General features: G+C 45.0%; 42 protein-coding genes (2 of these 42 only partly in view). 13 read left to right on the top strand and 29 right to left on the bottom strand.

All coding sequences use genetic code 11. The features are described from left to right. Positions 1–754 carry the 3' portion of an amidohydrolase family protein gene (locus tag KE626_RS02620; RefSeq protein WP_211971322.1) on the top strand. It extends 392 nt beyond the left edge of the window, so 754 of the gene's 1146 nt are visible here — the last part of the coding sequence; the start codon falls outside the window, past its left edge; it ends in the stop codon at positions 752–754. 9 nt (positions 755–763) lie between these two features. Next, positions 764–1867, top strand: coding sequence for a mechanosensitive ion channel family protein (locus KE626_RS02615; protein ID WP_211971321.1), 1104 nt, complete (start codon positions 764–766; stop codon positions 1865–1867). 209 nt (positions 1868–2076) lie between these two features. On the opposite strand, the gene KE626_RS02610 is transcribed toward KE626_RS02615, so the two are convergent. The 3 genes from KE626_RS02610 to KE626_RS02600 form a co-directional block, all read right to left on the bottom strand. After that, positions 2077–2586 (bottom strand): thioredoxin domain-containing protein, encoded by a 510-nt coding sequence (locus tag KE626_RS02610; RefSeq protein ID WP_211971320.1) that lies wholly within the window; start codon positions 2584–2586, stop codon positions 2077–2079. 10 nt (positions 2587–2596) lie between these two features. Beyond that, entirely contained in the window at positions 2597–3118 is a 522-nt protein-coding gene (locus KE626_RS34600) for a MerR family transcriptional regulator (protein WP_249207214.1), read from the bottom strand. Between the two features lie 153 nt (positions 3119–3271). Next, positions 3272–4243 carry a peptidoglycan DD-metalloendopeptidase family protein gene (locus KE626_RS02600; RefSeq protein WP_211971319.1) on the bottom strand — a complete coding sequence of 324 codons (972 nt, stop codon included), beginning with the start codon at positions 4241–4243 and terminating at the stop codon, positions 3272–3274. A 354-nt stretch (positions 4244–4597) separates the two neighbouring features. Between KE626_RS02600 and alaS the strand changes: the two genes are divergently transcribed. Together alaS and KE626_RS02590 are read left to right on the top strand one after the other, a co-directional pair. Next, entirely contained in the window at positions 4598–7216 is a 2619-nt protein-coding gene (gene alaS / locus KE626_RS02595; RefSeq protein ID WP_211971318.1) for an alanine--tRNA ligase, read from the top strand. A 265-nt stretch (positions 7217–7481) separates the two neighbouring features. After that, positions 7482–8513: a PDZ domain-containing protein gene (locus tag KE626_RS02590; protein WP_211971317.1), complete on the top strand. Its 1032-nt coding sequence runs from the start codon at positions 7482–7484 to the stop codon at positions 8511–8513. Positions 8514–8620: 107 nt separating this feature from the next. Here the strand turns inward: KE626_RS02590 and KE626_RS02585 are convergent, their stop codons facing one another. Next, complete coding sequence (locus tag KE626_RS02585) at positions 8621–10003, bottom strand: aldehyde dehydrogenase (protein WP_211971316.1); 1383 nt, start codon at positions 10001–10003, stop codon at positions 8621–8623. 110 nt (positions 10004–10113) lie between these two features. Between KE626_RS02585 and gatB the strand changes: the two genes are divergently transcribed. Both gatB and KE626_RS02575 read left to right on the top strand, forming a co-directional pair. Then, a complete protein-coding gene (gene gatB, locus KE626_RS02580; protein ID WP_211971315.1) occupies positions 10114–11562 on the top strand; it encodes an Asp-tRNA(Asn)/Glu-tRNA(Gln) amidotransferase subunit GatB in 1449 nt (482 codons plus the stop codon). 68 nt (positions 11563–11630) lie between these two features. Then, positions 11631–12782 (top strand): TlpA disulfide reductase family protein, encoded by a 1152-nt coding sequence (locus tag KE626_RS02575; RefSeq protein ID WP_211971314.1) that lies wholly within the window; start codon positions 11631–11633, stop codon positions 12780–12782. A gap of 131 nt (positions 12783–12913) precedes the next feature. Here KE626_RS02575 and KE626_RS02570 read toward each other — a convergent pair whose 3' ends face one another. The 9 genes from KE626_RS02570 to KE626_RS02530 form a co-directional block, all read right to left on the bottom strand. Next, entirely contained in the window at positions 12914–14395 is a 1482-nt protein-coding gene (locus tag KE626_RS02570) for a RagB/SusD family nutrient uptake outer membrane protein (RefSeq protein ID WP_211971313.1), read from the bottom strand. A gap of 11 nt (positions 14396–14406) precedes the next feature. Beyond that, the gene (locus KE626_RS02565; RefSeq protein ID WP_211971312.1) at positions 14407–17568 is read right to left on the bottom strand and encodes a SusC/RagA family TonB-linked outer membrane protein; all 3162 of its coding nucleotides are present in this window, start codon (positions 17566–17568) and stop codon (positions 14407–14409) included. A 628-nt stretch (positions 17569–18196) separates the two neighbouring features. Beyond that, positions 18197–18718, bottom strand: coding sequence for a hypothetical protein (locus tag KE626_RS02560; protein ID WP_211971311.1), 522 nt, complete (start codon positions 18716–18718; stop codon positions 18197–18199). A gap of 31 nt (positions 18719–18749) precedes the next feature. Next, positions 18750–20498 carry a SusD/RagB family nutrient-binding outer membrane lipoprotein gene (locus KE626_RS02555; RefSeq protein WP_211971310.1) on the bottom strand — a complete coding sequence of 583 codons (1749 nt, stop codon included), beginning with the start codon at positions 20496–20498 and terminating at the stop codon, positions 18750–18752. A gap of 2 nt (positions 20499–20500) precedes the next feature. Then, positions 20501–23662: a SusC/RagA family TonB-linked outer membrane protein gene (locus tag KE626_RS02550; protein WP_211971309.1), complete on the bottom strand. Its 3162-nt coding sequence runs from the start codon at positions 23660–23662 to the stop codon at positions 20501–20503. Between the two features lie 340 nt (positions 23663–24002). After that, on the bottom strand, positions 24003–25406 hold the full coding sequence (locus KE626_RS02545) for a RagB/SusD family nutrient uptake outer membrane protein (RefSeq protein WP_211971308.1): 1404 nt from the start codon (positions 25404–25406) through the stop codon (positions 24003–24005). Between the two features lie 19 nt (positions 25407–25425). Next, positions 25426–28452: a SusC/RagA family TonB-linked outer membrane protein gene (locus tag KE626_RS02540; protein WP_211971307.1), complete on the bottom strand. Its 3027-nt coding sequence runs from the start codon at positions 28450–28452 to the stop codon at positions 25426–25428. Between the two features lie 477 nt (positions 28453–28929). Continuing rightward, positions 28930–29619 carry an IS1595 family transposase gene (locus KE626_RS02535; protein ID WP_211971306.1) on the bottom strand — a complete coding sequence of 230 codons (690 nt, stop codon included), beginning with the start codon at positions 29617–29619 and terminating at the stop codon, positions 28930–28932. Positions 29620–29875: 256 nt separating this feature from the next. After that, positions 29876–32242 (bottom strand): efflux RND transporter permease subunit, encoded by a 2367-nt coding sequence (locus KE626_RS02530; RefSeq protein ID WP_249207213.1) that lies wholly within the window; start codon positions 32240–32242, stop codon positions 29876–29878. A gap of 223 nt (positions 32243–32465) precedes the next feature. On the opposite strand from KE626_RS02530, the gene recO reads away from it, so the two are divergent. Further along, positions 32466–33203 (top strand): DNA repair protein RecO, encoded by a 738-nt coding sequence (recO, locus tag KE626_RS02525; protein WP_211971304.1) that lies wholly within the window; start codon positions 32466–32468, stop codon positions 33201–33203. Here recO and KE626_RS02520 read toward each other — a convergent pair. The 4 genes from KE626_RS02520 to rsfS all read right to left on the bottom strand — a co-directional run bounded on the left by KE626_RS02520 (position 33168) and on the right by rsfS (position 37290). Beyond that, on the bottom strand, positions 33168–33986 hold the full coding sequence (locus tag KE626_RS02520; protein WP_211971303.1) for a UDP-2,3-diacylglucosamine diphosphatase: 819 nt from the start codon (positions 33984–33986) through the stop codon (positions 33168–33170). The genes recO and KE626_RS02520 overlap by 36 nt on opposite strands. Before the next feature lie 147 nt (positions 33987–34133). Then, entirely contained in the window at positions 34134–34769 is a 636-nt protein-coding gene (locus KE626_RS02515; RefSeq protein ID WP_211971302.1) for a LutC/YkgG family protein, read from the bottom strand. 8 nt (positions 34770–34777) lie between these two features. Then, the gene (ftsH, locus tag KE626_RS02510; protein ID WP_211971301.1) at positions 34778–36808 is read right to left on the bottom strand and encodes an ATP-dependent zinc metalloprotease FtsH; all 2031 of its coding nucleotides are present in this window, start codon (positions 36806–36808) and stop codon (positions 34778–34780) included. A 77-nt stretch (positions 36809–36885) separates the two neighbouring features. Next, positions 36886–37290, bottom strand: coding sequence for a ribosome silencing factor (gene rsfS, locus KE626_RS02505; protein ID WP_211971300.1), 405 nt, complete (start codon positions 37288–37290; stop codon positions 36886–36888). A 115-nt stretch (positions 37291–37405) separates the two neighbouring features. Here rsfS and KE626_RS02500 point away from each other — a divergent pair, with 115 nt between their 5' ends. Further along, positions 37406–38194 (top strand): biotin--[acetyl-CoA-carboxylase] ligase, encoded by a 789-nt coding sequence (locus KE626_RS02500; RefSeq protein WP_249207212.1) that lies wholly within the window; start codon positions 37406–37408, stop codon positions 38192–38194. 94 nt (positions 38195–38288) lie between these two features. On the opposite strand, the gene KE626_RS02495 is transcribed toward KE626_RS02500, so the two are convergent. After that, positions 38289–39860, bottom strand: a complete 1572-nt coding sequence (locus KE626_RS02495; protein ID WP_211971299.1) for a glycosyltransferase family 39 protein — start codon at positions 39858–39860, stop codon at positions 38289–38291. Between the two features lie 346 nt (positions 39861–40206). On the opposite strand from KE626_RS02495, the gene KE626_RS02490 reads away from it, so the two are divergent. Together KE626_RS02490 and KE626_RS02485 are read left to right on the top strand one after the other, a co-directional pair. After that, the gene (locus KE626_RS02490) at positions 40207–41145 is read left to right on the top strand and encodes a helix-turn-helix transcriptional regulator (protein ID WP_211971298.1); all 939 of its coding nucleotides are present in this window, start codon (positions 40207–40209) and stop codon (positions 41143–41145) included. 88 nt (positions 41146–41233) lie between these two features. Continuing rightward, entirely contained in the window at positions 41234–42226 is a 993-nt protein-coding gene (locus tag KE626_RS02485; protein ID WP_211971297.1) for an aldo/keto reductase, read from the top strand. Between the two features lie 114 nt (positions 42227–42340). Here the strand turns inward: KE626_RS02485 and KE626_RS02480 are convergent, their stop codons facing one another. The 4 genes from KE626_RS02480 to KE626_RS02465 all read right to left on the bottom strand — a co-directional run bounded on the left by KE626_RS02480 (position 42341) and on the right by KE626_RS02465 (position 45057). Then, a complete protein-coding gene (locus KE626_RS02480; protein ID WP_211971296.1) occupies positions 42341–42679 on the bottom strand; it encodes a translation initiation factor in 339 nt (112 codons plus the stop codon). Between the two features lie 20 nt (positions 42680–42699). Then, complete coding sequence (locus KE626_RS02475) at positions 42700–43581, bottom strand: diacylglycerol/lipid kinase family protein (RefSeq protein ID WP_211971295.1); 882 nt, start codon at positions 43579–43581, stop codon at positions 42700–42702. A gap of 10 nt (positions 43582–43591) precedes the next feature. Next, positions 43592–44443 (bottom strand): carboxylating nicotinate-nucleotide diphosphorylase, encoded by an 852-nt coding sequence (nadC, locus tag KE626_RS02470; protein WP_211971294.1) that lies wholly within the window; start codon positions 44441–44443, stop codon positions 43592–43594. Between the two features lie 197 nt (positions 44444–44640). Continuing rightward, positions 44641–45057, bottom strand: a complete 417-nt coding sequence (locus KE626_RS02465) for a DUF4783 domain-containing protein (RefSeq protein WP_211971293.1) — start codon at positions 45055–45057, stop codon at positions 44641–44643. A 293-nt stretch (positions 45058–45350) separates the two neighbouring features. Between KE626_RS02465 and gpmI the strand changes: the two genes are divergently transcribed. The 3 genes from gpmI (at position 45351) to uvrC (ending at position 49635) form a co-directional block, all read left to right on the top strand. Further along, positions 45351–46874, top strand: a complete 1524-nt coding sequence (gene gpmI / locus KE626_RS02460) for a 2,3-bisphosphoglycerate-independent phosphoglycerate mutase (RefSeq protein ID WP_211971292.1) — start codon at positions 45351–45353, stop codon at positions 46872–46874. A gap of 362 nt (positions 46875–47236) precedes the next feature. Then, positions 47237–47821, top strand: a complete 585-nt coding sequence (locus KE626_RS02455; protein WP_211971291.1) for a hypothetical protein — start codon at positions 47237–47239, stop codon at positions 47819–47821. Positions 47822–47823: 2 nt separating this feature from the next. Then, on the top strand, positions 47824–49635 hold the full coding sequence (gene uvrC, locus KE626_RS02450) for an excinuclease ABC subunit UvrC (RefSeq protein WP_211971290.1): 1812 nt from the start codon (positions 47824–47826) through the stop codon (positions 49633–49635). A 27-nt stretch (positions 49636–49662) separates the two neighbouring features. Here the strand turns inward: uvrC and KE626_RS02445 are convergent, their stop codons facing one another. The 7 genes from KE626_RS02445 to KE626_RS02415 all read right to left on the bottom strand — a co-directional run. Next, a complete protein-coding gene (locus KE626_RS02445) occupies positions 49663–50259 on the bottom strand; it encodes a DinB family protein (RefSeq protein WP_211971289.1) in 597 nt (198 codons plus the stop codon). Between the two features lie 65 nt (positions 50260–50324). Then, positions 50325–50894 carry a Crp/Fnr family transcriptional regulator gene (locus tag KE626_RS02440; protein ID WP_211971288.1) on the bottom strand — a complete coding sequence of 190 codons (570 nt, stop codon included), beginning with the start codon at positions 50892–50894 and terminating at the stop codon, positions 50325–50327. Between the two features lie 130 nt (positions 50895–51024). Further along, on the bottom strand, positions 51025–52050 hold the full coding sequence (gene porN / locus KE626_RS02435; protein ID WP_211971287.1) for a type IX secretion system ring subunit PorN/GldN: 1026 nt from the start codon (positions 52048–52050) through the stop codon (positions 51025–51027). 20 nt (positions 52051–52070) lie between these two features. Further along, positions 52071–53612 carry a type IX secretion system motor protein PorM/GldM gene (porM, locus tag KE626_RS02430; RefSeq protein ID WP_211971286.1) on the bottom strand — a complete coding sequence of 514 codons (1542 nt, stop codon included), beginning with the start codon at positions 53610–53612 and terminating at the stop codon, positions 52071–52073. 55 nt (positions 53613–53667) lie between these two features. Continuing rightward, complete coding sequence (gene porL, locus KE626_RS02425) at positions 53668–54405, bottom strand: type IX secretion system motor protein PorL/GldL (protein ID WP_249207211.1); 738 nt, start codon at positions 54403–54405, stop codon at positions 53668–53670. Between the two features lie 150 nt (positions 54406–54555). Further along, positions 54556–55839, bottom strand: coding sequence for a T9SS ring complex lipoprotein PorK/GldK (gene porK / locus KE626_RS02420; protein ID WP_249207210.1), 1284 nt, complete (start codon positions 55837–55839; stop codon positions 54556–54558). 271 nt (positions 55840–56110) lie between these two features. Further along, positions 56111–57671: the 3' portion of a thioredoxin domain-containing protein gene (locus tag KE626_RS02415; protein WP_211971284.1), read on the bottom strand. Its footprint extends 485 nt past the window's final position; 1561 of the gene's 2046 nt are visible here — the last part of the coding sequence; its start codon lies off the right edge, out of view — the gene reads right to left on this strand; the stop codon is at positions 56111–56113.

Here is a 57671-nt window from a genome sequence, read left to right as displayed (position 1 = left end):
CCGGATGTATTACCATTCCTTTGTAGAATGTATGGGAGTGGCCGATGCCGGCGCCAATAGCCGCTACCAGTACAGCATGGACGTGCTGGCGGCTTTCCGGGAAATCGACGATACCCGGCACCGGTGCTCTATTGTGCCGCATGCACCCTATTCGGTTAGTCAAACCCTGTTCGGCCTCCTCGGCAGTACGCCGGCCAATACCCCGGTATGCATCCACAACCAGGAAACGCCGGCAGAAAATGAGTTATTCCAAACAAAAACAGGCGATTTCCTCCGTTTTTACGAGCATTTCGGGATGGATGTCAGCGCCTTCCAACCCACCGGTACCAACAGCCTGGAAGCTTACCTGCCCTACTTCTCCCCAAATAAAATATTACTTGTACACAACACCTTTACTACGGAACAGGATATACGATTTGCACAGCAACAACCATTGGAAACCTGGTGGTGCCTTTGTCCGCAGGCCAACCTGTACATTGAAAACCGCCTGCCGGATATACCGCTGTTCCGGGAACTGAAATGTAATATCACCCTGGGTACTGATAGCCTGGCATCTAACCACCGTTTGTCTGTTTGGGAAGAAATAAAAACCATCCGACATCATTTTCCGGAAATTCCGTTGGAAGAAATACTGCAATGGGCTACTTTTAACGGCGCGAAGGCCCTGGGCATACAGGATACCTACGGCAGTTTCAACACCGGCAATCGGCCAGGTGTTATATTGATTAACCAGGAAAGCAGTAGAATAATTTAGCTGTAAACTATGAACGAGTTCTTAAACAAAGTATTTTTAGACAACCCCGTGCAGGATTACCTGATATTGATCGGCGTATTATTGTTTGTGCTGATTGTGAAACGCTATGTGTCCAAGGGGCTGGCGGCAATCCTGTTCCGGCTGGTGCGGCACTGGTCGCCGCAAATCGACGAAAAAGACTTTGTAAGCCTGCTGCTGCGGCCACTGGAATACTTCCTGTTGCTGACCACTTTCATGCTCACCATTGACCGGTTCACGTTTCCGCGTATACTCAATGTATATGTTTATGGAAAAGCGACCCTGCAAAATGTAACGGATACCCTGCTCGAACTGTTGCTGAGCATGAGTATTATCTGGATTGTATTACGCCTGATCGACTTCATTGCGCTGGTACTGGAAAAGAAGGCGGATCTGACGGAAGATAAAACCGATAACCAGTTCATTATTTTTTTCCGGGATTTCTTTAAGGCCATCGTGTTTATCATGGGTGCAATAGCCTTTATCCGCATCCTGTTCGGTCCCGGATTGGTGGAAAAAATTATTGCGGGCCTTGGTATCGGTGCGGCAGCCCTTGCACTCGCTGCCAAAGAAAGCATTGAGAACCTGATTGGTTCTTTTATCATCTTTTTTGACAAACCGTTTCGTGTAGGCGACAGCGTTAAGGTAGACTCTTACCAGGGCGCTGTAGAAAAGATAGGACTACGTAGTACCCGCATCCGCACCCTGGAAAAAACCTTTGTCACAGTGCCCAATAAAAAAATGGTAGATAGTATCCTGGACAACCTGTCCCTGCGCACCCAACAGCGCGTGGCCATGAAACTGGAGCTGGGCACAGATACGCAGGCAGAAGCGCTGCTCCTGTTTTTGCAGGATGTAAGACAATCGCTGAAAAGCAACAGCAGCGTACTGGAAAACTTTACAGTGAACCTGAATGATTTTACGAAAGACACTTACGTTATCCAAATCATCTTTAACACCTACATTATTGAAGGGAATCAGTATGCGGCTTTGAGGGAATCGGTGAGCTTAACGGTGATCAAGCTGTTGGAGGCCAGGGGAATTAAATTACCTTCTACTACTACAAGTGTAACGATAACGGATGAACGGAATTGAGATCAGGCGGATTTTTTTTCTTGCCCAGGATTAGATAGATTTTGAGGATTTAGGGATTTTTTCGTTTGATGATTTTAAAAAGATTAGCGAAGACAGAAGCGGATGCCGCTTTTATCTTCGCTAATCTTTTTAAATCCTGTAAAAATATAATCCTCAAATCCTCAAATCCTCAAAATCTATCTAATCCTGGGCAAGAAAAAATCAGGCTTTTATTCCTTCTCTTTTGTATCTTTTTCTTTCTTGCTGCTGCTCAGTAAAATGCGGGAGAGATCAGCTTCGATAGATTCTTTGGGAGTGCCAACGATGCGGCCTTCTTCCTTGCCATCCTTGAATACGATGATCGTTGGTAATTTTTTTACTTTATAGTCTACCGGCGCATCTGACTGCAGTTTCTGATCGGCAGCAAACATAACAATCTGTTCGTCGGGGCTGCCACCGGTGATCATTACTTTATAGAGTGCCGGTACTACTTCGCGGCTGGTTTCATCCCAGGTGCCCATTACCACAACCATGTTGAAGTTGGCGCGGTTAGTTTTAATATAATTGAGCATATTATCGTTAGGCTGGTAGCTGTTCACACCTTTGTAGAACCACGTAGTGGAAGTATCATTCATCAGTGTTTTCATATCTATCTTGCCCTTCAATACCTTTCCATCCTGTGCCCAGGCCAGAGATGAGCATAACAGGCCGCCACTCAATAGTAATGTTTTCAATCGCATAATGATTTTTTTATAATTGATCTTTTAGTTCCGTTAAGAAACCCCGTACCTTTAGCAAAGCCTGTACCATTTCAAAATTGCGGGCTGCCAGCTTGTGGTCTTCCTTTAGCTTCTGCTTGGCGCCTTCAATGGTATATTTTCTTTCGCGCAGCAGATGATAAATTAATTTGAGGTGCTGAATATCCTCCTGTCGGAAGAGGCGATCGCCTTTCCTGTTCTTTTTGGGCTGCAGTATATCGAACTCATTTTCCCAATAGCGGATAAGCGAAGTATTCACCTTAAACATGGCTGCAACTTCACTGATCGAATAATACTGCTTATCTAGTACCAATTTATCCAATTCCATAATCAGATCCGGGTCCTCCGATAACTCTTTCAATGATTTACGTCCCCTCTTTTTCCCAGGTAAGGTGGGAGCTACGGCAGCTTTCTTTTTGCTGCTTGCCTTTACTTTTACTTTAGCTGGCACGGTTACCGCGGCTTCGGCAGGATGCGGTATTCCAGGTGTCGAAAAAAGGTCTAGCTGGTGCATCGTAGTAAAAAACGAGGTGACAAATATCTTTTACAAAGATGAAGTTAAGCTTTTAGCCTTTAGCTTTCCGCTTTTGCCACTCATAATTTTTTCACACACCAGTAGTAGTCAGGGCCTGTAACTTCCTAAAAGTTAATGACTAAGGGTATAAAATTAGTCGAACGACTGGTTTCCTGACCTGGCCATTTTCAGCATGCGATCAAATTGTTCGGGAGTAAGGTCGTTAAAGAAGAAGTATACCGGGTCAACTTTCTCGCCGTTTTTCATCACTTCATAGTGGCAGTGGGGGCCGGTGGATTTACCGGTGCTGCCTACCCATCCCAGCACATCGCCGCGTTTCACGGCCTGACCGGCTTTCACTTTCATCCGCAGCATGTGCCCATACAATGTTTTATAGCCGTATCCATGCCGAATTACCACGTGGTTACCATATCCCACATCACTCAAACTGGCTTCTTCCACGGTACCATCGCCGGTGGCGTAGATAGGCGTGCCGCTCGGTGCTGCAAAATCGAGCCCTGCGTGGTATTTCATGGTTTTATAGATAGGATCAATACGATATCCGAAACCGGAGGCTATATGTTTAAGATCTTTATTGGACACCGGTTGAATAGCGGGGATAGAAGCCAGCATCTGCTGCTTATTCTTTACCATCTTATCAATTTCATCATAAGAGGCTTCCTGTGCTTTCACCCGGTTATTCAATTCTTTCAGCAAAACGGAGGTAGAAGCAATGATTTCACTGCTGGCAAAGGATTGCAACTGGGCGGCTTCCTCATCACGCTTTATTTTCCCCAAACGGGTACTGTCCGGGATAGGGGAGGCTTCAAAGATGACACGGTAAATTTCATTGTCGCGGTCTTCCAGTTCAGCGAGCTTTCCCTTCATTTCCTTCATCCGGCCCTGCAGCGCATCATATTTTTCCTTCATTCCTTCCAGGTCACGACGCAGCGACTTCTCCTTGGGAGAGTCGACCAGGCGGTAAGCTATGGAAAGAAAAATTGCCCCGGTAACGATAGCCGCAGACACGAACCCCAGTATTCTCAGGATTTTAACCCGTAGCGATACTACGAGCTTCTCGTATTTTAATGTTTGGGTATTATAAAAATATTTAACCTTCTTCATGCACCAGGGTATACTTTATGCGCCATAGTGCAGTGAACGCTATGACAGCCGATTTATTTCACAAGGAACAAACTTATGGATGGGTATTGTTGGCATTTCTTTTCCCATTGAACTATTTTTGCCGGGTTATACAACCTGTTTTGCATAATCATACCAGTTTCGATATTTTTGCACTCCCTTTAACACGGCGGGAAAATAAGGCGCACAAACCTACTGTAATTAGATTAAAACATCAACCTTTTGAATGTCAATTTTCTAACTACTTTATAAGGGCTTGAAATACAAGTATAAGCCCAAAGCAGGTAAAAACGCCAGTATAAGATAAAAAATACATATTAATTCGTATCAATATTTATGACAGCATCTGAAATAAGACAGCAATTCCTGGACTTTTTTGCGTCAAAAGGGCACCAGATTGTCCCATCTGCCCCTATCGTTATCAAAAACGATCCAACCCTGATGTTCACCAATGCGGGTATGAACCAGTTTAAGGATTACTTCCTTGGCAACCGGGTTCCCCCTAATAAAAGGGTGGTAGACACGCAAAAGTGCCTGCGGGTAAGCGGCAAGCACAACGACCTGGAAGAAGTAGGTATTGATACTTACCACCATACCATGTTTGAAATGCTCGGTAACTGGAGCTTTGGCGACTATTTTAAGAAAGAAGCCATCACCTGGAGCTGGGAATTACTGACAGAGGTTTATAAAATTCCTAAAGACAAACTCTATGTAACTGTTTTTCAGGGAGATGCCAGCGAAAATTTACCAAAAGACGAAGAAGCGTACAATTTCTGGAAACAGCATATTGCGGAAGACCGTATCCTGTTAGGTAATAAAAAGGATAACTTCTGGGAAATGGGAGATACAGGTCCCTGTGGTCCCTGCTCTGAAATTCATGTGGACTGCAGAACCGAAGCCGAAAGAAAAGAGGTAGACGGTAAAACATTGGTGAATGCAGACCATCCCCAGGTAATAGAGATATGGAACAACGTATTCATGCAGTTCAACCGCCTGAAAGATAAATCACTGGAACCGCTGCCTGCCCAACATGTGGATACAGGCATGGGACTGGAGCGCCTGGTAAGAGTGCTGCAGGGTAAAACCTCCAACTACGATACCGATCTGTTTATGGGTACCATCCATACCACAGAAAGCCTGACTGGTAAGAAATATACAGGTACCGACGATAAAAAAGATGTGGCCTTCCGCGTAATTGCAGATCATATCCGCGCCATTTCCTTTACCATCGCCGACGGCCAATTACCATCCAATACAGGCGCCGGTTACGTTATCCGTCGTATCCTGCGCAGGGCGGTACGCTATTACTTCTCCTTCCTGGATGTTAAAAAACCACTGCTGCATGACCTGGTACCGGTACTGGCTGCACAGTTTTCGCATGTATTCCCTGAACTGCAACAGCAGGCAGACTTTGTGAAAAAAGTAGTATTTGAAGAAGAAAACAACTTCCTGCGTACCCTGGAAAGCGGTATCCGCAGGATAGAAGATTATATAAAGAATGCCACTGCTAAAACCGTAGATGGTCAAACCGCTTTTGAGTTGTACGATACCTACGGGTTTCCATACGACCTTACCAGCCTCATTGCCTCAGAAAATGGCTTTACCGTTGATAAAGAAGGCTTTGATGCTGCCATGAAACAGCAGAAAGATCGCTCCCGCGCCGCTACAGAAATGGATACCGGCGACTGGGTGGTATTGGACGAAACGCCCAATTCAGTATTTGTTGGCTATGAGCAACTGGAAAGCACTACCAAACTGCTGAAATACCGCACAGTAAAAGCCAAAGGGAAAGAGCAGTTCCAGCTGGTGCTGGGCCAAACGCCTTTCTATGCTGAAAGCGGCGGACAGGTTGGCGATACCGGCACCCTGCATTTCGGTGATGAAGTAATCCATATTACAGATACCAAAAAGGAAAATAACCTTACCATCCACTTTGCCGACAAACTGCCGGCGCAGCCTGCGGCCCAGGTAAAGGCAACAGTGGCTAAGGATAAGCGTCAAAATACGGAACGTCATCACTCTGCCACCCATTTACTGCATGCTGCACTGCGGCAGGTACTGGGCACGCACGTAGCGCAGAAAGGATCGCTGGTTAACGCAGAAGCCCTGCGTTTCGACTTCTCCCACTTTGCGAAAGTAACCGATGAGGAAATGGCACAGGTAGAGGCGATTGTAAATGAAAAGATCCGCGAAAATATTCCTGTAGTAATCCGGGAACTGCCAAAGGAAGAAGCCCTGAAACTGGGCGCCATGGCATTGTTCGGTGAAAAATACGGCGATGTGGTACGCGTGGTGATCATCGACCCTGCCTACAGCGTTGAATTGTGCGGTGGTACCCATATCAGTTCCACCGGCGAACTGGGACAGTTTAAGTTTGTATCGGAAGGTGCGGTAGCCGCCGGCGTACGCCGCGTGGAAGCTGTGACCGGCGCTAAAGCAGATGCTTTTGTAAACGAACAGCTGCAGCAGCTCAAAGAAATCAAAGCTGCCCTGAAAAACCCGAAAGAAGCTGTAAAAGCCGTGGAAACACTGCTGCAGGACAAAGTCTCTCTCGAAAAACAGCTGGAAGCCCTCGAACTTGAGAAAGTACGTACCCTTGCCACCGGCCTGCGCAATCAGGCTGAGCAAATCAATGGAACCAACTTCCTTGGACAGGTAGTAAATGTAAACAGCGCCGAAGGACTCAAGCAATTGTCTTTCCAGCTGAAAAACGAACTGCCGGACCATATACTGTTGTTCGTAGCTAACATTGGCGGTAAAGCCAGCGTGGCACTGACAATAGACGAAAAGATAGTGGCAGCCAAAGGGTGGGAGGCGCCGAAGTTCATTAAAGAATTTATCGCCCCGTTGATCAAAGGCGGCGGTGGTGGCCAGAAAACCTTTGCTACAGCAGGCGGACAGGAAACAGACAAGCTGGACCAGGTAGTTGCTGCAGTGAAAAAAGCCATTTCTTAGGGAGCGGAAAGCATAAAGGAAAAAGCTATTGCAGGGAATTTTGTCTTTACCAGGATTAACCTGATTTTGATGATTACACGATCTTATTTTCTTGATAAAAAAAGAAAAATCATTAAATCATCAAAATCAGGTTAATCCTGGTAAAGACAAAATTCCCTGCAATAGCTTTTTGCATTCCGCTCCTATTTTTAACTTTTTCTTTCCTCCTTCCCCCTTTAATTTTGCTGCATTGGTTTAAATTTAATCAACAAAACTATTGAGCAATATGAACAGGTTACTGCAAATCCTTACACTGGCAGGCATTTCCTGCTTTATCACGGGCGCGGTATCTGCGCAATCAGCCCAACCACTTAAAAATCAACTGGGAGAGTTTGATGAAATTGTCATCAAGCATAAAAGCAACAAAGACACTAAGGTAACGGTGGAAATCAAAAACGGGGACCTCCTTGTGAACGGAAAAAAAATAGATCAGTACAGTGATCCGGACCTGTCTGTTTTCCGCAGAAAAATTACCCCCAGGGACGGCAACTCCTTTAGCTTCGACAGCGACAATCTCCCAGGCAATTTAGATATGTTTAATGACGATGATAACGACGGCGGCGAAGACCTGTCTATTACACCCAACAAAGCGATACTGGGTGTGATTACAGAGAAAAAGGACGCCACCGGTGTTACCGTCAGCTCCGTTGCCAAAGGCACACCCGCTGATAAAGCCGGCATAAAAGAAGGAGATATTATCACGGCTATTGACAATCAAAAGATCAACGAACCTGCTGAACTTTTTGAGGCAATTGGCAAACACCAGCCGGCAGATAAAATAACGGTGTCGTATACACGTAAGTCAAAAGCCAGCAATGTGGTGGTTACACTGGATGAAAGAAAAGACATGGGTGCAGAAAACTGGAAGCTGTATCCACCCACCCAACCCAGGAGAATGCCCCATCCTTTCACTTTTCCTTCGCCGAACCCACGTGGTGGCGACCAGGGCTTTGGCGGCTGGTTTAACAGGCTGGACGATGGTGTGAAACTGGGTCTGCAGGTGCAGGACACCAACAACGATGAAGGTGCCGAGGTCATTGGCATTGCAGCAGATTCTCCGGCGGAAAAGGCAGGATTTAAAAAAGAAGATATTGTTACTGAACTGGCCGGCAACCCGGTGAAATCTGCCGCAGATCTTTCCAAAGCTTATCGTGAAAACCGAAGCAAAGGAAGTATAACGGCTACGGTTAAACGAAATAATAAAACACAGACACTCGACATACAAGTGCCGAAGAAATTAAATAAAGCGGATTTATAATCTTACTGATTTTTTATCCGGGGCTGATCCTGTTGGGAGCGCCGCCAATATCCTCCGGCGGCAGTACCACAAAAAGGATCAGCCCTTTTTGTACCTCAGCGAACTCTTTACTTCATCACCATTTTCATCATCTTCAGCTTATTCTTAAATGGCGGGTATTTCATCGGTACATCCAGCCAGGTGGCCGTTTTCAGCATACCTTTCTGATGGGTGAAGGTATCAAAACTATATTTGCCATGATATCTTCCCATACCGCTGTAACCTGCACCACCAAAGGGTAATTCAGGATTAGTAAGGTGTACCAGCGCATTATTTACACAACCACCGCCAAACCGTACCTGTTCTATCAGCATTTTTTCGGTTTTCTTGCTCTTTGTAAATACATACAATGCCAGTGGGTATGGGAGCTGTTTAATAGCCTGTATTGCCTGCGGCAGATCGGTGTAGGTGAGAATAGGCAATACAGGACCAAATATTTCCTCCTGCATGACCGGATCCGTCCATTCCACATCATCCAGCAGGGTAGGTGCGATGTATAAATTATCCCGGTCTGTTTCACCGCCCTGTATAATATGTCCTTCCGTGAGGTAACCTGCTACTGTATCAAATCGTTTGCTGTTGATGATCCGGGCATAGTCACCGCTGGTGGCCGGATTCTCTCCAAAAAACTCTGTGATGGCCGCTTTCAGCGCCGCCACCAGCTCTTCCTTTACCTGCTGATGCACCAGTAAATAATCCGGCGCCACGCAGGTTTGACCGGCATTCCAGAATTTACCCCATACAATTCGTTTAGCCGCTACTGTTACATTCACCTTTTCGTCTACTACGCAGGGCGATTTACCTCCCAGCTCGAGTGTAACGGGGGTGAGATGCGGTACGGCCATTTCCATAATTTTTTTGCCCACCGGTATGCTACCGGTAAAAAATACGTGATCGAAGCGGAAGCTCATGAGCATGGGAATTACTTCGGTGCCATCGCCTTCCACCACGGTGATATAGGCCGGGTCAAAAGTGTCTTTGATAAGGGCCGCTGTTACTGCGGCAGTATGCGGCGCCATCTCCGACGGCTTTATAATGGCGCAGTTCCCGCCTGCAATAGCCCCCAGCAGGGGGCTGAGAAGCAGCATAAACGGATAATTCCAGGGACCAATAATAAGGGTAAGTCCCAGTGGCTGCTTGTACACCCGGCTGCTGCTGGGATAGGTTACAAAGGGAGAGGTCACTACTTCGGGCTCCATCCATTGTTTCAGTCCATCCAGTATATAACTTATTTCTTCATATAAAAATCCTACTTCGCTGCCATAAGCCTCCAGGGGGTGCTTATGCAGATCTGCATGCAGTGCCGCAATGATCCGTTCCTCATATTGCTGTATGCCCTTTTTTAACCGTTTCAGCTGCGTTTTCCGGAAAGCATACGGGAGAGTAGCGCCCGAATCAAAATAAACCTGTTGTGCCTGATAAAGCTGACTTGCCTGGGCCTTGCTGATCATAGGGAAGAAAATTTTAAAATGATGCGTATCTCAATTTAGGGATTTATTGGCACCAAATAGCCTGAAATCACGGTATTATTTGAATATATTTGTGGGAATCAGTACGGAAAATGAGAGATATATACAGCAAATATGAGACAGTGATAGGGCTGGAAGTGCACGCCCAGCTGCTTACCGAAAGTAAATTATTTTGTAGCGATAGCGCTGCCTTTGGTGGTGCTCCTAATACGCATATCAGCCCCATTACGATGGCCCATCCGGGTACATTACCCCGGATGAACCGCAAAGCGGCCGAATATGCCATTAAACTGGGACTGGCATGTCATTGTGAAATTGAAAAGGATAACTATTTCGCCCGGAAAAACTATTTCTACCCGGATCTTCCAAAAGGTTACCAGGTTTCACAACATACCGCCCCCATTTGCAAAGGCGGTTATATTACGATTGCGACCGATGCGGGTACCAGGAATGTGCAGTTGAACCGTATTCACCTGGAAGAAGATGCCGGCAAACTGCTGCATGACCAGGACCCGTCCAACAGCTATGTGGATTACAACCGGGCTGGTGTACCCCTGGTGGAAATAGTAACAGAACCGGATATGCACAACAGCGAGGAAGCTTATGCCTACCTCACTGAAATGCGCCGCCTGGTACGTTACCTGGGCGTGTGTGATGGTAATATGGAAGAAGGCAGTATGCGTTGTGATGCCAATATCTCCGTTCGTCTGAAAGGTACTACTACCCTGGGAACCAAGGTAGAAGTGAAAAACATGAACTCTATCCGCAACGTAAAGCGTGCCATAGATAATGAAGTAAAACGGCAAATAGACCTGATCGAGGCAGGCGGCACCCTGGTGCAGGAAACCCGCAGCTTTGATGCCTCTAACGGCAGTTCTTTTTCCCTGCGTTCCAAAGAGGAAGCTAACGATTACCGCTACTTTCCGGAGCCTGACCTGGCGCCATTTAAGCTCACAGATGAGTTTATTGCCGGCATCAGCGCCACTTTACCGGCATTACCAGAGGAGCTGATCGCCAAGTACACCAGCGAATTTGGTTTGCCTGAATATGATGCCCGGGTGATCTGTGACGATAAATCTACGGCGGATTATTACGAAAGCCTGATTGCAGTAACCTCGCAATATAAAGCTGCTGCCAACTGGATGCTGGGTCCCGTTAAGTCATGGCTGAATGAAAATTCAGCAGAAATCAGCCAGTTCCCGGTAACACCGGCAGCACTGGCCTCCCTGATTGCTTTAACAGACGCAGGTAAAGTCAGCTTCTCCATTGCCTCTTCCCGGATACTTCCGGAAATGATACAGTCACCCGCCGATCCGATGGAAATAGCGACCAGGCTGAATTTATTACAGGATAATAATGCCGACAATATTTCGCCCATTATTGATGAAGTACTGGCAAAATACCCGGATAAAGTAGCCGCCTATAGAGGTGGCAAAAAAGGCCTGATGGCCCTGTTTGTAGGAGAAGTAATGAAACTCTCCAAAGGCAAGGCTGATCCGCGCCTTACCAACGAATTACTGGCCGAAAAGCTCAAGGGCTGAAAAAGCATTAATCATAATTAACCTATATTGGGTAGCATTGGTCAGATGAATGTTCAAAAAATAGCAGCATGAAAAAATACTTATTATGGATTTCCGCCGGTGTTTTCCTGGCAGGATGCGCCGGACAAACAGAGAAAGGAGAGTTTAAGATAGAAGGTCATTTTAGTAATCTTCCTTTAGGACCGGTAGTACTGGAGGAACTGACACTGGAAAATGTAAAAGTGGTGGATTCTACCAATATCAAAGATGCCAGTGGAAAATTTTCACTGAAAGGTATGGTGCCGGAACAGGGCCTGTACCGCATACGCTTTGATAACGGCAAATTTGTATTGCTGGCACTCGATGCCGGCGATATGAAAATAGATGGTGACATGGATAAACTGGAGAATATCAAAATCACCGGTTCTGAGCCCACCTCCGAACTGCAGCAGTTCCTGGGCGACATCAGCAAGCAATCCATTTCTCTTACAGAAGAAATGCGCAAACTGGACAGTCTTCATGGCTCCATCCCCGACAGCGCATTCCAGCCGCAACTGGCAGCACTTCAGAAAAAAGAAAAGGATTTTGAAAACAGCTTCTTCCTGATGGCCGATAAAACAAAAAATCCTGCCAACGCAGTATTTGCTATCAGCCAGGTAAGAAATGGTGAAGAGATTGTAGCACATAAACAGGTGATCACTAATCTTACTACCCGTTTCCCCAAAAATACGCTGGTAAAAAGCATGACAGATAAGATAGCTGAACTGGAAAAATCACAACAGGCAGGCGCAGACGCTGCCGGTGGTGAAGAACCTTCTGCCATCAAAGTAGGCCAGGTAGCACCCGACTTTACATTACCGGATCCATCCGGCAAAATGATCAGCCTGAATTCTTTCCGTGGTAAATATGTACTGGTTGATTTCTGGGCCAGCTGGTGTGGTCCCTGCCGCCAGGAAAACCCAAATGTTGTGAAGGCCTACCAACAATATAAAGGCAAAAATTTCACGATACTGGGCGTATCCCTGGATAAAACAAAAGATAAATGGCAGCAGGCTATTAAAGAAGATGGTCTTGCCTGGAATCATGTAAGCGATCTTAAATTCTGGGATTCGGCGGTAGTGCCATTGTACGGTATCAACGCTATTCCTACCAACTTCTTACTGGATCCACAGGGTAAAGTGATTGCCTCCAACCTGAGAGGACCTGCGCTGGAAGCCAAATTGAGAGAAGTGCTCAAATAAGTTATTCATCTTCATAAAGCAGAAGGCAAAAAGCAAAAAGCTATTGAGGCGATTCACCAAAGCGGATATTATTTCCTTTGATGAATCTCCTCAATAGCTTTTTGCTTTATGCTTTTTGCCTTCCGCTTCTTCTACAGCGGATTCTGTTCCAGCTTTGGATTCGCATTTACTTCATCCTGAGGGAACAACCATTGCCAGTTCACTCCACCTGCAGGTACTTTTAATACCAATGCCAGGGCGGCATCGTGATTGGAACCACTTCTGTCAACAGACAGGTTCTGACGTTTCAGGTCAAAGAAACGGAAACCTTCGCCCCACAATTCCAGGCGACGTTGAATGGCAATTTCATCTTTCAAAGCCTGGCCGGTGTTGGAAGATTTTACATAGTTAACATCCCTGTTATGCGCCAGTGTATACAATGCGTCTGCAGCATTACCTTCCTGTCCCAGCTGTGCTTTAGCTTCTGCATCGATCAGGTACATTTCAGCCAAACGCATATAAGGTACATCTCCCACACTGCTGCTGCTTCCCTTTGCCACAAACTTCTGGTTCATGTAAGGATACTTTTTGAAATCAGCAGTAGGCAAAGTAAATTTCTTACCGGTAGAGTCCCACAGCTGTCCGCGTATATCCGTTGCCGTTAAGTTTGCATACAGTGTTTTACTGATCGCTTTTGGATTGCTACGGATATTTGTAGAGCTGAAGTTAACAGACATATAAGCAAAAAAACCGTTGAATGCAGTGGTCTGATCATCCGTGGGACGGCTGGCCCAGATCCATTCTGCATTTTCAGCATTGTTAAAACCTCTTACATAATCAGTATTGCTCATCAGGCTGTAACCACCTTTGTTAATTACCACTTCTGCATTTGCAGCAGCGCCGGCCCAATCCTGCATGGTTAAAGCAACGCGCGCTTTGATACCATATACTACGATTGAGTCAAAGTGAGATTTAGCCGCACGGCTATAACCACTCAGATTTGCTAACGCATCGTTCAGATCTTTATTTACCTGGGTGTATACAGCTTCTACAGTAGCTCTTGGCTGCGGTTCAACGGTGAACATAGTTAACAGCGGTACGCCTGGCTGATTATTAGGTTTGGCAGCAGCATTATACCGGATGCCGAATAACTGCACCAGCATATAATGTGCCCATGCTCTGTAAGTAAGGGCCTCGCCTTTGATAGCCTTCTTATCGGCATCGCTGCCATTTACGCCATCCACCTGGCTAATGATCTTGTTGGCATTAGCAATGATCCTGTAATAGAAATAATAAACAAACTTTAGATGGGTGGCACTGGTATTGCGGTGCATCGTCCACTGGTAAGATGCATTAAACCATCCGTTACCGGCGCTGGTCATTACCAGGTCTTCTCCGAGCATATCTCCATCGATCATAACGGTTGACTGACCAGTTTGATCCTGGTTATCATATGCACTGTACATCGCCCTGTGAATACCATTGAGAGCAGCCCATGCACCTTTGGTATCAGTAAACACCTGACCTTCTTCCACGGCTTCTGTAGGAGATGTGTTAAGATAATCTTTCTTGCAGGATGTAAGCGTTGCGCCAGATACTGCAAATGCAATGAATATATATAGTATCCTTTTCATTCTTTCAAATTTTAGAGAGTAATGTTCAAACCGGCACTAATAATACGGGCAGGCATGTATACATTCGAAGTAACGCCGGTAAATGCCTGCGCAACGTTCATACCTTTACGCGCACTGAAGAGCGCCAGGTTTTCACCACTGAGGAAAACATTAGCAGCGCGTACATGTGCTTTTTTAGCATATGCTTCCGGAACCGTGTAACCCAGTTTTGCTGAGCGGAAGTTCAGGAATGAAGCACTGGTTAACCAACGGTCAGACGTAGCTGCGTTGAAGTTGGTTGTCTGGCTCTGGTCCATGCGTGGCACATCTGTGATATCGCCAGGTTTCTGCCAGCGTTTCAGTATATCGGTAGATAATGCATTACCATAGCTGCCGGCATTCATCAATGATGCATAAGTAGCATCGTACACTTTACCACCTACCTGGAAGGATATCAGGAAGGAGAGCTGGAATTGTTTGTAGTTAAAGGTGTTGTTGATGCTACCATACATATCGGGAATGGCACTACCTGCATAGTGATACTTGGCATTATTGATATTAGTAGTTACAATATCACCGTTTTTCATGGTGCGAACACCTGCACCGGTTGGATTATTAGCAACATACAATGCAGCACCATCAGCTGGATCTACACCGTACCAGTCGCGTAACCAGTAGTCATATATAGAATGGCCTATTGACAATTTCTTGGTTGACAAAATAATTTCAGGTTGCGGCAATTTGGTCAACTCATTCTTTAAGGTACTCAGGTTCAGATCTACTGTCCAACCAAAATTTTTCTTACGGAAAACTTCGCCTGTTAACTGTAACTCCACGCCCCTGTTCACCATAGAACCAACGTTAGTGGTTTTGGAAGAGATACCACTGGAGAGCGGCAAAGGAAGATCGAATAACAGGTTATCTGATCTGCGGTTAAAATATTCCACACTACCGGTTAACCTGTTATCCAGTAAGGCAAAATCAACGCCTGCGTCGAAGCTTTTATTTGACTCCCATTGAATATTCTGGTTACCTATTTTAGAGAAGAATAAACCCGGCTCCAATGCATTATTATAGCCCAGTTTATAGAGCGACTGCCATGCATAATAGATGGGCGTTGCAACCCCATTAGCGTCTACCTCTATTACAGCATCATTACCTGCGGTACCATAGGAAGATCTCAGTTTTAGCATGTTGATCCAGCTGATATTGTGGATGAAGTTTTCTTTATCCATGCGCCATCCTGCACCAACAGAGTAGAAGTTACCCCAGCGATTGTCTTTGTAGAACCTGGAAGTTCCATCGCGACGGAATGCTGCTGAAACAAAGTATTTCTCATCGTAATCATAGTTAACACGGGAGAAATAACCTTCTGTTCTGTATTGTCTTTTATAAGAATACAGGTTGTTGGTAGTTGTAAAATTATATAGTTCGGAATTACCGAGAATTACCTGGGACTGGCGTTCTCCATAGATGTTGTTACCAGTTTGGTCATAATTTTCGTGACCCAATAACACACCAATAGTGTGAGGACCGAAGGTCTTATTATAATTCAGCAACTGGTTAAGTGTATAGCTGGTAGTTTGTGTACTGGTACGGCTTCCAAGGCCTCCTGGTGCGCCATCGCCAACAACTGTATTCCAGTAAACATTGGCTCTGTAGTTGGTAACGTCTACACTCAGATTGGTAGTGAATTTAAAATTCCTGAGGAAAGATATTTCTCCAAATGTTCTGCCACTAAGGATATTACGGCTGAAAGAGTTGTCATTCAGGAGGTTTTCACCAACGGTATTACGCCCCGGAGAGGCTGCGGAACCGCGTGAGCCCCCAACGTCAAAAATTCTGTCACCGTTTTTATCCAATACATAAGCGCCGGTAGCATCATGTTGATATACCGGGTAAATTGGGCCGATGTTACGTGCAAAGAAGATCGGGTTTACATAGCTGGTGCTGCTGGTAACATCGGTCTGGTTTGACTTTACAAATGTACCAGACAGGTTAACACCGGTTCTGAACCAGTCGGTAGCCTGCGTATTTACATTAATACGACCGCTGATACGCTGAAAATCAGAATTGATCACATAACCTTTATCGCTCAGGTAGTTCAGCGAAGCGAAGTAGTCTGTTTTTTCCGTGCCACCGCTGTAGTTAATACCATATTCGCCGCGGGCACCTGTACGGGTAACTGCTTTTTCCCAGTCCAGATCATCCGGATAGAGGAGTTCTGCATTAGGATTCAGTTTTCCGTCAACGCCTACGATAGCATTGTCTGCTACGTTAAATGGATTATATCCCAACATGTCCTTGATGCCTTTTGCGCCGGCAACCAACCCGGAAGCACGTCTGTTGGCAACATCCAATGCGGTACCGCCGGTCACGAGAGCATTACGTTGTGCTTCCCAGAGCAATGGATAATACTCTTTTGCATTCACCCTGTTATATTCAGGAATACCGCGGGTGTTAAAGCCCTGTATAGCATTTACCTGCAACTGGTTACGTCCGTTTTTACCTTTCTTGGTAGTAACAATGATTACACCATTGGCGGCACGGGAACCATACAGAGAAGAAGAGGATGCATCCTTCAGCACAGAAATGCTTTCGATATCAGCTACGTTCAAGCTGCTCAGGTTACCGGAATAAGGTACACCATCCACTACATACAAAGGATCACTGGAAGCATTTACAGACCCGAATCCACGGATACGAATGGCCGGACCATCACCTGGCTGACCACTTCCCGCATTTGTTTGAATACCGGGAGCAGCTCCATCCAATGCAGTAGCAATGTTGGAAATAGCCCTGGTAGCAAATTTCTTACTATCAATCTGTGTGGTAGCACTGGTATTGGAACCTTTCTTGGTAGTACCATAAGCAATTACCACCACTTCACTCAAGCCCTTTTCATCGGCGCCCAGTTTAATATCGATATTGTTTTTACCTGCGCTGGCTACTTCTTTTGTAGAGAAGCCAACAAAGGTAAATTCCAGTACCGGGTTACCGGTAACGTTCAAAGAGAACTTTCCCTCGGCGTTAGTGGTAGTACCGGTATTGGTGTTCTTAATTTTTACAGTTACACCAAACAATGGTGCACCATCCTTGGCATCAGTCACCTTACCGGTGATAGGTCGCGTTTGTGCGTGCGCCTGGATAACGCTGATGGCCGCAACAAGCAAGAGCAGCAATGCTTTCTTCATAAGCGATTTAGATTTGAAATAAAATATAACACAGCAAAAAAACTCGATTACAGGCATAGCAATGCCGTTAGGCATCCTACCTTTATTTTAACCAACATATATATACGAAATAACGGATCCGGCGCGCCAATGGCGCACTGGTGGGTACTACAGTAACGTAAGCGTTATCTCATAAGCGATTTAAAAACCAAATAACAAGTTAGTCAGCATATTGCGGCACATGGGTGCGGTCAAATACCTGTTAATTTCTATCGTTGTCTCCTGTAATCAGAACGTACTGGAAATGAATTCGCTCTATCATCCCGGAAAAATTACTCCTTCCTGGAATGCCATTCCTGGTTTACAAGTGTTTAATCCCTAAATTTTCTCTGGAAAAAGTTGTTGCGAACTTATTCCTCATAAGCAAATACTAGTCTCTCTATAAGCTCAACTTCGGTTTATCGTGTTGTAATACAGAATAATTCAATGTGGTTCTCGATTTCGGTCCATCAAATTTTCATGATGAGCGCAAATATAACTAAATGGATTTGTTTTAACATAACATTTTTGTGGGAGGGCAAAAAAATATAAAAACAAAAAAAGCTGTCTCATTTATTTGAGACAGCTTTTTTTATTTTTTGCCAAAACGTTATGGTTTCAATTTCACCGGATACGTTACGTTCAAACTGGATCCGGCATAACTGTTCACTTCCGCAGTATACGAATTTCCAAACGGATTGAAAATAGGAACCACCAAACCACTATTCATATAAACATCTGCTCCTATTTTAAAAACATCTCCCGTTTTCAGATTACCGACTGTTATTCCAAAAAGTGCGGCTAACTGCTCTGCTGTAACTGTAATGGAAGTAGGATACGTAGTCACATCGGCTTTCAGCGTTTTTACTTTTGTTTTGTCTCCATTAAAGATGACTACTACATCCATTTTCTTAGGACGTTCATCATTTGCAAAATAAAGACCTACGCTGAATTTTCCTTGAAATGTGGCAACGTTAAAGATAGAATCATTAGACCCTGCATCTATTTTTACCAAGGGAATAGCTCCCTTTTTCATATCAGATGGAAGTTTTGGATTCTGATCTTTTTTGCATCCAGTTATTGCAGCTCCACTGATCAGTATCAATATTATAAACGTCGTTATTCTATTCATGGTAATTTTTTTTTCTGCATAATAATCATAATCAGTTCTTATCCCAGAACACCGGATATGAAGCTGGTTTTTTTTGTGCCGGGGCATTCTTATTTACATTCAAATCAAGGCTGCTCCACGGTAAGGACAATGGATATCCAACACTTAATTGTACAGGAATAGAAGCCTGATTACCCGCAATTGTGGGATCACCTTTTAATGGGGGTTGTAATCTACCTCCAGGCGCCTGCGTTTGATTATTAGGATCAAAGAGAATGGGGTAGCCTGTTCTTCTGTAATCTGTATACTGATCAACACTGTTACCGAAACTTGAAATCCATTTTTGCGTCATGATAATCTCAAGTTTTTTAGCCGGAGATCCATTGTCATATTCTGACAATACTTTTGCCGTGTAGTTTGCAACGTCGGCGCTGCCTTTCAGGATAGGTACCTGCTGCTTGGATGCAAGTGTTACAACAAAGTCAACCTGCTGAAATGACTCCGCTATCGCAGCCTGTAGCTTAGCTCTTGGATCACCAGGCAGTACACCTGCATTCATCAGCTCTGCTTCGATATAAAGTCTGTCTGCATAAGTCAGCATTCTAAATGGCGCAGCTCCGGTAGCCATGCTGGCATCTACAACTCCTGTATCTCCTACAGCCTGGAAGCGGCCCCCAACAGGATAGATACCAAACATTGTCAGGGAAGCATCCTGCGCACCATCGCGGTTGGAGCTTACAGAGCCAAAAGCAATGGAAACAAAACCACTGTCCCTATAATCTGTACGATTTGTTGCTTTGCTCTTATAATGCAATTGATTATAAAAATAGTAGGGCAGTCTTGGATCCTGGTTACCTGTGAAGATGGTTTTATTATACCCCCTCAAAATTTCATAAAACCAAGGACTCATATAATGGGTACGTTGACTGGCAAAATACTCGTTAAACCCGGGGTTACGATCATCTGGAGTCGAGGTCCGACCATAAATAAACATAAAGCTTTCACCAATACTGCTGATCATCTTATTCTCTGCTTCCAACGCAGCCACCTGTGTAGATACGTTTTGTACCAATCTAATCTGGTTATACAATTTCAGTTTGAGTGTGCGGGCAAAATTTGCCCACTTGTATGTATCTCCTCCATAAAAAAGATCATCTCCGGCAGGAACAAGGGGATTAGCCGCGTCTACGCTCAAATTAGCAATGCCTTCATCCAGCAATGCAAATAACTTAGGATAAATATCAGCCCCCTTATCATATTTGGGATACCGAATACCCTCTGTTAGAAACTTATTGGCCTCTGAATAGGGAATATCTGCAAATGCGTCTACAAACTGACTTAGCGCATATGCTTTCATAATTTTTGCGATACCTACATAGATCATATTTTTATTAGCGGTACCCTGGGAAATAATTGTTTCCACATTCTGCAGGGTACCTAATACATCAGATCCAACCTGAGCGGCCCCGCTGCTATACATATCGGTCCAAGAACCTGTAATGTTCACATCATTTCCATCAACGCCATATTGATCCTGAGATTCACGTACACATATCTGGTGCATGTATACAGAAAGCACCTCGGTTAACCCTCTTGCACCTCTATTATCATTTGTGAACCCCAGTGCATAAGAAAGCCCTTGTTGTGCCGCAGTTAACAAACGATTTTCGGTAGTTTTTGCCGCATAGTTAGGATCCTTATTTATATCCAAAAAACCTTTAGTACACGCTGTTAAAAGTATCAGCGCCCCTAAAAACAAATATTTCGATCTTTTCATAAATTCCGGTTTTGACTTGTTCATAATTAGAAACTAACTTTCAGATTCACACCAAAACGGCGGGTTGTAGGTGCACCGGATAATTCAATGCCTTGAGTAGTAGTATTACCAAAGCTGTTGGTTTCCGGGTTGAAGTTAGTATACTTCGGGAAATTAGGTGCAACATACCAAAGGTTCCTTCCGGTCAAAGTAATCGTTAAGCCGCCGATAGGAGTTCTGTTAAAGAGGCTCTTAGGAAAATCATACCCAATTGCTACTTCACGCAAAGTATACACCGTCGCATCATATACATTCCATTCAGTAGCAGAGTTAATCGCAAAGGATTCTCCAAAATACATTTCACGCAGACTGACATTCGTGGTATTAGGAATTTTTTCTCCTTTACTATCAAGGATAGGTTTGCCTGTATTGGCATCTCCATAGTAACCCGGGATAACAAAACCAGTTTCACGGTCTTTGGTATCCTTTGTTACACCACGGCCCAGGAGGCTGCTGGTTGTCACAGAATACATATCGCCACCTTTAGTCAGATCAAACAGTACATTCAGGAAAATACCTTTGTAATTAAGAGACGTACTTAAACCAGTTTTAAAATCAGGGTTAGGATCGCCAATCATTTGCTGTTCTGTATTCCTTATCAACAAACCGGTGGTTGGATTAATCAGCAAATTCCCCTTGTCATCGCGGTAATCCACCGTTCCCCGCAGGTAGCCGAAAGGCTTACCCGCTTCCAGGTAGGGAGAAATCTCGGTGAGTACCGGAAACAGTTCAATCCTTTCCACACCCGGCAACAGCGATACCACCTCACTCTTATTCTTTGTAAATACCCAATGTAGCGACCAGGTGAAATCTTTGGTTTTAACCGGTATTACATTCAGATCCACCTCAATACCTTTATTGGATATTTCGCCGAAGTTCTCATAAAATTTCGTGAACCCGGAAGACGCTGGCAGCGAAATGGGCGCAATCTGATTAGTGGACTTCCTGTTATACCAGGCAAAGTCCAATGCAATCCTTCTATCAAGGAATTCGAGCGTGGTTCCCACTTCAACATCCTGTGTAAACTCAGGTTTCAGATTGGGGTTGTTGGCTGTAGGTGATTGAATTACCCCGGAAACACCTAAAATAGGTGCATTCAAACGAAACACGTTCTGCAAGGAATAAGGGTCAGCGTCTCTACCCACCTTAGCCCAGCTTGCTCTGATCTTACCAAAGTTAAGTACATGACTTTCCATACCCAACGCCTGTGTAAACACGAATGATCCTGATACACTCGGATAGAAATAACTTCTGTTATTCGACGGCAATGTAGAGGACCAGTCATTTCTTCCGGTAACGGAGAGGAAAGCCCAGTTTTTGTAACCCAGTTCCAGATCAGCAAAAATACCCCAAAGACGTCGTTGTGAATAGACACCTCCGTTAGGCAGCACTGTTTTCGTATTGTCCAACGTATAAATTCCTGGTGATACAATTTCATTACCGAGGAACAACCTATCACGTGATGTGCGCTGATTTACGTTATGACCGACGATGGCCTTGAAATCAAAATCCTGATTTCTTAATTTAGGAGTGATCGTTGCAATCAGGTTGGACTCAATTTCCTGGAACTGGTAGTTGTCTTCCGTGATCCTTCCCCGTCCTTCTGCAGCACGTGATCCAATATCAGTCACTTCGCGCCGGAAGAGATTATTGGTGTTAGCTCCTATCTGGTAAGAAAGCCCCAGCCAATCTCCCACGTTATAGCCAAATTTAATTCCGGCCACATACCTGTCTGTATTAGTCGTCACCGTATTATGCCGGAATGACCAAAGCGGATTGTCATATTGAGCAGAACTGGTAGACACTGGAAAATCATTGGCATCATGATCTGGTAAACCCGCGATGTTCCAGTTCCTGGCTAGGAATAGATTTCTAGCGAAAGAGGATGCTGCTCCATCAACCTGGTTTTCACCAAATACGCTACCCAACTGGTTAGTCCGCGAATAAGAGAAATTACCACTTACTGTTAAACCCATATCCAGCTTAGTTTGTCCGCCCACACTGAGACTAGCCCTATTAAAACTGGAAGAAGGCACATAACCGTCCTGGTTTAGATAAGATGCAGTAATACTCACAGAGCTTTTTTCTGTGCCCCCGTTAGCAGAAACGGAATTTTCAAACATCGACCCTGTTCTGAAAAGATCCTTAACGTTATTAGGATAAGCCTTGTAAGGCGTTTTGCCTGTTGAGGAAAACAACTCAGGAAATGCTGTCAGGTAGTCTGTCCAGGCTGGAATAGAATCCAAGGTACCAAACTTAGGTCCCCAGGAACCATTCGCAGGCTGATAGTTGAATTGACTACCTGCACCAAAATCATTCTGATAATTCGGTAAACCTGCTACCTTTTCAAAAGCCAGGGAAGAACTATAAGTTACTTCGAGTCCTTTTTTAGACCGGCCTGCGCTTCCTGATTTCGTAGTGATAACAATAGCACCATTGGAAGCTCTTGAACCGTACAAGGCAGCAGCTGCTGCTCCTTTCAATACGTTCATACCGGCAATATCGTTAGGATCAAGGGATGAAAGTCCGCTCGAATAAGCACCACCACCGGAGGTTTGACTGGAGGTGGTTACCTGGTCATTGTTATATGGAATACCGTCAACAATGATTAATGGTTCGTTGTTTCCAAAAAAGGAAGTATTACCACGGATGTTGATACGGGTGGCCGCACCTGGCGTACCTTGTGAGGTACGGATGTCCACACCCGCTACTTTACCCTGTAATCCTTTTAACATATCAGGTTCTGACTTTTGCAGGATCTGATCGGGTTTCACCTGTGTAAGGGAATAGCCAAGCGCTTTCTCATCACGCTTAATACCAACTGCGGTTACTACTATTTCACCCAGTTGTTTCTTGTCTGCTTCCAGCGTTTGATCAACAGTGCTGCTGCTTCCAACGGGTACTTCTTTGGTTAGGTATCCTACAAATGAAAATACCAATGTTGAATTATTATCAACATTCGCAATTTTGTAAGACCCATCGCCGGCTGTAAAAACACCTTTCGATGTACCCTTGATTACTACAGTTACTCCGGGGAGTGCGGAGCCATCTTTTGCATCTGTAACTCTTCCGCTGATCGTTCGTGTTTGTGCAAATGCGTTGAGGACGCAACCACACAAAAGCAGCCATAGAAGTAGCTCTTTTTTCATAAGCGATTTTGTTTTGATTGACTAAATAAGCAGATTAACGGTTCTTAATTTACAATTTCTTAAGCAAAATAGATTTGGGTCGGGTAAAATACTATCATAAATTTCATATTACTTGCTATATGAAAAATGATAAATCTTTGTTAAAATACATCTGACATCTGCAATTTATCGGAAATGTTGAGATTTGGAACAGTGCATTTCATATATTTTTTTTAAACATATATAGAAGTAAGCATACCTGTTTTACTTATTGCGGAAATGGCGCATGCTATCGGAAGATAAAAAAAGGGGATACCAGCTGGCATCCCCTTTTTTTATCTTCCTGAAATACAATCAATTATTAGTTACCATACCCTGCATTCTGTTCAATTGGGTTGGTATTCAGTTCCACCTGCGGAATAGGGCAGAGGGTAATAGGCGAACCCGCTGTGATAGTACACGGAGCTGTTATTTCCAAGAGGTTATGGCAGAAGTTGCGGACAACATCTTTGCCATTCCTCATGAGGTCGAAATAACGATGACCTTCAAACATAAATTCCTTCCTGCTTTCTGCAAGCACATTATCAAGTACATCTTTGTCTGCAATACCTGACAACTGCGGCAAACCTCTCTGCACTCTCAAGGTATTCAGATCAGCAATAGCTTTAGCGCCCTGGTTCAGGTGTGCATATGCTTCCGCCCGGATCAGGTACATTTCCGCCAGACGCAGCAATTTAGGACTGTGCATACCGGCAATTCCATCCTGGCTTGCAAATTTCAGGTTTGTTTTTTCACCGGTACTCCCATCAGAAAATACACCGATTAATGCATTTCTTTTATCTGCTGCAGTAAGGGTAGCAGACAAATCCGGGGACACGCGAATATCTCCGTAACCTGGCTTCAGATACATCTGACCAATATTGTCAGATCCCAGATCTTCGGCATTACCGGTAAATCTCAACGTGAAAATTTCCTCCGGCGTACCGGCCGTGCTGTAAAATGATGCGATACCGGCAGGTGCAGTTAAGGTAAATCCTGCATTGATTACACTGGTTGCTTCATCGATAGCTTTCTGGTCATCTCCTTTAGCGAGGTAAACCCTGGCCAGCAATGCAGATGCTGCATACTGGCTGGCATGAAATTTTGTTTCCGCGCCTACATTTACCAGCAATTTTTTTGATGCGGTTAAATCTGCAATGATTTGCGCATACACTTCCGCAACAGAACTGCGAGGCGTTTGTGTTACGGCAAATTTCAGATTAACAGGCACGCCCGGCTGGCTACCATTAGTGTTACGGTACGGTTTGGCAAACATGTTTACCAGGTCGGAGTAACCCAGGGCCCGGATAAACAGTGCTTCTCCCTTAGCGATATTCTTCGCTTCCTGGTCACCGGTTACGGCATCCACACTATTGATAATGTTATTAGCTCCAAGAATCGCCTTGTAAGCCGCTTTCCAGAAATCTTCCACATCCGCATCCTGTACATTATACTCACGCTTAAAGCTGGAAATAAAACGGTTGCTGTTTTTTGCCGCGATGTATACGTTATCACCGCTTACTTCGGTCATCAACCAATAGTTACGACCATAATACTCCGTTTTCTGTAACAAATCATATGTTCCGGCGAGCGCAGACTGTATGCCCGGTAAATCGCTCAGGGCTTCGCCCTGTTCAAGTGAATTGCTCGGCTTTACATCCAGCTTACTTGTACAAGCCTGTAACAGTACCGCTGCTGCAAATATGCCTATGATATATTTTTTCATGCTGATTATCCTTTTAAAATTACAATGTGATATCTACTCCAAAGCTCACGCTCTTATTAACCGGATACTTAAAGAACTCATATCCATCATATCCGATTTCCGGATCTACACCTGAGTAGTTAGTGATTGTCCACAGGTTAGCGCCCTGTACATATACACGGATGCCTTGTATCTTCGCAGCTTTCAGCATATTGGAAGGCAGGTTGTAACCCAGTGTAACATTACGCAGCCTTATGTAGGAACCATCTTCCAGGTAACGGGAAGAAGAAGAATTGGATGATCTGTTTCCACCAATCACCGGTTTCGGACGATCTGCCTTCTGACCCGGGGTAGTCCAGTAATTCTGTCCGGCTTCTACGTTGTAGTTCCATCCAAAACGGGAACCGTCTGCATCACCATATCTCCTGGTAGCGTTAAAGATTTCATTACCCTGGGATACATAAAAGAATGCAGACAGGGAGAAGCCTTTATAGTTAACAGTATTGTTGAAGCCCATAGTAAATTTGGGCATCGTGTTACCAAAAGTTTTATAGGCAGCCTGGTTAATGTTATTGGTTGTTTTGCCATCGGCAGTGTACCACAGCGGATCTCCGTTTGCAGGATCCACACCCGCCCATTCTTTCAGGTACCAGGTATAGGCCGGCAAACCTTCTTTCAGGATGGTGTTGGTGTAGATCTTTTGTTCAAAATCCTCAAAGTTATTGATAGGCTGGTGGTCATATAGTTTTAACACCTTATTGCGGTTCATGGCAAAAGTTACATCAGTGGTCCAGGTTAATTCCTTAGACTGGATATTCACGGATGACACTGTTGCTTCAATACCACGGTTCCTGATCGCACCTACGTTATCTGGTCTGGTACTCTGACCAACAGAAGGAGCAATAGGTACATTCATCAACAGGTCTGTGCTCTTCTTGTTATACAGATCCACGGAAACATTCAGCCTGTCTTTCAGGAAGCCCATATCCAGTCCAATGTTGGTGTTAGTACTTTTTTCCCAGGTAAGGTCCGGGTTGCCGATACCATCCAGGAAGCCGCCTGGTGCGCCATTGTAGCCAACATTGTATTTATATAATGCCATCCATTTGTAGTTACCGAAGCTGGCGTTACCGGTAGTACCATAGCTGGCTCTGAGTTTCAGGTTGGAGAAGATGTGCTGCGACTTCATGAAGGCCTCATCTATTACACGCCAGGAAGCGCCCAGCGCATAGAAGGTACCATACTTGTTGTTAGGACCGAAACGGCTGCTGCCGTCTCTTCTGATGGAGCCTGTCAGGTAATATTTATTGTTATAAGTATAGTTTAACTGTCCGAGGTAAGAAACAAAACGGTAATCGTAAGAATCACCGGCTACTGACTGCGGCGTGGAAGCTGCATCCAGCACATTCAGTTTACCGCTGGCCAATCCAATACCTGATGCGTTAAAACCATCGAAGTGTGTAGGCACATACTCCATCATTGCCAGGTAATCAAACTGGCTTTTTTCGCCAATGTTGAAGTTACCGGAGAAGGATGTTTGCGAAGTGATGGTCCTGTTGCTCTGGCTGGCTTCCAGGATGCTTCCGCTCTTGGAATTATCAGCCGGGTTAAACGCATCTGCTGTAGTAGGGTCCTGGAAAGATTTCTGGCGGGCCATGATCATATCAGCAGAAACAGTCTGCGTAAATTTCAGCCAATCAAATACGTGGTAATTCAGGAACATTTTTCCCAGGCCACGGAAGTTATAGTTGCGGTTGGTATTCAATGGCACTGAATACAGGAAGTTATCCCCGGTAGGAGAGTTCGCCCACGCGGCTTCCAGACCGGTGTATAAAGAACCATCTGGCTTGTATGGATTCAGCATTGGAGAGTTGGCAAAACTTGCCAACAGCGGGCTGCTGTAACGGTTACCTGCGCCGGCGTTATTGGCATCGCTGTAAGACAGGTTCAGGTTCATACCAATATCCAGGCGGTCATTTACCTTATGTTGTATGTTAGATACCACAGAATAACGTTTCAGGCCGGAATTGATCAACGCGCCATCCTGGCTGAAATAAGCGCCGGAGAGGTAGTATTTGGTTTTGTCGTTTCCGCCGCTGGAAGAAATCTGGTAGTTCTCTGTGCGTCCGTTCTGAAAGGCTGCATCCCTCCAGTCAAACATATGATTCAGTAAAGAATCTGGATATTGTGCCTTGATGTCATCTTCACTGGTACCGTTTAAACGCAGTACATCTTTCTCATAGTCAAAAGCCTGCTGACCACTCATCTGTTTCCATTTGCCGAAGCTGGGAGAAGTGAAGCCATACTGTGCTTTAAAATTTACATTGGAGCTGCCTGCTTTACCTTTTTTCGTAGTGATAACGATTACGCCGTTACTACCTCTTGAACCGTACAATGCTGTAGCAGATGCGTCTTTCAGCACGTTTACACTTTCAATGTCGTTAGGATTGAGGTTAGCCATGATGTCGCTGCTCTGTGTCTGGTTGTCGTAGTTGAACTGACCGCTGTTTACGATCACCCCGTCTATTACATACAGCGGACCGGCACCGGCGCTCAGGGAACCTATACCACGGATTGTTACCTTCTGGGCGGAGCCTGGCTGTCCGGAAGAGGAAGCAGTTACCACACCGGGAGCACGTCCCTGCAGGATCTGGTTTACATCCGGCATCGGTACGTTCTCAATTTGCTTGGAACTTACTTCTGCAATGGAGCTCACCATTTTTTTACGGTCTACCTGTGTATAACCTGTTACCACCACTTCGCTCAGTTGCTTGTTGTCGGTGTCCAGGCTTACGTTCAGCACCTCTTTATTGGCAGGAAGCTCCTTTACCAGGTATCCCACAAAGGAGAAGGTCAATACCGCATTGCTGTTGTCTACTGTAATTTTGTAAGAACCATCCGGGGTGGACATGGTGCCCTTGTTGGTTCCCTTGATCTGAATGGTTGCACCGGGTATAGGCGAACCGTCTTTACCATCGGTAACTCTCCCTGTTACTGTGCGACTCTGCGCATAGACTTGCCCGCCCAGAAATAGCACGGACAAGAGGAGAAATAACACTTTCCTCATAAGCATGATTTTGTTGTTCCTTAACCTTAAAAAATAAATAATCTGATCAAGGCTAAAAAGCCGTAATTCAATTGGTTTCCGTTAAATCAGTTGATGAAATCGTGATGGGATACTAATGCAGGCGAGTTGGCAAGCTGTGCAATATACACTTTGACATAACTAAATAACTAACCACTACCATTGCGATTTATTCAATAAATCATCAATAGAAGTAATTAACTTCTTCCTCATAAGCAGTTTCCTTAGCAAATTTTCAACCGGGTTCAAATGTAATAATTCTTAACAAAAAATTAAGCTTGAAAAGTTGCCGTTAACAATTAGACAACAGTTTTTTAACGTATCATTAACTTATCGAGAATAAGCATGATACGTAAGGGCATGAAAGTAAACAAGCGGCAAGAATACCGCCTGTACTCATCAACCAAAATCTAAATCGAGATTAATGTTGCCCCGCATAAAGCGGGGCTAAATATCTTATCAGGAAAGGGTAAGCGGATATGTTTTTAACAACTCCAGCAGTACCATAAACAGATCATCGTTACGATGATTAAACCGGTATTCACACTCTTTCAGGTGCAAATAGGCGGTGTTACGGTTTAACCCCTTAAACTTGGCCAGCCGGTGCTTTGTTAAGCCCCAGAAAGCGTCTACATCGTCCATCTGGTGGGTATCCGAAGTTTGCCCCAGTCTGTACAGGCGATACTGTCCCAAATCCACCAAACCGTTAAAGCGGCGCAAACGTTCTGCTGCTCCCTGGGTTTCCAGAACGGAACGCCCGCGTGTGGCAGCGTGAATCATTGAGCGACTAACGTCGGGGAGAATTTCGGTGTGCAACCTGTCTGAGGATCTGCAGATGCCGAAGATGACTGGCTTTACAATCCGGTCTACTTCCGGCTTTACCGCCACCAGCGTGTCGCTGTCGTGGTCAGGGGTAGGGTCACTGAGCCGGTTTTCGTAGGTCAAAACGGGAACGGGCGCAGGATGCTGCGTCTCGCAAAAGCGTGCAATCTGGTGTCGTAGCTTTTTCAGGTAGCTGTTAATAGTTACCCTGCTGACACCGCTGATATTGGCTATCTGCGTCGCAGTAAGATCATCGGCAAACAGCCGCAGGATCTCCTTAAATTTGCGCTCAGATAAATGAGCGCCCTTTAAGTACTTATTTTTCATGAACTATGTGGTTAGAATGGCATTATAAACCTCATACTTTTTCATTATAATACCCCCCCATTTTTTACAAGCGGTGAAAAGGGTATGTGAATGCTGTCCACTAGATTATTTCAGGGCGATTCTTTATCCATTTTAGCTAAATATTTAGCATTGACTGCGAAATGCAGGCACTAAAAAGCCATTGGGGCAAACATAATGCAGTAAAATTGCTGCCTTACATCCGCCCCAATGGCCTTAAATTTTCCCTGAAAAGGGCTTATTCCTGGTCGCTGATACCCAGCTTTTCGATGTCTATATCTTCTTCTTCATCCAGCACTTTCCACAGCTCCTTCTTTTTCGCCTTCTTCAACAACGCCTTCTCCATCCATAACAGCAATGCCGGCAATATCGTGAGATTGGTGATCATAGCCACCACCAGCGTCAGCGAGGTAAGCCAGCCCAATGCCTTGGTACCGCCAAACTCGGAAAAGCTAAAGATCATAAACCCGGCAAACAGGATTGCAGAAGTATAAATAATGCTCAACCCTGTTTCATGAATCGTTTGCTTTACCGTAGCACTGATATCAAAATCATGACGCGGTAGCTCCTGCTTGAAGTTTACCAGGAAACGGATGGTAACATCAATGGCTATACCCAGCGCCACACTAAACACCAGCACTGTAGATGGTTTCAACGGAACGCCCACCCAACCCATTACACCGGCCGTTACCACCAGCGGAATTACATTCGGCACCAGTGAAATGATCAGCATCCTCCAGGAACGGAACAGGTATAACATACACAGCATAATCAGCACAAAAGCTAATATGATACTTTCCATCAACCCATTGATGATAAACCGGGTGCCTTCCTGGAATATAACACTGGTACCCGTAATGGTTACCTTGTAATGAGCCGTATCAAATATGGCCGTCACCTTCGGTTGCAGTGAATCCAGTAATACCGGCAATTTCTGCGAACCCACATCCTTCATATTCACACTTAACCGGGCCACCTGCTTGGTACTATCCATAAAGGAAGATACCAGCTTCGAAAACGTGGAGGCCGCTCCATTAGTATTGCCGCCTTTCATACGCAGATACGGCGCCAGGAAACCCAGGTCAAACTGGTTAGGCACTGCAAAATTGGAACTGTCGCCGTTATAATAAGCCTGCTTTGCAAACTTAATACCCTCCACTACGGACAGCGGACGGCCAAAATCCGGCTGCGATGCTATCAGCTGGGTGAGCTCATCCAGCTTGTTCAACGTTTGCAGATTTATTACACCATTCTTCTTCTTGGTGTCTACCGCTATCTCCAACGGCATTACCCCTTTAAAATTTGTTTCCAGGAACTTCAGATCCGTATATAACTTGTCCGTATGCGGAATATCATCAAGCATATAACCTACTGATTGCAGCCGCCCCATTCCCACAATGGCCAGCACCACCATCACCACAGTTACGCCGTATACCCATGGCCGGTACCTGAACACCAACGTATTCAGGAAGTCCAGTATAGCGCCAAAAAAACGGTTATCAAGATAAGTGGTATGCTTGCTCTTCGGTGCAGGTAAATAGCTCAATACAGAAGGCAGGAAGATAAAAGAGATCAGGAAGATGAACATTATATTCAACCCCGCTACCACACCAAACTCCTTCAGGATAGCGCTGTTGGTAAAACAGAATACGCCAAACCCGATGGCAGCCGTAAGGTTGGTAAACAAGGTTACAATTCCCATACGCTGTATCATGTGTACCAAAGCCCTGGTTTTATTGGCATCTTTGGCATACTCGGTATGGTATTTACTGAGAAAATAAACACAGTTTGGAATCCCTATCACTACTATCAACGAAGGTATCAGACCCGTCAGCAAGGTGATTTTATATCCCATCAGCACAATGGTACCTACCGACCAGATCACCCCAATGGCTACCACAATCATCGACATCAGCACGGCGCCAAATGAACGGAAAAACAGGAACAGGATTAACCCTGTAAGCAAAAATGATATTTTTAAGAACAACTTCAACTCATCCGCCACCTTAACGGCCATGGCTGTACGAATCAGCGGCAAACCGCTCAGATGCACCTCAGTATGTTGTTTCTCCTGGAAAGCCTCCGCCAGCTTGGTGACCTCTTTCACTACCGCTGTACGTTTGGGCGAATTAAATACATCCTTGTTTACATAAATCGCCATGAGATAAGCGTGGCTGTCGGGGTTGTATAAAAGCCCCTTGTAAAACAGGAGTGTATTAAAAACCCGGGATAAACTATCAATCACTACCTGGTTACCCAGATCCCCCCTGAAAAGCAGGTTAGCCTCCAGCTTCTGGGTACTGTCGTTCTTTACCAGGTTAATGGCCATGGGCACGCTCATAATGTTTTCCACTGCAAAAACATTCTTCATATCCTTGTTCAGCTGAACATAATCTTTGAAAAAATCTGCCTGGAAAAATTTGTCCGTTTGCACCGCCAGCATGAGCACATTGCCATCTCCCCCAAATTTCTTTTTAAATTCCTGGTATTCAAGAAACTTAGGGTTATCATGCGGGATAGTAGCCACATAATCGTAAGACATTTGAACCTTACTGGCATAATAACCCATCACGCCGGTACCGGCGAGCAGTAGAACAAGAAGCAATAATCGATATTTTAGCACAAAGCCGGCTAAACGTTGCCACATAAGGATTTCCTTTTTAGTAATGGGCGTAAAGGTAATTAAAATAGCTATTAGCTGTTAACCAACAGCGATGAGCCGGCTGGTTTTAGCTACCAGCTGTTGGCTTTTATCCTTTAGCTGCAAAATGCGATGATTTGCTACCCTGCTTTGTAGTAACTTGCAAGCCTAACAGCATCACCGCATAATGCTTCACAAAACACGCGGCATCGTATTACGCACCGTTAAGTATGGAGATACGAGTCTGATCGTAAATATATTCACAGAACTTTTTGGTGTGCAATCGTACATGGTAAACGGCGCACGCTCCTCCAAGCCCAAAGCGGCTAAAGGGAACCTGCTGCAACCCGGTAATATCCTGGAGCTGGTAGTGTATCACAATGAAATAAAAAATCTGCAACGGATTTCTGAGTATAAGCTGGGATATATTTATAATGCCGTACATCTTAACGTAATAAAAAATACAGTAGCCCTCTACATGATAGAGCTGCTTCAAAAATGCCTGAAGCAACCCGAACAGCAACTGGATCTTTATTACTTTACAGAAAACACCCTGCAGCTGCTGGATATATCCGCTCTTTCTGTAGTGGCCAATCTTCCTTTATATTTTACACTGAAACTAGGGGAGCAGCTGGGTTTTCGCCTTAATGGCCGGTTCTCCGAATACACGCCTTACCTGGATTTACAGGAGGGTACTTTTACAGATCTGCCGCCGCATCACGTTGATCACCTGGATGCGCACAGCAGCGAATTAACTGACCAGCTGTTTCAATGCACAGAAGTGCAGCACCTGGCGGCTATTACAATGAATAAGGAAAGAAGAAGGAAACTACTGTATGCCTACCTGGATTTTTTCCGGCTGCATCTGCCCGATTTCACGGAAATGCATTCACCGCCTATCCTTCACGAGATCCTGGACGCCTGATCTGGCGGCCTTTTCACCCGCTTCGGTAAAAAACTTCAAGGTTACATCGTTGCCATCATAAACGGCAAAGGAGAAATAATTCAGCCAGTCGCCCAGGTTGATATAACGACTGTTATCAGCTAACGAAATATCAAGCGGCAGATGTCTGTGTCCGTATATGAAGTAATCAAAATGTTCCTGTTGTAATATTTCTTTGCTGTAAATCGCCAGCCATTCATTTTCCGCGCCGAGGAAATGCTCCAGTTCCTGACCGGCGGCAGAGCGGCTTTTACGGCTGAAATAGTTGGCCAGGGCAATTCCCCAGGCCGGGTGAATAGCGGAAAACATCCAGCGGCAAAAGGGATTCCGGAATACCTTTTTCAGCATCTTATATCCATGATCGCCGGGGCCTAAACCATCGCCATGACCAATATAAAATCGCTTCTCACCAATGGTATAAGTTTGAGGTTCGTAGTAAACAGGGATATTCAGTTCCTCTTCAAAATAACCATTCATCCACATGTCGTGATTACCGATAAATACAGAGATACCGATGCCTTTATCGCTTAATGCTGCCAGCTTTCCCAGTATACGGGTATATCCCTTGGGGATCACATGTTTGTATTCGAACCAGAAATCAAAGATGTCGCCTACCAGGAAAATATGCTGTGCATCGGGTTCCACCTGGTCGAGCCATTGCAGGATCAATTTCTCCCGCTCCCTGCTGGCAGCGGCATTGGGCGCACCAAGATGAAAATCTGAGGCAAAATATACTTTCTTATTGGCCGGTAAGTGGATATCCATCGTTCTTGAGCTTTTAGCCGTTAGCTTTTAGCTTTTAGCAAAATGCAGCGGAGATGATAATATCTCCGCTGCATTTTACCAGATAATATGTTAATCTCCGCTGCATTTTGCTAAAAGCTAAAAGCTAACGGCTAAAAGCTGTTTTATTTATTCGTCTACTAAAAATACGTATACTTCTTTCGGGCCATGAATGCCCACTACCAGCGTTTTTTCGATATCTGCCGTACGACTGGGTCCCGTTGCAAAGGATATTGCAGAAGGGATGTCGTTTCCATACCTATCTTTCAGTTTACTGAACGCATCCTTCAGGTCAAATACCAGCTGGTGCGTATAAGCAATCATGATATGTACGGGTGCATATACCGGCAATGATCTGCCACTGGGTTGTGCTGAACTGAGTACCACTGTTCCGGTACGGGCTACCAGGTATTCACAGTCTGTGATGGCAGCATCCGCCTCGTGCATGTTACCCCGGTTGAGCACCGGTAATTCTTCCTGGTGAATGGTTTTCAACAGGGCAGGTGTTTGACAGAAAACGTTATGCCACTCTTTATTTTCACAAAGGGCACGAAGGCTTTCCATCAGTTCTCCTTTTCCGGTACAGTAAACAAACTTTCCCTGTAACCGCGTGAATTCTTCTGCGAACTTTAATTCCAGGCTCTCATTCTCGGTTCTGAAAACAGACGAGTTGCCCTCCGAATTTGGGAAGGGCAACTGTACTGACTGACTTAACGCATTCCGTACTCTCTTCAGAATATTTTCCTTAGCAGGAGAAATCTTCATATCACTATTTACGCATTAGCTGGTGAAGGAGAAGGGTTGATGATATCTGATGGATGAACACCATCAGTTGTCATGCCTTCTTTATTCAGTAAATGTTCTCTGTGAACGTCGAAAGGACGTTTACCGATCAGTCTTTCCAGGTCGGCCTGGTATAAAACTTCTTTCTTCAGTAATTCCTCCGCCAGTACCTTTACCTGTTCCATCTTTTCAGTCAGGAGGGCTTTGGTTCTGTCATAGGCAGTAGCAATCAGCTTTCTTACTTCATCATCAATCAATTTGGATGTTTCTTCTGAGTAAGGTTTGGTAAAGGACTGCTCGCTGTTAGGATCGTAGAAAGATACATTACCTACTTTATCGTTCATACCATATACGGTCACCATAGCATAGGCCATGCGGGTAATTACCTGCAGGTCGTTTTGTGCGCCGGTTGAAATTTTACCGAATACCAGTTCTTCTACAGCACGGCCACCGAGGGTCATACATATATCGTCGAGTAACTGTTCGGTGTTGTACAGGTATTGTTCTTTCGGAAGATATTGAGCATAGCCGAGTGCCGCAACACCACGGGGAACGATCGTTACTTTCACCAACGGATTGGCATGTTCCAGGTGCCAGCCGCAGATAGCGTGACCAGCTTCGTGGTAGGCAATCACTTCTTTTTCTTCAGGAGAGATGATCTTATTCTTCTTTTCCAATCCACCGATTACACGGTCAATGGCGTCGTTGAAGTCGTCCATTTCTACCTGGTTTTTGCCTTTACGGGCAGCAATCAGGGCGGCTTCGTTACATACGTTGGCAATATCGGCGCCGGCAAAACCAGGCGTCATAGAAGCCAGCTTCTTCACATCCAGGTTAGGAGATGTTTTGATTGGCTTTAAATGCACTTCAAAAATAGTTTCCCTTCCTGCCAGATCCGGCTTGTCAATAGAGATCTGACGATCGAAACGACCCGGACGCAACAGCGCGCTGTCCAGTACATCAGGGCGGTTGGTAGCCGCAAGGATGATGATACCGCTATCCGTTCCGAAACCATCCATTTCCACCAGTAACTGGTTCAGGGTGTTTTCGCGCTCATCGTTACTCATCATTACGTTCTTACCTCTTGCCCGGCCAATCGCGTCGATTTCATCAATGAAGATGATACAGGGCGCTTTTTCACGGGCCTGCTTAAACAGGTCGCGAACACGGCTCGCACCTACCCCTACAAACAGTTCCACAAAGTCGGAACCGGACATAGAGAAGAAAGGAACCTGCGCTTCACCTGCCATCGCTTTTGCCAGCAGGGTTTTACCGGTTCCCGGAGGACCTACCAGCAACGCACCTTTGGGGATTTTACCACCCAATGCAGTATATTTTTTAGGATTCTTCAGGAAATCCACAATTTCCATTACTTCTACTTTGGCTTCATCCAAACCAGCCACATCGTTGAAAGTGATATTCACACGGGTGCCTTTGTCGAACAGGGTAGCTTTGGATTTGCCGATATTGAAAATACCGCCTGGACCACCGCTGCCACCGGAAGGGCCGCCCATTTTACGCATCAGCAATATCCACAAACCAATGATCAGGATAATAGGCAACAGCAACTGGAAAATTGGTTCAAACCAGCTCTGACGCTCATCATATGATATCTTTACCAGGTTCTCTGCCGGAACACCTTCCTGTGCTTTATCTATATCCTTTTTGAAACTTTCTTCGCTGCCTATGGTAAAGCGGTAATGAGGACCGGGGTTCTCTCCGCCAAACCTGCTTTTATTAACCGCGTTAAATTTTGCCTCTTTTAAAGAGTCCTGTTTTATGTAGACTTCTACATATTTTTTGTTTACAACTACCAGCTTATCTACATCTCCCGGTTTCAGATAATTGATCTGAAACTCCTGGAAACTGATTTCCTTTGTTGAGGATCTGAAATCACCAAAAATGTTCATTGCAAGCAGGGCCACGCCTATAAAGGCATACACCCAGTATATATTGAACTTCGGTCCTTTCTTAGGTGATTTTTCCGAACCTTTGTTGAAGTTATTGCCTCCTTTTTCCATAATCTTACGCTCCTTTACGGATGTTTATTGCAATCAGAATAATATGAATAATTAAATTCTAAAACAACTGTTTTTGTTTACTCTTCTACGTGGTCCATTCTATCGGCATCACTCCACATCTCTTCCAGATTATAGAATTTCCGGTTTTCGGGTTGAAAAATATGAACAACAACATTCACATAATCCACCAAAACCCAGTTTTGTGAACTAAATCCTTCGTGTTTATAGGGTTCTTCCGACGTATGCTTCTCCACCTCGTCTGACACATAATCAGCAATGGCTTTCACCTGGGTGCCCGAATTGGCTTCACATATTATAAAGAAATCGGCCACGGCTTCAGGAATCTGGCGTAGATCCAGGGATACGATATTTTCCCCCTTCTTATCCTGTATGGCCTTTATGATGGTGGTAAAAATTTCACTTTCTCTGGTCAGGCGTAACTGCGCCTTCTTTCTCGTGCTCAGAACGGTTAAGGGTGCCAATAAATCTCGTTTTTGTTAAAAATAATCTTTAATTGTCAAAGTTACTAAACAAGCAGTAATATAACATGGTTTAATATCACTTGCGGGCCCCCTGAAATGTTAATTAAATAATAAAATGAATTACTTTTCGGGCCGGATATACAGACTAAAAAAGATTCATGTGATAGGACACCCGTTTCATATATTAGACGAAATAGACAGCACCAATAACTATGCCATGGCGCAGGTAAATTCCGGGCAGGTGACATCCGGTACTGCATGGTTTACCAGCAACCAAACCGCCGGAAAAGGAACCCGCGGGAAACAATGGCTGGCCCAACCCGGCGACATCAGCGCACTTACTATCGCCCTCCAACCTGCGATGTTGCCGCTTTCCCGGCAGTTTATGCTAAGTATGGCGGTGGCATTAGCTGCCTGCGATTGCTATAGTTCCTATGCCGGTGATGAAACCATTATCAAGTGGCCAAACGATATTTACTGGCGTGACAGAAAGGCAGGAGGCATCCTGATAGAGAATGTATTACGCGGAAATATCTGGCAATATGCCATTATTGGTATCGGACTCAACATTAACCAGGCCAGCTTCCCGCCCGACCTGTCCAACGCCGTTTCACTCCGGCAAATCACCGGCAAGGTCAGGGAAGCGTCCACACTCGCCCGGGAACTTTGCACCTTCCTCGACAAACGGATCCGGCAACTCCAGCCTGCTGGTTATGAAGCACTATTGCAGGAATATTCAACCCGCCTTTTCCGCTGGCAACAGCCCGGCCTGTACAGGATAAACGGGGAGATTTTTGAAGGCGTGATCCGCGGCGTATTACCAGATGGACATCTCTGCCTGGAAAAAGACGGCGTTGTTATGCAGCTGGGCTTCGGAGAAGTAGAATTTATCATCAACCGCTAAGTGGGGGATAACTATTGAGCATCTTTTAGGGAGATGCCGCCGCCAGCCGTCATTCTTAACTACACTCACCATGTCGATCCCCCGGACCAAATGGTTAGTTCCGGCCCTGGTAAACCGCCTGCTTTTCCTGTAATGCCTTGCGCAGCACAGCCGGCAGGGCAGGCGATAAATCCGACAACAGGTAGGCATTGGTACTGTCCCCGTACTCCCGGGAAAGGGTGTCGCGCAACATCCCTGTTTGTGTTACCTTCCCGATCAGCTGCAGGTACTTTCCTTCAGGCCGTTTACCCACCTTAACGATGTACCGGATGGTATCCATGTTGGGAAACCAGTATACATAGTCTGCGTTAAACGTTACTGCCAAAGGCATTTTTCCGCTATTATAATAATTCAAGGCGCCGGCCTGCCCATAGTTATCACAGATCACGAGGGTATAGGGCTGTTGCTCCCGTGGCACCTGCTGCCAGGTTTGCAAGGCTATTGCCGACATTTCCCGCCAACCCAGCATATCTGCAAAATCCTGCGGAAGCGGGTGATCCTTTCCGTCTTCCCAACGCAAAAGCCCCATCGCCCGGAACTTAGCCGCTTTTTCGATGATCCGCGCCGGCGGCATCACCGGGAAAACAACATTCATCAGCAGTACAAAGGGCACGATGATGATCGCTACCCAAAGCACCCGCAGATAAGGAGTTCGCTCAGCAAAAATGTATTCCCAGTAAACACTGCCAAAAGCCAGTAATACCGGGTACAAGCCCAGTGAGTAATAGCTTTTTGCCCGCAGATAGGTAAACAACAACATCGTTAGCAGGTATACCAGCAACATCACCCGGTAGGAGCGAAACGCTTTATAAAATAATAATCCCACCAATGCTGCCACCACTATAAAAGCGCCTCCCATGAAAAAAATGAACTGATCACCGATAAAACTCATCCTGCTTACATGCACCAGCTGATTCTCTGTTAACTCCTTCATATGATGTACCACCGGCCAGCCATGCAGAAATTGCCATACCAGGTTGGGAGATATTATCAACAGCGCCACCAATGCTCCGCCCCAGGCATGCCTGCTCCGGAATATACGCCGGTGAGAAGAAAGCATTAGTCCGCCCAGCATGCCAATTACCAGGAATATAATATTGTATTTATTCAAAATACCAATGCCGGCAACTACGCCCATCCACCACCACCATTTATTTTGTTCCGTATGAAGATATTGCAGCAGGCACCAGCAGAGCGAGGTCCAGGCCAGCACATCAAAGGAGTTAGGCTGATACAGCAAATTCAATCTGCCCATACCTGAACAGATAAATACCAGGGCCGCCAATACCTGCGCAAACCATCTGCCACCCAACAACTCCACCATTTTCCAAACCAGCACCATGGTCAATGCTCCGTAAAACGCCGGGAAAAACTTTATCCAGAACATACCATTGCCCAGCCACCTGATCAGCAAAGAATTGAAAGCAGTCAGTGGCGGTACCGATAAATAACCAGCCGACAAGTGATTGGCGAGATCCAGGTGCAGGTATTCATCGCGATGCAGCTCATAGTATGGGCTCAACAATACATATTGCAGCACCATTTTTACTATGATAAAAAACAGGAGCAACAAAATAGAACCCTGTTGTCTGTTTGTTTGCGGAACGGGTGGCGTTGGGATCATCATATCTGAATCTGAACAAAAATTTCACAGCTAAAAAAAAACGGAAATACCTGCTGTTTAAGCACTGTATTTCCGTTCGTAGTTTAAAATTTCTTGTTCGTTGGCATATGTGGCAGGCCGCTCTACATAGCAATCATCAGGGCTTGATGATAACAAGATTTTGGTTGATAAAGGCGTTAACAAATTGTGAAATTTTTTCTATTTAATCAAAAATGAAATTGCAACATAGTTTCATTTAACCGAAACGTGTAGATACAGCAAGGATTTGAGGCTCTTCCTTCTTTGTAAAACTTAACATTGACAGCAGGAGCAACGGGGGAATTTAATTTGGAATTTCTTAAATTTGGTAATGTCTACGAATAAAAATGCTTCCATTGAGCTGAAAACAATCAACGACTTCAACGACGATCTTCTCTTGTACACGCGTAAGGAAATGATCCCCAAAGCACCGCTGCGGGGCAGTTTTGCCGTACAGGAAAGAGCGCAATATCCCTGTTTGGATGAGGTTACCGCCAGCAGACGGGATTATTATAAAATAAGTTTCTTTAGTAAAGGCACCGGCGTTTTCACAATGGGTGAAGACCGCTACGAAATAGATGGTCCAACTTTACTTTTCATTAATCCGTTTGAGCTGAAAACATGGCGGGCCACTTCTGATGTGCAGGAGGGTTACTTCTGCCTGTTTACAGACCTGCTGTTTGAATCGCAGCCATCACATCCTGAAAACCTGTTACAACACCCGCTTTTACAGATGGGTGCAAAAGCAGTATTTAAATTAACGGATGAGCAAAGCGAATATCTTCAATCGATATTCAGACAGTTACTGCGGGAGTATCATGAAAATGCAGCCTTTAAACAGGAAGCTATTCTTATATACCTGAAACTGCTGATGCTGGAAGGAAAGCGTTTATCGGCACAGGTACAGCAGCCTAACCGGCCCATGTCGGCCGCACAGATACTGGCGCACCGTTTCACCGACAAACTGGAAAAGCAGTTTCCCATTGAATACAGCCACAACCAGGTGTCGCTTAAAACAGCGAAGGAATTTGCCCAGGTTTTAAATACGCATCCCAACCATTTAAATGCCTGTGTAAAACAGGCTACAGGCCGTACGGTGAGCGAACATATCCGGCAGCGGATGCTGCTGGAAGCGCGCCTGCTGCTGATGCATACAGACTGGCAGATTGCTGAAATAGCCTGGTGCCTGGGTTTTGAGGACCCCGGTAACTTCACACACTTTTTTAAAAATCACAGTGGCGTAGCACCACATATTTACAGGGTGCATTAACCTTTGATATTAACAAGTAATACTTTGCCACTTACAACTGTAAGTCCTGTACCTGCATGTACTTTTGTATCACTAAAATGAAAACAATATGCAGTACAGAAAACTAGGTAAAACAGGTGAGTCAATATCCGCTATTGGACTGGGTTGCATGGGCATGTCATATGCGTACGGCAATGGCCAGGACTTTAATGAAACCGAATCACTGGCCACCCTTGAACTGGCGCTGGAGTTGGGCATCAACTTCTGGGACACCGCCGACATGTACGGCCAGGGCGCCAATGAAATACTTCTTTCAAAAATACTTGCTACCAAAAGAGATAAAGTTTTTCTTGCTACCAAATTCGGATTCAAATTTAAGGAAGATGGGAGTACCTATTTTGATGGTTCTCCAAAATACCTGAAACAAGCCTGTGAAGCAAGTTTAAAAAGGTTAAAGGTAGATGTAATTGATCTTTACTATTCTCATCGTATAGATGATGCAGTACCTGTGGAAGAAACTGTAAGCGCTATGGCCGAGTTGGTAAAAGAAGGTAAGGTACGCTACCTTGGCTTGTCTGAAGCAGGCGTTGCTTCTATTCAAAAGGCAAATGCTGTACATCCTATTGCTGCACTGCAAACAGAATACTCGCTGTTTACCCGCGATGTGGAACCAGATATCCTTGCGGCCACCCGCGAACTGGGCATCACGCTGGTAGCCTACAGCCCATTGGGCAGAGGCCTTTCCACGGGCGCTATCAACAGCCCCGATGTACTAAGCGACGGCGATTTCCGCAAAAACCTGCCTCGTTTCCAGGAAGGAAACTTCGAACAAAACTTACAAACCGTAACTGCACTCGAAGCACTGGCAAAAGAAAAAGGGATCACTGCGGCCCAATTGTCGCTCGCATGGCTGCTTGCGCAAGGTGAAGACATTGTGCCTATTCCGGGCACCAAACGCAGAAAATATTTACAGGAAAATGCAGCTGCCGCTGACGTGAACTTATCGGCCGCCGATCTTGCTGCTATCGACGACATTTTACGGAGCAATACCATCGCCGGAGCCAGGTATACAGCCGGAGGAATGAAACTGGTAAATAGATAGCGAACCAGCTTTTAGCTGTTAGCTTTTAGCTTTTAGTAAATGCAGCGGAGATAATGTTATGACGGTCTTCGCTGCATTTACTAAAAGCTAAAAGCTAATAGCTAAAAGCTGGTTTTACTTTGTTCTTTTATAGCCCCAGTCTTGCAGCCATTTTATTACTTTCTCTTTATAGTCGCCCTGGATGAGGATTTCGCCATCCTTTACGCTACCGCCGGTGCCACATTTCGTTTTTAATTCTTTACCCAGTTTCTCTATATCTTCCTCTTTACCTACAAAGCCGGTAACTAGTGTAACTACTTTTCCTGCGCGTTGTTTTTTATCGAGTATTACCCGCAGGATCTGTTCTGCCGGAGCTAATGTATCTGTTACTTCTTCCGGTTCCGGTTCGAATGAAAAGTTAGGATCAGTGGAATATACAATTCCATTTCCCGGTGTGTTTTTTTTCTTCGACATCTCCCTAAAATATTTAAAGGTTATTCGTTTACCACAAGGTTGATCGCCTGTGTTTGTATCCGTATGCGCACTACGCCATTTTCAGTAAGCGGAACGGCATCGCCATCTACCTGCAGGTATTGCAGGGCATCACTTTTAATAGTAATATTTTTTCCTGTATAATGCTGGATGTAGCGGGTTCTATCGATGTTGCCCATCAGGGAAAAAACGCTCACTGGCAGCAAGCTCATGATACCTACCGGTGGCATGATACAAAGATCCAGTTGCCCGTCGAACACGCTGGCTTTTGGCGCCAGTTTAAATTCATATCCAAACTGGTTGCCGTTGGCTACCGTGAGCAGAAATGCTTTTGCCTGGAAGGACTGGCCGTCAATATCAATGGTATATTCCGCCGGTTGGTAGGTATTAAAACTTTTGAGTACCAGTTTGGTGTAGCCAGACAAGCCACGTTTGGTATTATGTCGGAACTGTTCCGCGATGAGCGCATCGAAACCAACACCGGCATTACTGAGGAACAGGTGTTCGTTGGCATAGCCCACATCAATTGGCAGTTGTTTATCTATGGCAATAAGACGCAGTGCTTTGTCGATATCCAGCGGAATTTTGAGCGCGCGTGCCAGCCCGTTACCACTTCCCAGTGGCAATATTGCCATGGCGGTATTACTGCCTATAAGTCCCTGTGCAATTTCGTTGATGGAGCCATCGCCACCAACAGCCACCACGGTGTGCACGCCGTTTTGTACCGCTTCCCTTGCGAGGTCTGTGCCATGTCCAAGGTAAGCCAGGTAGGTTGTGCTCACCTCGTATTGATCACCTGGCAAATGCTTTCTGATAGCATGTTCCAGGCGTTTTTCACGATCGGTACCCGCTTTGCGGTTGATGATAAATAGTATCTTCTTCAAAAAAACTGTTTTATAGTATAATCGCCTTCAGACTCAGATCCAGGCTCACAGCATGGTGTATAATAGCGCCTACAGAGATGTAATCAACACCCGTTTTGGCGTATGCTTCCAGGGTATCCATGGTAATCCCGCCGGATGCCTCTGTTTCAAAACGGCCTTTGATCAGCTCCAATGCGGCAACAATATCTGCGGGTGTAAAGTTGTCGAGCATAATGCGGTCTATCTGTCCTACCGCGAGCACTTCCTTCACATCATCGATGTTACGCGTTTCCACCTCAATTTTCAGCGGAAGCTTACGTTCTTTCAGATACGCTACTGTTTTGGTAATAGCGGCGGTAATGCCACCGGAAAAATCAATATGATTATCCTTTAGCATAATCATATCATACAGTCCCATCCGGTGGTTAACGCCACCGCCTATACGAACTGCTTCTTTTTCCAGCATACGGAAATTGGGCGTTGTTTTACGGGTATCCAGCACGCGGGTATGATATCCTTTCAGCTTCGTTACATACTGATGTGTTAAAGTAGCAATACCGCTCATGCGCTGCATACAATTCAGTACCAGTCGCTCGCCCATAAGCAGGGTGTGTACAGCCGCTTCTACTTCAAAAGCCACTTCACCGGCCTTCATGGCATCGCCATCTTTTTTATGCGGGGTAAATACGGTGTACATATCCAGCCATTTAAAGATCGCCTCGGCTACTTCCATACCGGCCAGGATACCATCTTCCTTGATCTTCAAAACCGCTTTTCCTTTCGCAGTAGGAGGAATACAAGCCATTGTGGAATGGTCCCCGCTTCCGATATCTTCTGCCAGTGCGCTTCTGATAAACGCATTCAGCGCTGCTTCATCTAACATAGTTGAATAATTTTCAATTGCGAATTACAAATTACGAATTACGGATCTGTGGGGAGAAGAGCATTCGCTTTCTTCACAAATCCGTAATTCGTAATTCGCCATTCGTAATTACCGCGTGAAAGATATGTCAAAAATAAAAAGTGCCCCGCAATTTATTGCGGGGCATCGGTTTTTTTCAATTATTTATATGGGTAAAGCTACTTACTCTCAAACCTTAATTCATTCAGTACCATACTACCACCTTTCTTTTGCAGGAAAAAGGAAACCCTGAAAGCACCATTACCAGTACTCATATTGCCGATACCAAAACGGGAGTTATCACCTCCCTGATGGATGAGTTCAAAAGATTTCACCGGATTTTTGGAGAAGAAATCCTTTAGGATAATTTCTGCCTGTGCCTTACTATAGGAATTTGATTTTCCTGCTATATTAATTTCAACGGTATTATCAAGATAGCGTGATAAAGCATTTACATCACCTTGTTTCAATGCAGCTACTACGTCTTCAAATGGGCCCGCAACCGTTACAATACTAATTGACCTGGCCGACAGTGTAAATGCTGTAAAAACTCCTCCTACCAACATGATCCCCAGCACAATCAATAGCTTCTTCATTGTCAGTTATTTTATTAAAAATGTGATTTTTCCAACTCAAATTAAAAGCGAAAACTATGCCAAACGCGCTGCAAATCAATAAAATCACATTATCGTGGTAGCTACTAATCAGTAAGTCATGATAGTAAGATAATATGTGTTTCATTTTGAATAATTAGAATATAAGATCTGTGCAAAGCAAGGTCTGGAGGGTTAATTTTTTGATAAGCGTTATTTTTGCAAAATATTTAAACCCTTTATAAGTACTTTCACCCTCTTGAGTGAATTTATATTAAACTATAACCAGATAGGATATGGAAAAGAAAAGAGCCATTCTCGTAATTATGGACGGATGGGGCGAAGGTAAAGTTCCTACAGCCGATGCCATTGCACATGCAAAAACTCCCTTTGTAAGCAGTTTATACAAGCAATACCCGCACAGTCACCTGATCACCTGTGGTGAAGCCGTTGGTCTTCCGGACGGACAAATGGGTAACTCTGAAGTAGGGCATCTGAACATCGGCGCCGGCAGAATCGTATACCAGGAATTACAAAGGATCAATGTAGCGATCAGAGATGGAGAACTGGCAGCCAATCCTGTATTACTGGATACCCTGGCTCATGCCAAAAACAATGATAAAGCCCTGCACCTGATCGGACTCGTAAGTGATGGCGGGGTGCATTCACATATTGAACACCTGAAAGCGCTGACCACTATCGCGAAAGCACAGGGTCTGGAAAAAGTATACATCCATGCCTTTACAGACGGACGTGATACAGATCCGAAAAGTGGATTGGGTTATCTCGAAAACCTGTCGGCCCACCTGGAAGCATCCACGGGTAAAATTGCCACCATTACCGGCCGTTACTACGCCATGGACCGCGATAAACGCTGGGAACGTGTGAAACTGGCTTACGACGCCCTGGTACACGGTACAGGCACCCCTACCCAGGACCCGTTAACTGCCGTAAAAGCATCTTACGCAGAAGGCGTAACAGATGAATTCATAAAACCAATTGTGGTGACAGATGCGCAGCAAAAGCCAGTAGCCACTATACAGGACGGAGACGCTGTACTTTGCTTCAACTTCCGTACAGATCGTTGCCGCGAAATAACACAGGTACTGAGCCAGGAAGCATTTCCTGATTTCGGCATGAAGCCACTGGATCTTTACTATACTACCATGACGGATTACGACCGTACCTATAAAAATGTACACGTAATTTTTGAAAACGATAATCTCAATATGACGCTGGGTGAAGTGCTGGCGAAAGATAACTGCACACAGATCCGTATCGCTGAAACAGAGAAATATCCGCACGTATCTTTCTTCTTTTCCGGCGGCCGTGAAACGGAATTCCCCGGCGAACGCAGATTGATGGCGGCTTCTCCTAAAGTGGCCACCTACGATCTGAAACCCGAAATGAGCGCCAATGAGCTGGCAGACCTGATTGTTCCTGAACTGGAGCAAAAATCAGCCGATTTCGTGGTGCTCAATTTCGCTAATGCCGACATGGTAGGCCATACCGGCGTTTTCGAAGCCGTTGTGAAAGCAGTGGAAACAGTTGACCATTGCGTTGAACGCGTAGTAACTGCCGCACTGGCCAGCGACTACACCGTTTTCCTCACTGCAGACCACGGAAACGCAGATTTTATGATCAACGAAGACGGCAGTCCTAATACCGCCCACTCGCTGAACCTGGTACCTTTCTTTATTATCAACAAAGATTTCAGGGGAACCGTAAAAGATGGTAAACTAGGCGATATTGCTCCTACCATCCTGCATTTCATGGGATTACCCATCCCTAAGGAAATGACCGGTAACCTCCTGGTGTAGCGCGGATTCGTTTTAGGATTAAACTGATTTTGACGATTTCAGGATTATATTTTACAGGATTAAAAAAAGGATTAGCGAAGACAAAGTGGATACCCGCTTTTAGATTCGCTAATCTTTTTTAAGCGACAGGAAAAATCCCGGAATCATCAAATCCTGATAAAGGAAAAATTCGAGGTTTATTTATCCCCGCCTGTAACATTTAGTTCATGGCACCCGTTTAATAGACGTTGACCTGGAAAAAATTGTCAGCCAACGTGCTGATTTACATATTTTTAGTGCTCTCGACAGATTTGCTCATGCATCGATGCGCCGTTTTTACGGCGCATTTTTTATGACCCACATTTAAGTATTAATTTTGCAGCATGAAAAAATACAGGCAAGTAACGGTGTTGTTTACCATAATTGGCTTTATGGCCTGTAACACGGCAAATAAACAATCGAACCCTTCCTCACTGGATAAGTTTGTCCGACTGCCAGACTATTTCAGCCAGGAGGATAAAAATATCCGGTCCAACGACTATACCTTGTTTAAAACAGTGGTGCTCAACGGCAAAAAAGATACGGCACAGGTTTCCGGTACAGACAGCGCCACGGTACATGACCTGTTAAAGCCATTCATGGATGCCGATCTGAATAAGCCCTCTCTCCGGGACGAATATGATACATCCAGTCTGTACGATCCGTTTTCCGGCAGAAAATCCGTGATATATAAATCCCGGGGCAAACAAACCAATCCCTCTGAAGTGATAATGGAGCTGGATAAACAGGGCAACATTCAACAGGTGAACATCCATTCTTACACCAGCAACCTGGTGTATGAGTTCCGGCAGGACCTTTTTTACCAGCAAAAAAAGCAGGTTCGGATGACTACCTATCAGAAAATCGCCTTTCTGTCGCCCAAGGAACTGGAAATAAATGTAACGATTGCACCTAAAAAAGGGATGTAAACATGACCGCAGCGGAGTTTCAGAAAATATCACATACCATACCTGCCAATGCAGGTATTTATAAATACTACGACGAATCCGGTACGCTCCTGTACGTGGGCAAGGCCAAAAGTTTGCGTAAAAGGGTCAGTTCCTATTTTGTAAAAAATCATGATAGTTACAAAACCCGCAAACTGGTGGAACATATCCACCACATTGAATTCACCATTGTAGATTCGGAGCAGGATGCCTTTTTACTGGAAAATTCCCTTATTAAACAATTCAGGCCGAAGTATAATATTAACCTGAAAGATGATAAAACCTATCCCTACATTGTTATTAAACACGAATCGTTTCCCCGTGTGTTTTTTACGCGCAATGTTATCAAAGACGGATCGGATTACCTGGGGCCGTTTACCTCTGTGGGTCGTGTCAGGGAAATACTGGATGTCATCAAATACAATATCCCTTTACGTACCTGCAACCTGAACTTAACGGAAGAGAATATACGAAAAGGGAAGTTCAAGGTATGTCTTGAATACCACCTGGGAAATTGCAAAGGCCCTTGTGAAGGATTGCAAACGCAGGAAGATTACCGGGAAGGGCTGCAGCAGGTGAAGAACGTTTTAAAAGGTAATCTTACGCCGGTGGTCAGCCTGTTTAAAGAACAGATGCTGGAGCATGTGTCGAAGATGGAATTTGAGAAGGCTGAGATCATGCGCAAAAAAATAGCCAGCCTGGAAGATTATTCTGCCAAATCCACCATCGTTAATAACCGCATGGGCAATGTGGATGTGTTTTCCATTATCAGCGAGGGCAATCACGCATATGTAAACTACCTGCGCATTCTTAACGGTACCATCGCCGACACCAAAACCGTAACGCTGGAAAAGCAGCTGGAGGAAACGGATGAAGAAGTGCTGGCTTATGCTATTGCCTATCTCCGGGAAGTATTTAAAAGCATTACCAACGAAATAGTAGTGCCGTTCCCATTAGAATATCCGGAAAACAGCGTTGCTGTTACTGTTCCCAGGGGAGGCGATAAAAAGAAACTGTTGGAATTGTCGGAGAAGAATGTAAACTATTTTAAAGAAGACCTCTATCGTAAAAAGATCCTGCACCTGGAAGGTAAAACGGATATGGAACGCAAACAGGTATTATATCAGCTGCAGGCCGACCTGGAGTTACCGGTACTACCGGAGCATATCGAATGTTTTGATAACTCAAACTTCCAGGGTAGTTATCCCGTGGCAGCATGCGTGGTATTTAAAGATGGTCTGGCTTCGAATAAAGATTACCGGCATTTCAACATCAAAACGGTAGAAGGGATCAATGACTTTGCCTCGATGAAAGAAGTTGTTTTCAGACGATATAACCGCCTGTTAGCTGAGCAGCAGCCCTTGCCTCAGCTGGTCATTATCGATGGCGGTAAAGGCCAGCTCGGATCTGCTATGGAGAGCATTCGCGAGCTGAACCTGATAGGCAGTATGACCGTTGTGGGGCTAGCCAAAAATGAAGAGGAAATATTTTTCCCGGGCGATTCCGAAAGTATAAAGTTGCCTTATAACAGCGAAAGCCTGAAACTGATACGCAGGGTGCGCGACGAAGTACACCGCTTTGGTATTACTTTTCACCGGCAGAAACGCAGCAAAGGCACGTTTAAAAATGAGCTGGAAGGTATCAAAGGAATTGGTGAAAATACCGCTACCCAATTATTGAAAACTTTCCGCTCGGTAGCCAAAATAAAATTGTTGTCGCTGGAAGACCTTACGAAAGAAGTGGGTACTGCAAAAGCCAAACTGATCTGGGCGCATTTTCATAACGACAAGCAATAAATAATTGCACCTGTATAACGGCAATCCCTATACGGCTTTCAATGCCGGATGGGGGCTGTCTGCCATCGCCCTTTCTGCCTGCAATACATGCCGGTGTATATGTGCAATCAGAAATCCGAATGTATCACCTACCGATAATTTTATAAAGCGCGACAATGAAGTAGCGACTTTGTTGTTACGGATATTTATTTTTCCCGCACGCGATAATAAATTTTCCAGCTGTTCCAGTTGTTGGCCAAACTCATTTAATACTGTTGTTTCTTCGGGTTTAACCGCCGGAATATGTCCTTTGGGAGATTTCATGCGGGAACGGAGCTGTCCGTTTTCAGTGGGTTGCATCAGGCGGGTAAAATAAGCGCCTAACCAGCTGCTTTTAAACGTGGTTTCCGACCGGCTGTTGCTTTTTTCGGCGGTGGCTATTACCTGTTCCAATGCCGGCAGATAATACCTACCATAAGTATTCAGGTGCTCCAGGCACTGCACTGCGCTCCATTTGCAGGGTGCAGGTACATGTTGCAATATAGCGGCTGGTTGTATGCCCAGATAGTGTGTTGTTTTATACTGTAGTGCTACCACCTGTTTACGAAGCTCCTGCAACAATTCATTACTTTTAACGGTGCTCATGGCGTTGATATTTAGTACAAAACTAGGTTGGTCTTTATTAAAAAATCTTTGTGCAGATCAACATTTTATAGTTTCACGGTACCCAATAATTTACTGAAAGTAGCAGGGTCTATACCCAGGTAAGAGGCGAGGTATTTATGTGGAATGAGCTGTAATACCTGTGGGCTACGGGTAAGCAGCTTTCTGAATTTTTGTTCTGCGGTGAAAGACAGCAATTCCCGCTGCCGCTCCAATACGCCGGCCAATGCGGCTACTGTAGCCAATCGCACCCATCTTTCTATTAACGGAAACTCCAGTGTGAGGCGGTTGAAATCGGTATAGCTCATTCGCAGTAATTCGCTGTGGGTGAGTGTTTCCAGGTACCAGGGAGAGGGGCGTTGCAACTGGAAGGAATCTATTACACCTGAAAAAGAGCCGGTATAGGTAAATACGAGGGTAGATTCTTTATCTCCATCCAGGCAAAACACCCGTTGAACACCGGCAGTAACGAAATAGAGATATTTTTCCACTTCACCGGCAACCGTCATTACCTCTTTTCTTTTGTACTGTACGGGCGTCCAGCAGGCGGCGAGGGCTTCCCATTCCCGGTCGGGAAGCGGCATGATCATCTGTATGGCGTTGTACAGCAACTTCATATAGCTAAGATAAGCATAAAGCGAAAGCATAAAAGCTACTAAAGCGAATGAACGAAGCGTATATCAAAAAACACTTCGTTCATTCGCTTTAGTAGCTTTTATGCTTTCGCTCTATGCTAACTGCTAACAGCTAGTATTGCCATAGATCCTGTTCTTTATTAAAGATACGGTCGTGTATGGCTTGACCTTCGAGGAGGCGCATGGTACCGTCTTTAATATAGTCTTTGATCTCGCGGTTATAAGTATTGTTTTCCTTTACGATGTAGCTACCGAAGAAGCGCATTTCGAAAAGGTCTTCCCAGCTGATAGTGGATGCATCGTTATTCTGGTTATACACATCGTGTTTAGCCAGGATACCGCGGCAATCCGGATAGTATACCCAGAATAAAGGAATGGAGGCGCGTACGGAGCCATCTTCATTTATACGGGATACCATAGGAGCTATACCCAGTATACGTACCTTCAGGGCGGAGGCTTCTTTGTCGAACACCCAAACTTCTTTGATCTTGTACTGTTTAATAGTACGTGGATCGAAGTCATCACGGGTGGTCACCATTTTTTCTTCGCCGGTTACGGGATCTATGCTGCGTACAGTTCTTTCTTCACCGCTGAGTTTATTCTGAATTTCAGAATAAGGCATTATGGTAGTGAAACGGTCATCGATAGCGCTGAAAGCTTCTATCTCTTTATTCTTGACGGCGTCCAGCAGAATATTAATAAACAGTTGATTGGTACCTGTCTCATCTTCCACATTATATTGGAAGGGGAGGTTGATTTTTTCCCTGATATCGATTACCTGCCATACACGTTTTTCCCAGAAACGATCATCCTCGCGGATGTAGTCGTAGGCAATTGGTGTACGTTCTCTCGCGAGGTTTCTTTCCACCACGCCATCGATACGTAACGATTTACGGGGAGTATCTACCAGCGGGGCGGTAATACCGTCCGGGCGTTGAGAAGCAGGGGGAGCAGGGGGAGGCGGCGTAACAGCGTTCCCGGTTGCCGGGTTTACCACTGAAGTATCCGGTGGCGGCGTAGCTGTGGTGGCAGTTCTGCGACGGGTTGTTCCTCCGCGGCGTTGCGCATCAGCAGCTGTTGCCAGCATTACCAGCAAAAGAGTGCACCAACCAATTCTGTTAAATATTACTGCTCGCATAATTCAGTAATTAATGACCGTTAGTTTAATTTAAATATAGTACTCGGCATCGAACGAACAATGTTATCCGGGCCTTTCACTTTCACATTTTCAAAAAATACTTCGTCACCGGGGCGCAGCGAGCGGATAGACGCTGTTACGCTACCAGGGAAATAAGCGGAAGTAGCATCACCTTCCTGGTATTCTTTGCCTTTTGCAGAGATACCTACGCGGTAACCGATTACTTCATACTTTACACCTTCAAATTCGAAATCTTCCAGGTCAGCACGTAAACCGCCCTGTACTTTAAAGTCAGCAGCTTTCATGCTACCACCTTTGTTAACACCTACTTTCAGTACCGGGTCAGGAACACGTTTTACACGGAATTCCTTCTGACCGAGTGATTTGGTTTTGCCGTCGATGTTGGCAACAACGTTGATCACTGCTTTACCAGGCTGACTTACAGTAACGATATATTCGCCTGAACCGCGTTTAGTCATATTACCACCGGTAATAGAGGCAGATACCTGTTCGGCGGGCACACCGGCAGCAGAAATCGAGATAGGATTTTGCAGGCCGATATACAGCACGTTCATTTTATCTGCAGAGATGGAGGTAGCAGAAGCACCAACATTATAAGTTTCTGTAAAGGGATAGGATTCAGGAGCGCCACCAGAAGGGCTAGGTAAGGTAATGGTACCGGAGATGGTTTTTTCACCAATGCCGGAAGCTGGAATATTAATCGTTCCTAAACCTTCATGCGCTTCAATGGATTGACCATTTACAACGATAGTTGGATTAACCGTAGTGCTATAGGCACCCACTGCGATGTTGGCAGTTAAGGTTTGTCCTTCCATAAGGTTTTTGGAATTCAGGGAAATGAAAGGTCTTACTTTATCAAATTTGAAAGTATTGGCTTCAATACGACCGAAGAGATAATCAATCACAGCAGATTCAGAGTTTTTGATATCATTCTGGAATTTGCCCAGGATGGTTACTGCTGCAATGGTAGGCACCATGTTGAAGTGGTAGGTAGTCCATGTTTTAGGACCGCCGCCATGATCATCACTGGATTTGCCAACTTCTATTTTCAGTGGTAAAGTTTTTTCAATCTGTGCTTTGCTTTTAGGATCGTCAATATAGGAGAGGAGTTTGGCGCGCAGTTCTTTCAGCTTTGCTTCCAGCTCAGGTCCTTTTTTGTTGTTCTCCATTACCCGGGTAGGGGCATCCAGACCAGCTTTATCCTTGATTTCACCATGTTCGTCTTTACCACCGCTTTCAGTGATAATGGTTTCTTTTAAGGATTGTACATAGTCATACATGCTGGCAGATATTTTCTTTACATCTTCAGCCTTTGCTTTGTAGGGCGCCACTTTTGCGGCGTTTTCCTTCATTTGTGCATCGAACTGCTTGTAGATGAAATCGTTTTTATCTGCGAGTGCTTTATTGGAAGTATTAATTGAGTTATTTACGATACTAAATGCGTTCAATATTTCGGCAGAGACGTTCAACGCCAGCATGGCCGTCAAGACCAGGTACATGATGTTGATCATCTTCTGTCTGGGATCTCTAGGTAGTGCCATAGTTTGTTTTCAGATTTAATTGATATGTGTTAATTCAGAAACTATTAGCTACACCTTATCTTCCTCCGTGCATGGCACTCAGCATGTTACCATAGATAGAGTTCAGGTTGCTGAGGTTTTTAGCGAGCAGGGAAATTTGTTCCTGCGTTTTCTTAGCATCTTCAATGCTGCCACTCATAGCGCTGGATGCATTCTGCAGGTTGCTGTAGAACGAGTTCATTGCTTTCAGGTGGTTGTTGGTGTCCTGGAGTTCCAGTTCGTAGATAGCATTGAGGGAAGCCAGATTTTTAGTCATACCCTGCATCTGCACATGGAAATCTTTGGTAGACTCTGATGCACTGTTGAAAGAAGATACAGCAGCAGCGGCAGTAGTATAAGCATTCGCTACATTACCAATAGCGCTGGCAGCTTCTCTTGTTTTCTGTGTGTAATCTCCGGTAGCTGCTACCACATCGCTGATGTCTCTCATTTTATCAACGGTAGTACCCAGTTTCTGGAAGTTCTCGCTCAGGCGCTGCAGGTTAGCTGGTGTGATATCTGCTTCCTGGAGCATCTTGTCCAGTCCGGCTACTGCCGGGCTGCCGGCAACTGCTACTACCTGACCTTCCTGGTGCGCACTGGAATCGGGCACGAAAGCGTATACAAAAAAGATGAGCGCTTCAGTGCTCAGACCTAAGATCAAAGCGATGTCAGCTCCGCGCCAGTGTTGCAATTTGAATAATGCTCCGATAATTACCACGGAAGCCGCAATACATACGAAAAAGTTCAGCCATTTAGCTTTGTTAGGATTCATAGCCATAGGTTAAAATTTACTGGTTAAAGTGTTAAGAGTTAAAGTCTGTATGGAATAGTTAATTCTCACTGATTTGCTGATAATAGTGTACATAATACAAAGGTTTCTTTCGTAGTTATATTAATACAGGCTATTACTGGTTTTTCCTATCTATCTGTGTTTGGCTCTTCTGCTCAGGGCAATGGTACATCTGAAACCAACGTATGATTTAGCACTGTCCTGGTATTCATATGTCCTGGTTCCTGTCTGCAGGAAATAACCCACGTCTTTCCATGATCCGCCCCTGATGGCTTTACGCTTCATCTTTAATGGTGCATCATCTGGTACATCCATTCTTAAATAAGGGTTCATATCAGAAGTAAATGAGTAGGCATTTTCGTAGAAGATATCTGCGGTCCACTCAGCTACGTTACCGGACATATTGTATAAGCCGTAATCGTTAGGCCAGTAGGCATCTGCACGTACCGTGTAAAAGCCGCCGTCTTCCGGATAGTTACCGCGACCAGGTTTAAAGTTGGCAAGTAAGCATCCTTTTTTGTTACGGATATAATAACCGCCCCATGGGTAAGGAGTTTGTTCCCTTCCGCCGCGCGCTGCATATTCCCATTGTGCTTCAGATGGCAGTTGGAATTTATCTTCCGTAAACAGTTTTTTGCTCATGCGATAGTCTTCCCAGAACTTACTTCTCCATTCGCAGAAAGCAGTTGCCTGGTGCCAGTTTACACCTACTACCGGGTAATTATCGAATGCCGGGTGCCAGAAATACATACGCGTCATCGGCTCGTTGTAGGCATAAGAGAAGTCCCTGATCCAGCAAAGCGTATCCGGGTAAATGGGCACATCTTTCTTCACAATAAAAGTAGAACGTGGCTTACCAATATTTTCCCTCAACTTGGCTTTATCCCAGTTGAAAGTTTCCTGGTGGTAAATCAGTTTACCTACATCGATATCTTTACGGCCATATAACCTGTCGGCTTCTGAATACACCATGGCATCCAGCTTCTCCCAGGTTCCTTTGTCCTTCCAGTTAATTTTCTGCTTCCAATCGATGATGTCATGTCCATCATCAGATTTTACATGTCCCAGGAGGATGTGAGCGATCGAATCCTGTACCCATTGCACAAACTGGCGATACTCGTTGTTGGTAATTTCCGTGGCATCCATGTAGAAACCAGAAATGGAAATTGACTTGTTACGCGCCGTAAATGCATAGTTTACGTCTTCGTCACTTGGACCCATGTGGAACGTTCCGGCTGGTATGTATACCATCCCATAAGGTACAGGGGGAGTGTACTTTGGTCGAGGGCTTACGCCAATCAATTGACCTTGTGCATTTTTAGGGGTTTTACTACCGCCACAGCTGGCCAGCAGGGAAACCAGCAATACCGCCAACAGACCTTTTACATAGTTAAGCTTCATAAGGGTAGCTTTCATCAGAATATGTTTTTTCTATTAACCAGCCTGGTGTGATTTGCCTGTATACAAGGGAACACATTTCTCATATTTCACCCGCTTTTGTTTATATGAAAGATAGCAAATGTAATAATTAATTTTAATCCGTAGTGACTTTTTATCCAACTTTTTCAATTCCGCTCAGAACCGATCTGTAACTAGTTTAAACGCTGCTTTTAACATTTTATTATATAAACGTAATAACATTTATTGAATCGTTGGCTTCCCTTACAGAGGGCAAGTTACATAATTATTATATTAAATTAATAATTTCTTCTATATAATGTACGGGCTTAATGCAATGATAATCTTTGCATAAGTAAACTAAAGTCTCGTTTTCCTGCTCCCGGCCGCTTAACAGCGGAATACCAGGAATATTTTTTTCTGCACCCAACAATATCCTATACGGAATAAACCATTTTCGGGTTTCCTCCATCTTTTCCCTGAAATTTTTTCCTACCACTGCCAGTTCAGGGGTTCCTTTTACAAACTGTAACAACTGGCTTGCCCACACGCCAAAAGAGGTAGGGTAGCGTACCACCGTTTGGGAAAGGCTGGAAACAGCCGCCACACACCGGTCTGCCCACTGCTTATGATCAAAAACAACAGAAAGGTACCAAAGGTTCTGGATCATCAGCGCATTACCACTGGGTACTGCCCCATCATAAATTTCCTTTTTCCGTACAATCACATCATCCTGACCTTCAATTGTGTAATAGAAAAACAGGGCCTGCTCATCGCTAAAATTGGCGGTCACAAAGCTGGCAATATCCCTGGCTTCATATAAGTAAGCGGTATTGCCGGTAATTTCCTGCAGTGCAATCAGCGCCCTGATCACCGACGCATAATCATCAAGGAATGCAGGGTACTTTGCCTGCCCCTTCTTCCAGGTATGATAAAGGGCGGGTGCTCCTTCTTCCTGGCGGAAGTTTGCCAGGCAAAAATCCATGTTGCGGATGGCCATCTGCCGGTATTCTTCCGCTCCCAATGCCGTATAGGCCTTACAACAGGCATGCACCATCAGTGCATTCCAGCCGAGCAGGATTTTATCGTCCAACCCCGGCCGAACCCTGTTGGCCCGCACCGCCAGCAGCTTTTCCCGGCAACCCTTCAGCATGGCGCCCAATACTGCAGGGTCGTAGCCTTTTTCTGCCGCAAACTGCAGCAACGGCTGTTGCACCCATAAAATATTCTGTTCTTCCCAGTTGCCATGTTCGGTTACATCATAATACTCACAGAAAGGGATGGCCTGTTCTCCGAGAATATGATGTATTTCCGCCTTGCTCCAGGTATAAAATTTACCTTCCACCCCTTCTGAATCCGCATCCAGCGCTGCATAGAAACCTCCTTCGGGGGAAGTCATTTCTCTTGTAATATATCCCAGCGTTTCCCTGATGGTTTCAGCATACACCTCATTACGGGTTAGTTGCCAGGCATCACAGAGCACATCAATGAGCAGTGCATTGTCGTACAACATCTTCTCAAAATGAGGCGCCAGCCACTTTTCATCAGTAGCATACCTGGCAAAACCGCCGCCCAGCTGGTCATAAATACCTCCCTGCAGCATTTTATCCAGCGACAACAATGCCTGTTGCAATGCTTCGGGATGTTGATACGCATGATAATATCGCAGCAAATAAGCAATGGTAAAGGTTTGCGGAAATTTAGGTGCACGGCCGAAACCACCCCATTGGGTATCAGCCTGTTTGAGAATGTTCCCGCAAATGGTATCACATTGCGCTTTGGTAAAGAGTTCCTCGCGGGGAATATTCAGGTCCAGCGCTGCCTGCTGCCCAAATTGAGCCGATTGATTA

Source organism: Chitinophaga hostae (assembly GCF_018224885.1).
GTDB lineage: Bacteria > Bacteroidota > Bacteroidia > Chitinophagales > Chitinophagaceae > Chitinophaga > Chitinophaga hostae.
Note: the sequence above shows the minus strand (reverse complement) of the source record. Positions and strands in the feature narration are given on the sequence as shown.

Excerpts from the sequence above, each read along its gene's own strand:
- KE626_RS02615 (WP_211971321.1), top strand. The coding sequence starts at position 764 with ATGAACGAGTTCTTAAACAAAGTATTTTTAGACAACCCCGTGCAGGAT.
- KE626_RS02610 (WP_211971320.1), bottom strand. The coding sequence starts at position 2,586 with ATGCGATTGAAAACATTACTATTGAGTGGCGGCCTGTTATGCTCATCT.
- KE626_RS34600 (WP_249207214.1), bottom strand. The coding sequence starts at position 3,118 with ATGCACCAGCTAGACCTTTTTTCGACACCTGGAATACCGCATCCTGCC.
- KE626_RS02600 (WP_211971319.1), bottom strand. The coding sequence starts at position 4,243 with ATGAAGAAGGTTAAATATTTTTATAATACCCAAACATTAAAATACGAG.
- alaS (WP_211971318.1), top strand. The coding sequence starts at position 4,598 with ATGACAGCATCTGAAATAAGACAGCAATTCCTGGACTTTTTTGCGTCA.
- KE626_RS02590 (WP_211971317.1), top strand. The coding sequence starts at position 7,482 with ATGAACAGGTTACTGCAAATCCTTACACTGGCAGGCATTTCCTGCTTT.
- KE626_RS02585 (WP_211971316.1), bottom strand. The coding sequence starts at position 10,003 with ATGATCAGCAAGGCCCAGGCAAGTCAGCTTTATCAGGCACAACAGGTT.
- gatB (WP_211971315.1), top strand. The coding sequence starts at position 10,114 with ATGAGAGATATATACAGCAAATATGAGACAGTGATAGGGCTGGAAGTG.
- KE626_RS02575 (WP_211971314.1), top strand. The coding sequence starts at position 11,631 with ATGAAAAAATACTTATTATGGATTTCCGCCGGTGTTTTCCTGGCAGGA.
- KE626_RS02570 (WP_211971313.1), bottom strand. The coding sequence starts at position 14,395 with ATGAAAAGGATACTATATATATTCATTGCATTTGCAGTATCTGGCGCA.
- KE626_RS02565 (WP_211971312.1), bottom strand. The coding sequence starts at position 17,568 with ATGAAGAAAGCATTGCTGCTCTTGCTTGTTGCGGCCATCAGCGTTATC.
- KE626_RS02560 (WP_211971311.1), bottom strand. The coding sequence starts at position 18,718 with ATGAATAGAATAACGACGTTTATAATATTGATACTGATCAGTGGAGCT.
- KE626_RS02555 (WP_211971310.1), bottom strand. The coding sequence starts at position 20,498 with ATGAACAAGTCAAAACCGGAATTTATGAAAAGATCGAAATATTTGTTT.
- KE626_RS02550 (WP_211971309.1), bottom strand. The coding sequence starts at position 23,662 with ATGAAAAAAGAGCTACTTCTATGGCTGCTTTTGTGTGGTTGCGTCCTC.
- KE626_RS02545 (WP_211971308.1), bottom strand. The coding sequence starts at position 25,406 with ATGAAAAAATATATCATAGGCATATTTGCAGCAGCGGTACTGTTACAG.
- KE626_RS02540 (WP_211971307.1), bottom strand. The coding sequence starts at position 28,452 with ATGAGGAAAGTGTTATTTCTCCTCTTGTCCGTGCTATTTCTGGGCGGG.
- KE626_RS02535 (WP_211971306.1), bottom strand. The coding sequence starts at position 29,619 with ATGAAAAATAAGTACTTAAAGGGCGCTCATTTATCTGAGCGCAAATTT.
- recO (WP_211971304.1), top strand. The coding sequence starts at position 32,466 with ATGCTTCACAAAACACGCGGCATCGTATTACGCACCGTTAAGTATGGA.
- KE626_RS02520 (WP_211971303.1), bottom strand. The coding sequence starts at position 33,986 with ATGGATATCCACTTACCGGCCAATAAGAAAGTATATTTTGCCTCAGAT.
- KE626_RS02515 (WP_211971302.1), bottom strand. The coding sequence starts at position 34,769 with ATGAAGATTTCTCCTGCTAAGGAAAATATTCTGAAGAGAGTACGGAAT.
- ftsH (WP_211971301.1), bottom strand. The coding sequence starts at position 36,808 with ATGGAAAAAGGAGGCAATAACTTCAACAAAGGTTCGGAAAAATCACCT.
- KE626_RS02500 (WP_249207212.1), top strand. The coding sequence starts at position 37,406 with ATGAATTACTTTTCGGGCCGGATATACAGACTAAAAAAGATTCATGTG.
- KE626_RS02495 (WP_211971299.1), bottom strand. The coding sequence starts at position 39,860 with ATGATGATCCCAACGCCACCCGTTCCGCAAACAAACAGACAACAGGGT.
- KE626_RS02490 (WP_211971298.1), top strand. The coding sequence starts at position 40,207 with ATGTCTACGAATAAAAATGCTTCCATTGAGCTGAAAACAATCAACGAC.
- KE626_RS02485 (WP_211971297.1), top strand. The coding sequence starts at position 41,234 with ATGCAGTACAGAAAACTAGGTAAAACAGGTGAGTCAATATCCGCTATT.
- KE626_RS02480 (WP_211971296.1), bottom strand. The coding sequence starts at position 42,679 with ATGTCGAAGAAAAAAAACACACCGGGAAATGGAATTGTATATTCCACT.
- nadC (WP_211971294.1), bottom strand. The coding sequence starts at position 44,443 with ATGTTAGATGAAGCAGCGCTGAATGCGTTTATCAGAAGCGCACTGGCA.
- KE626_RS02465 (WP_211971293.1), bottom strand. The coding sequence starts at position 45,057 with ATGAAGAAGCTATTGATTGTGCTGGGGATCATGTTGGTAGGAGGAGTT.
- gpmI (WP_211971292.1), top strand. The coding sequence starts at position 45,351 with ATGGAAAAGAAAAGAGCCATTCTCGTAATTATGGACGGATGGGGCGAA.
- KE626_RS02455 (WP_211971291.1), top strand. The coding sequence starts at position 47,237 with ATGAAAAAATACAGGCAAGTAACGGTGTTGTTTACCATAATTGGCTTT.
- uvrC (WP_211971290.1), top strand. The coding sequence starts at position 47,824 with ATGACCGCAGCGGAGTTTCAGAAAATATCACATACCATACCTGCCAAT.
- KE626_RS02445 (WP_211971289.1), bottom strand. The coding sequence starts at position 50,259 with ATGAGCACCGTTAAAAGTAATGAATTGTTGCAGGAGCTTCGTAAACAG.
- KE626_RS02440 (WP_211971288.1), bottom strand. The coding sequence starts at position 50,894 with ATGAAGTTGCTGTACAACGCCATACAGATGATCATGCCGCTTCCCGAC.
- porN (WP_211971287.1), bottom strand. The coding sequence starts at position 52,050 with ATGCGAGCAGTAATATTTAACAGAATTGGTTGGTGCACTCTTTTGCTG.
- porM (WP_211971286.1), bottom strand. The coding sequence starts at position 53,612 with ATGGCACTACCTAGAGATCCCAGACAGAAGATGATCAACATCATGTAC.
- porL (WP_249207211.1), bottom strand. The coding sequence starts at position 54,405 with ATGAATCCTAACAAAGCTAAATGGCTGAACTTTTTCGTATGTATTGCG.
- porK (WP_249207210.1), bottom strand. The coding sequence starts at position 55,839 with ATGAAAGCTACCCTTATGAAGCTTAACTATGTAAAAGGTCTGTTGGCG.